The 57,671-nt window shown below is 42.5% G+C and carries 51 protein-coding genes; 18 read left to right on the top strand and 33 right to left on the bottom strand.

Annotated elements, in window-relative coordinates:
* Positions 1-80: 80 nt before the first annotated feature.
* Both purU and JMX91_RS09445 read right to left on the bottom strand, forming a co-directional pair.
* Positions 81-1,001, bottom strand: a complete 921-nt coding sequence (gene purU, locus JMX91_RS09450) for a formyltetrahydrofolate deformylase (RefSeq protein WP_227679356.1) — start codon at positions 999-1,001, stop codon at positions 81-83.
* Positions 1,002-1,205: 204 nt separating this feature from the next.
* On the bottom strand, positions 1,206-3,272 hold the full coding sequence (locus JMX91_RS09445) for an Ig-like domain-containing protein (protein WP_201548794.1): 2,067 nt from the start codon (positions 3,270-3,272) through the stop codon (positions 1,206-1,208).
* A gap of 483 nt (positions 3,273-3,755) precedes the next feature.
* On the opposite strand from JMX91_RS09445, the gene rpmB reads away from it, so the two are divergent.
* A complete protein-coding gene (rpmB, locus tag JMX91_RS09440) occupies positions 3,756-3,992 on the top strand; it encodes a 50S ribosomal protein L28 (protein WP_057761372.1) in 237 nt (78 codons plus the stop codon).
* Positions 3,993-4,120: 128 nt separating this feature from the next.
* Entirely contained in the window at positions 4,121-4,276 is a 156-nt protein-coding gene (gene rpmG / locus JMX91_RS09435) for a 50S ribosomal protein L33 (protein WP_010201403.1), read from the top strand.
* A gap of 139 nt (positions 4,277-4,415) precedes the next feature.
* On the opposite strand, the gene JMX91_RS09430 is transcribed toward rpmG, so the two are convergent.
* From JMX91_RS09430 to ispH, 11 genes are all read right to left on the bottom strand, one after another.
* Positions 4,416-4,727, bottom strand: coding sequence for a hypothetical protein (locus tag JMX91_RS09430; protein ID WP_201548793.1), 312 nt, complete (start codon positions 4,725-4,727; stop codon positions 4,416-4,418).
* A gap of 221 nt (positions 4,728-4,948) precedes the next feature.
* Positions 4,949-5,260: a hypothetical protein gene (locus JMX91_RS09425; RefSeq protein WP_057761376.1), complete on the bottom strand. Its 312-nt coding sequence runs from the start codon at positions 5,258-5,260 to the stop codon at positions 4,949-4,951.
* 143 nt (positions 5,261-5,403) lie between these two features.
* Positions 5,404-5,802: a hypothetical protein gene (locus JMX91_RS09420; protein ID WP_201548792.1), complete on the bottom strand. Its 399-nt coding sequence runs from the start codon at positions 5,800-5,802 to the stop codon at positions 5,404-5,406.
* Positions 5,803-6,013: 211 nt separating this feature from the next.
* The gene (gene rpe, locus JMX91_RS09415) at positions 6,014-6,703 is read right to left on the bottom strand and encodes a ribulose-phosphate 3-epimerase (RefSeq protein ID WP_201548791.1); all 690 of its coding nucleotides are present in this window, start codon (positions 6,701-6,703) and stop codon (positions 6,014-6,016) included.
* Between the two features lie 114 nt (positions 6,704-6,817).
* Positions 6,818-7,066 carry a TIGR03643 family protein gene (locus tag JMX91_RS13400; RefSeq protein WP_265089189.1) on the bottom strand — a complete coding sequence of 83 codons (249 nt, stop codon included), beginning with the start codon at positions 7,064-7,066 and terminating at the stop codon, positions 6,818-6,820.
* 262 nt (positions 7,067-7,328) lie between these two features.
* Positions 7,329-8,219 carry an S-formylglutathione hydrolase gene (gene fghA, locus JMX91_RS09405; RefSeq protein WP_201548790.1) on the bottom strand — a complete coding sequence of 297 codons (891 nt, stop codon included), beginning with the start codon at positions 8,217-8,219 and terminating at the stop codon, positions 7,329-7,331.
* A 139-nt stretch (positions 8,220-8,358) separates the two neighbouring features.
* On the bottom strand, positions 8,359-9,813 hold the full coding sequence (locus tag JMX91_RS09400) for a C13 family peptidase (protein ID WP_201548788.1): 1,455 nt from the start codon (positions 9,811-9,813) through the stop codon (positions 8,359-8,361).
* Positions 9,814-10,133: 320 nt separating this feature from the next.
* Positions 10,134-12,095 carry a molecular chaperone HtpG gene (gene htpG, locus JMX91_RS09395; protein ID WP_201548786.1) on the bottom strand — a complete coding sequence of 654 codons (1,962 nt, stop codon included), beginning with the start codon at positions 12,093-12,095 and terminating at the stop codon, positions 10,134-10,136.
* Positions 12,096-12,630: 535 nt separating this feature from the next.
* Positions 12,631-13,446, bottom strand: a complete 816-nt coding sequence (locus tag JMX91_RS09390; RefSeq protein ID WP_201548784.1) for a thioesterase family protein — start codon at positions 13,444-13,446, stop codon at positions 12,631-12,633.
* Positions 13,447-13,500: 54 nt separating this feature from the next.
* A complete protein-coding gene (locus JMX91_RS09385; protein WP_102092783.1) occupies positions 13,501-13,749 on the bottom strand; it encodes a hypothetical protein in 249 nt (82 codons plus the stop codon).
* A gap of 53 nt (positions 13,750-13,802) precedes the next feature.
* A complete protein-coding gene (ispH, locus tag JMX91_RS09380) occupies positions 13,803-14,759 on the bottom strand; it encodes a 4-hydroxy-3-methylbut-2-enyl diphosphate reductase (RefSeq protein ID WP_201548782.1) in 957 nt (318 codons plus the stop codon).
* A gap of 372 nt (positions 14,760-15,131) precedes the next feature.
* Here ispH and gmk point away from each other — a divergent pair, with 372 nt between their 5' ends.
* The 8 genes from gmk to JMX91_RS09340 all read left to right on the top strand — a co-directional run bounded on the left by gmk (position 15,132) and on the right by JMX91_RS09340 (position 26,023).
* Positions 15,132-15,758, top strand: a complete 627-nt coding sequence (gene gmk, locus JMX91_RS09375; RefSeq protein ID WP_201548780.1) for a guanylate kinase — start codon at positions 15,132-15,134, stop codon at positions 15,756-15,758.
* A 164-nt stretch (positions 15,759-15,922) separates the two neighbouring features.
* Positions 15,923-16,183 carry a DNA-directed RNA polymerase subunit omega gene (gene rpoZ / locus JMX91_RS09370; RefSeq protein WP_057761396.1) on the top strand — a complete coding sequence of 87 codons (261 nt, stop codon included), beginning with the start codon at positions 15,923-15,925 and terminating at the stop codon, positions 16,181-16,183.
* Positions 16,184-16,486: 303 nt separating this feature from the next.
* On the top strand, positions 16,487-18,685 hold the full coding sequence (locus JMX91_RS09365; RefSeq protein ID WP_201548778.1) for a RelA/SpoT family protein: 2,199 nt from the start codon (positions 16,487-16,489) through the stop codon (positions 18,683-18,685).
* 105 nt (positions 18,686-18,790) lie between these two features.
* Positions 18,791-19,171, top strand: a complete 381-nt coding sequence (locus tag JMX91_RS09360) for a RidA family protein (RefSeq protein WP_057761400.1) — start codon at positions 18,791-18,793, stop codon at positions 19,169-19,171.
* A gap of 175 nt (positions 19,172-19,346) precedes the next feature.
* Positions 19,347-21,635 (top strand): primosomal protein N', encoded by a 2,289-nt coding sequence (locus JMX91_RS09355; protein ID WP_201548776.1) that lies wholly within the window; start codon positions 19,347-19,349, stop codon positions 21,633-21,635.
* A gap of 223 nt (positions 21,636-21,858) precedes the next feature.
* Positions 21,859-23,040, top strand: coding sequence for a cation diffusion facilitator family transporter (locus JMX91_RS09350; protein WP_201548774.1), 1,182 nt, complete (start codon positions 21,859-21,861; stop codon positions 23,038-23,040).
* Positions 23,041-23,340: 300 nt separating this feature from the next.
* The gene (locus tag JMX91_RS09345) at positions 23,341-24,045 is read left to right on the top strand and encodes a hypothetical protein (RefSeq protein WP_102092779.1); all 705 of its coding nucleotides are present in this window, start codon (positions 23,341-23,343) and stop codon (positions 24,043-24,045) included.
* A 91-nt stretch (positions 24,046-24,136) separates the two neighbouring features.
* The gene (locus JMX91_RS09340; RefSeq protein ID WP_057761405.1) at positions 24,137-26,023 is read left to right on the top strand and encodes a monovalent cation:proton antiporter-2 (CPA2) family protein; all 1,887 of its coding nucleotides are present in this window, start codon (positions 24,137-24,139) and stop codon (positions 26,021-26,023) included.
* A gap of 58 nt (positions 26,024-26,081) precedes the next feature.
* On the opposite strand, the gene JMX91_RS09335 is transcribed toward JMX91_RS09340, so the two are convergent.
* On the bottom strand, positions 26,082-27,011 hold the full coding sequence (locus JMX91_RS09335; protein WP_201548772.1) for a DUF2628 domain-containing protein: 930 nt from the start codon (positions 27,009-27,011) through the stop codon (positions 26,082-26,084).
* A 201-nt stretch (positions 27,012-27,212) separates the two neighbouring features.
* On the opposite strand from JMX91_RS09335, the gene trmB reads away from it, so the two are divergent.
* The 3 genes from trmB (at position 27,213) to JMX91_RS09320 (ending at position 31,295) form a co-directional block, all read left to right on the top strand.
* Positions 27,213-28,058 (top strand): tRNA (guanosine(46)-N7)-methyltransferase TrmB, encoded by an 846-nt coding sequence (gene trmB, locus JMX91_RS09330; RefSeq protein WP_201548770.1) that lies wholly within the window; start codon positions 27,213-27,215, stop codon positions 28,056-28,058.
* A gap of 1,058 nt (positions 28,059-29,116) precedes the next feature.
* Complete coding sequence (recA, locus tag JMX91_RS09325; RefSeq protein WP_057761411.1) at positions 29,117-30,169, top strand: recombinase RecA; 1,053 nt, start codon at positions 29,117-29,119, stop codon at positions 30,167-30,169.
* 40 nt (positions 30,170-30,209) lie between these two features.
* The gene (locus JMX91_RS09320; protein ID WP_201548769.1) at positions 30,210-31,295 is read left to right on the top strand and encodes a regulatory protein RecX; all 1,086 of its coding nucleotides are present in this window, start codon (positions 30,210-30,212) and stop codon (positions 31,293-31,295) included.
* A gap of 173 nt (positions 31,296-31,468) precedes the next feature.
* On the opposite strand, the gene JMX91_RS09315 is transcribed toward JMX91_RS09320, so the two are convergent.
* The 6 genes from JMX91_RS09315 to JMX91_RS09290 all read right to left on the bottom strand — a co-directional run bounded on the left by JMX91_RS09315 (position 31,469) and on the right by JMX91_RS09290 (position 37,335).
* Positions 31,469-32,182: a YidB family protein gene (locus JMX91_RS09315; RefSeq protein ID WP_201548768.1), complete on the bottom strand. Its 714-nt coding sequence runs from the start codon at positions 32,180-32,182 to the stop codon at positions 31,469-31,471.
* A gap of 241 nt (positions 32,183-32,423) precedes the next feature.
* Positions 32,424-32,882 (bottom strand): hypothetical protein, encoded by a 459-nt coding sequence (locus JMX91_RS09310; RefSeq protein ID WP_201548767.1) that lies wholly within the window; start codon positions 32,880-32,882, stop codon positions 32,424-32,426.
* A gap of 56 nt (positions 32,883-32,938) precedes the next feature.
* Complete coding sequence (locus JMX91_RS09305) at positions 32,939-33,220, bottom strand: succinate dehydrogenase assembly factor 2 (protein ID WP_057761419.1); 282 nt, start codon at positions 33,218-33,220, stop codon at positions 32,939-32,941.
* 126 nt (positions 33,221-33,346) lie between these two features.
* A complete protein-coding gene (gene folP, locus JMX91_RS09300; protein WP_201548766.1) occupies positions 33,347-34,240 on the bottom strand; it encodes a dihydropteroate synthase in 894 nt (297 codons plus the stop codon).
* 165 nt (positions 34,241-34,405) lie between these two features.
* Positions 34,406-36,301 (bottom strand): ATP-dependent zinc metalloprotease FtsH, encoded by a 1,896-nt coding sequence (gene ftsH / locus JMX91_RS09295; RefSeq protein ID WP_320157588.1) that lies wholly within the window; start codon positions 36,299-36,301, stop codon positions 34,406-34,408.
* A gap of 401 nt (positions 36,302-36,702) precedes the next feature.
* On the bottom strand, positions 36,703-37,335 hold the full coding sequence (locus JMX91_RS09290; RefSeq protein ID WP_201548764.1) for an RlmE family RNA methyltransferase: 633 nt from the start codon (positions 37,333-37,335) through the stop codon (positions 36,703-36,705).
* A 334-nt stretch (positions 37,336-37,669) separates the two neighbouring features.
* On the opposite strand from JMX91_RS09290, the gene JMX91_RS09285 reads away from it, so the two are divergent.
* Positions 37,670-37,981, top strand: coding sequence for a YhbY family RNA-binding protein (locus JMX91_RS09285; RefSeq protein WP_057761426.1), 312 nt, complete (start codon positions 37,670-37,672; stop codon positions 37,979-37,981).
* Positions 37,982-38,216: 235 nt separating this feature from the next.
* Entirely contained in the window at positions 38,217-38,990 is a 774-nt protein-coding gene (locus tag JMX91_RS09280) for a hypothetical protein (protein ID WP_201548763.1), read from the top strand.
* A gap of 155 nt (positions 38,991-39,145) precedes the next feature.
* Here JMX91_RS09280 and JMX91_RS09275 read toward each other — a convergent pair whose 3' ends face one another.
* Positions 39,146-39,874, bottom strand: a complete 729-nt coding sequence (locus JMX91_RS09275) for a CHAP domain-containing protein (protein WP_201548761.1) — start codon at positions 39,872-39,874, stop codon at positions 39,146-39,148.
* Between the two features lie 249 nt (positions 39,875-40,123).
* On the opposite strand from JMX91_RS09275, the gene JMX91_RS09270 reads away from it, so the two are divergent.
* Positions 40,124-40,639, top strand: a complete 516-nt coding sequence (locus tag JMX91_RS09270) for a hypothetical protein (protein ID WP_201548759.1) — start codon at positions 40,124-40,126, stop codon at positions 40,637-40,639.
* Between the two features lie 298 nt (positions 40,640-40,937).
* Here the strand turns inward: JMX91_RS09270 and lpxC are convergent, their stop codons facing one another.
* From lpxC to JMX91_RS09210, 12 genes are all read right to left on the bottom strand, one after another.
* Positions 40,938-41,855 carry a UDP-3-O-acyl-N-acetylglucosamine deacetylase gene (gene lpxC, locus JMX91_RS09265; RefSeq protein WP_201548757.1) on the bottom strand — a complete coding sequence of 306 codons (918 nt, stop codon included), beginning with the start codon at positions 41,853-41,855 and terminating at the stop codon, positions 40,938-40,940.
* Positions 41,856-42,179: 324 nt separating this feature from the next.
* Positions 42,180-43,385 (bottom strand): cell division protein FtsZ, encoded by a 1,206-nt coding sequence (gene ftsZ, locus JMX91_RS09260; RefSeq protein WP_201548755.1) that lies wholly within the window; start codon positions 43,383-43,385, stop codon positions 42,180-42,182.
* A gap of 267 nt (positions 43,386-43,652) precedes the next feature.
* Positions 43,653-44,945 carry a cell division protein FtsA gene (ftsA, locus tag JMX91_RS09255; protein WP_057761435.1) on the bottom strand — a complete coding sequence of 431 codons (1,293 nt, stop codon included), beginning with the start codon at positions 44,943-44,945 and terminating at the stop codon, positions 43,653-43,655.
* A gap of 164 nt (positions 44,946-45,109) precedes the next feature.
* The gene (locus JMX91_RS09250) at positions 45,110-45,898 is read right to left on the bottom strand and encodes a cell division protein FtsQ/DivIB (protein ID WP_201548753.1); all 789 of its coding nucleotides are present in this window, start codon (positions 45,896-45,898) and stop codon (positions 45,110-45,112) included.
* Positions 45,899-46,275: 377 nt separating this feature from the next.
* Entirely contained in the window at positions 46,276-47,268 is a 993-nt protein-coding gene (locus tag JMX91_RS09245) for a D-alanine--D-alanine ligase (RefSeq protein ID WP_201548751.1), read from the bottom strand.
* A gap of 23 nt (positions 47,269-47,291) precedes the next feature.
* Positions 47,292-48,731 carry a UDP-N-acetylmuramate--L-alanine ligase gene (murC, locus tag JMX91_RS09240; protein WP_101205772.1) on the bottom strand — a complete coding sequence of 480 codons (1,440 nt, stop codon included), beginning with the start codon at positions 48,729-48,731 and terminating at the stop codon, positions 47,292-47,294.
* A gap of 66 nt (positions 48,732-48,797) precedes the next feature.
* Entirely contained in the window at positions 48,798-49,883 is a 1,086-nt protein-coding gene (gene murG, locus JMX91_RS09235; protein WP_201548749.1) for an undecaprenyldiphospho-muramoylpentapeptide beta-N-acetylglucosaminyltransferase, read from the bottom strand.
* 296 nt (positions 49,884-50,179) lie between these two features.
* Entirely contained in the window at positions 50,180-51,151 is a 972-nt protein-coding gene (gene gshB, locus JMX91_RS09230; RefSeq protein ID WP_201548748.1) for a glutathione synthase, read from the bottom strand.
* Between the two features lie 65 nt (positions 51,152-51,216).
* Positions 51,217-51,918 carry an orotate phosphoribosyltransferase gene (gene pyrE, locus JMX91_RS09225; protein ID WP_201548746.1) on the bottom strand — a complete coding sequence of 234 codons (702 nt, stop codon included), beginning with the start codon at positions 51,916-51,918 and terminating at the stop codon, positions 51,217-51,219.
* Positions 51,919-51,980: 62 nt separating this feature from the next.
* Positions 51,981-53,003, bottom strand: coding sequence for a hypothetical protein (locus JMX91_RS09220; RefSeq protein WP_201548744.1), 1,023 nt, complete (start codon positions 53,001-53,003; stop codon positions 51,981-51,983).
* A gap of 87 nt (positions 53,004-53,090) precedes the next feature.
* Positions 53,091-53,930: an SDR family oxidoreductase gene (locus tag JMX91_RS09215; protein ID WP_201548742.1), complete on the bottom strand. Its 840-nt coding sequence runs from the start codon at positions 53,928-53,930 to the stop codon at positions 53,091-53,093.
* Between the two features lie 101 nt (positions 53,931-54,031).
* The gene (locus tag JMX91_RS09210) at positions 54,032-56,188 is read right to left on the bottom strand and encodes a DUF4105 domain-containing protein (RefSeq protein ID WP_201548740.1); all 2,157 of its coding nucleotides are present in this window, start codon (positions 56,186-56,188) and stop codon (positions 54,032-54,034) included.
* Positions 56,189-56,345: 157 nt separating this feature from the next.
* Between JMX91_RS09210 and ampD the strand changes: the two genes are divergently transcribed.
* Complete coding sequence (ampD, locus tag JMX91_RS09205; protein ID WP_227679354.1) at positions 56,346-56,945, top strand: 1,6-anhydro-N-acetylmuramyl-L-alanine amidase AmpD; 600 nt, start codon at positions 56,346-56,348, stop codon at positions 56,943-56,945.
* A 36-nt stretch (positions 56,946-56,981) separates the two neighbouring features.
* Complete coding sequence (locus tag JMX91_RS09200; protein WP_201548738.1) at positions 56,982-57,500, top strand: hypothetical protein; 519 nt, start codon at positions 56,982-56,984, stop codon at positions 57,498-57,500.
* Positions 57,501-57,671 lie beyond the last annotated feature (171 nt).

Here is a 57,671-nt window from a genome sequence, read left to right as displayed (position 1 = left end):
ATTTTCAAAAAAAGGCGGTCGGCAACAATAGTTACTGACCGCCTTTTTTATATTTTTAGCCAACTCACTATTAAGTTTTCTTAGTTGAATACGACTGTCTTATTACCTGCCACAATCACACGATTTTGCACATGCCAGTTTACGGCACGTGCTAATACGTTGCGTTCGATATCACGGCCGATAGCACGTAGCTCTGTCACCCCTTGGCGATGCGTCACACGGTGTACATCCTGCTCGATGATAGGCCCTTGATCAAGCTCAGCTGTGACATAGTGCGCAGTTGCGCCGATAAGCTTAACGCCTTTATCGTAAGCTTGACGATAAGGATCTGCACCCACAAACGCCGGCAAGAAAGAATGATGAATATTGATAATCTGCATCGGCCAACGTTTGACGAAATCTGATGACAATATCTGCATATAGCGCGCCAATACTAACAAGTCGTTACCTGCCATTAACTTATGGATCTGCTCTTCTGCATCGAACTTATTGTCTTTGGTCACTGGCACATGATTAAAGGTAATACCAAAATTTTGTACTGCTTGCTTTAAATCAGGATGATTGCTGACCACACAAGTAATCTCGCAATCGAGCAGTCCACGCTGATGTCGCCATAATAAATCTAACAACGCATGATCAAATTTAGATACCAAAATACCGACTTTGGTCTTCGTTGCATTATTATGTAGACGCCAATCCATATCGTGGCGCTTAGCAACCGTATGCGCAAAGCTGGCCTCAAAATTCTCGATAATATCGCTCAATCCTGCCAAGGCAAACTCTAAACGCATAAAATATTGCCCGCCTTCATGCGCCGTTGAATACTGATCGAGCGTAATGATATTAGCACCATAACGATGAATAAATTCAGAGACTGCCTGTACGATACCTGCCTGATCTTTGCATTTGATGAGCAGCGTGGCTGTATCAATAGCGCTAGGAATCTGTTTGCTCTGAGAAGCTATGGTCGATAATGAAACCGTTTTGGTGTTGTCTGACATAATTCGCCCAATATAAAAAATGATGACTTATCGCTGAAAAATTGCTGACAGCATAGTAAACCGGTTATTTTAATCTTTTTTGTGATGTTTTGCTGAGCGAGTTGGTTGTTTTTGGTTATTTATGCCGATTTAACTTTTTAAGAAGACAACGCAAAAACCCCAACATCGGGTTGGGGGTTTTTTAGTTGTCAAATAAAAAAATATTTAGAAAATTTGAACTATCGTAGTTTTTGAAGTTGGTGCTGGAGTGGTAACTGATAGCTTAATGCTGTCACCATTAGCGCAGCCTTTAGTCGATACAACATAACTGACATCTTCAGTACTTTCAAAAAAGTTTTGATTCGTCGTACCATTTACCTGATTTAGATCAACAAGTGCGGGTACGGTTATATTTCCACCTACAATTTCTGGTTCACATGTCAGATCGTTGTCAGTATCATCTTTTACTACAAGGCTTAGTGCGGTTCCAGATGGCATAGAAACTGTTCTCACGCTATTACCATACATCTCGAAAGAGACAAACCCAGACACCTGACTATAATTATAGAAAGTTGGTGTATCGTTCGCGAAACCCATAATGACTTGCTTGCGTAGTACTGTCGGCAATAAATTATCACATTGGGTAGCATCAGTATCATTGTCTACTATTAAGTTCGGTAGATTAGGCTGTGACAACGTCGCTGCTGCACAAGTCGCTTGGTCACCACCTTCCTGTTCACCTCTTTTATAGACAAACTCACCTGGCGTATACTTCAAATCCTCATTATCGTCTCGGAAAAAATTACCAATATTATCTAATAGCTCGTCAATACCAACAGTATAGACGTTATCGCCATTTAAGTCTGAATACGCTTTGTCGCCTTCTACATAAGCAATGACACTAACACGACCATTGGCAGGTCTAGGGTTTTGCGACGTAAATGTTACTGAGCAATTACCGCTAACTGTGGCACAATTTGGCGTTACAGTCCCGCCTTCCGCTACAAAACTTACTACAGTGCCATCAGGAACGAAGTTACCTTGACGGTCAGTCAAATAAGCCGATATATTTGTAGAGTCAATAGCATTGTTAGCCAAAACATTTTTGCCTATTGCTAATGTTACGCCATTCTGAGTAGGACGGCCTGTTGCAACAGATATATTCTTCGCTAAAGCAAAAGTATCAGCATTTGATTTTAAAGAAGCCTTAATTTCCACAGGGCCTGGAATATTTCCAGGATATAAATTTACTGTGACTTTCCCTAAAGAATCACTTTTTAGAGTTTTCGAGGCTCGATTGCCTTGCGAGACGAAATTAAAGTCACTTGGTGATTTAATTAAATCTAGAGTAACTTCTTGGTTCGCTGCAGGCACACCGTTAGCGTAAATAGTAAAATCTATCTGGCTAGATGAAGATGAGCCGCTATTTTTTGCACCCAATACAACAGAGTTGGTCGTCGTATAGACAATAGAACTCGCTTCGATGGCTTTAATATTTACATCAATACTTTGTGAAGACGATGTGTCGTTTGCCGTGACTGCAGTGATGGTTTGGATACCTTCACACAAATTACCATTACTATCAATAGCGCTATAAGTCGAACTCACATTGCCTTGATTTGAAGAGCTGATGCTAGCGTTCTCAAATGAACCACAAGTCGATGATAAATTAACACTCACGTCATTCTGAAATTGATCAGTTACTGTGTCTTTGGTTTGCAGTGTAACGATTGTAGAGCCACCAGATTCTAAAGTGTCTTCACCCGTCGAAAAATTCACCAGTGTAATATCAACCGCTTGTAATGAGTAGTTATAACTGGCAGTGGTTGCACTCACATCGTCATATACTGCTGTAGCAGACAAACTGTAACTACCAGTATCAGTAGAAGACAGTGGTACGACCGATGTTGTTGCTACGCCTTCCGCATTAGTTAGTACTGCTCCATTGGATGTGCCAAACTGTACACCATTGCCGCTAAATGTCACCAAAGCACCACTTACCCCATTACCCTCAGAGTCAGTAACAACTACTCTAGCCGTAACACCTGACATAGAAATTACTCTAGTCAGATTAGCGTTTGCGTCTAATAGAGATACCGTACTAACATTTAAAACGTCTCCAATATCACCACTACCCACACCTCCATCATCAGTACCTATCGTAACACCCAAATCAGGCGCCGGTGCAATCGTATCAGTGCCATCACCGCCGCCACAACCTGCTAGGGCTAATGATAATGTGAGCGCTGTCAGTTGAAATAGCTTAGAAGTAGGTAGCGAGTGGTATGACATGGTTTTAACTCCGCATAAGCAGTGATTTATCAAACAAATAGGCAATAATCATTACACAGAATCAAGAGAAACTGATGATGATACATGGTTTTACAGTAATGCCAGTGTATTAACAGATTGTATTAAATATATAACAGCAACTTTACTGACTTTTGTTATAACTTACAACTAAAAATTAATCTTTGCTATTAGATAATCAACAACATAGCGCATTCATTTCAGGGTATAATAGCCATCCTTTAATCCAACAGTTATTATAAAAATATTTGAGTATTCATCTGTTTTATGGTATAAATGTCGGCTTTAAAATTTTCTGAATTGGTCAGCCTGTTATTTGCCTTTAGATAACAGCAAAACCAGCTCAATCTTCATATAGTTTTGTTTGGTGCAAAGCTGCCGCTTGCTGTGTCCATGCCGCAAAAACGTGCAACTTGCCCAGACTGGTATGAGAAAAACTCATACCTCATAGATTAGGAGTTCGCCATGTCTCGAGTTTGCCAAGTGACTGGAAAGCGCCCTATGGTGGGTAATAATGTTTCGCATGCAAACAACAAAACCCGTCGTCGCTTTCTACCAAACCTTCACAACCATCGTTTTTGGGTAGAGTCTGAAAACCGCTTTGTACGTCTACGTGTGTCTACCAAAGGTATGCGCATCATTGACAAACTTGGTATCGATAAAGTGTTAGCGGATCTACGCGCACAAGGTCAAAAAGTTTAAGTTAAAAATAGCAGTCAAGTGATGACTCTCATCATTTAGGCTGCTGTTTTGCTACATTAATTGTGGCAACTCACTCTTTGAGACACGTACCTATCGTTTGAAGACCCCTCATTTACAGGAAAGCTATCATGAGAGATAAAATTAAATTAGTATCAACAGCTGGTACTGGCTATTACTACACCACTACCAAAAACAAGCGCACTATGCCTGGTAAAATGGAAATCAAAAAGTTTGATCCAAAAGTACGCCAGCATGTGATCTTTAAAGAAGCTAAAATCAAATAATCTCCATTTTATAAATGGTACTATTTGAACAAAAAAGGGTTTATCAATTGATAAACCCTTTTTTTATGCCTGCAGTCTCATGTCGCTAAGCTACGTCTTCAATTATTCGCTTTAATTAGTGCTCAGAAACAACTAAAAATTAGCTGTAGTGTGTTGGTTCTTTATCATATACATGCGCATGCCATTTACTCATTTGCTTTTGCATAATGACTTGAATCGCTGCATGAATCATATGTTGGCCAATCGCCTGAGTATCGCTACCAAGTAGTTCTTTTAGCTTGTCAGAAAAATCGATAGTCATCAGCGGCGCTTCATCTTGTTCAGCATCACGCAACAACAATCTACCATCATCTGCTTCCACCAACTCTAACGTGGTTTCTTTGGCAAATCCTGCAAACTGATCGCTATTCTCGTTATCTACTTCTATATCATTATCGATATCGTATGGCATTAATGTGTTCCTTATTATCCCGTTTAGTACTGGTAGAGAAACTGGTCATTGCAAAGCAGTTATTTATTGAAAACAAACTCATTCGGCAAATCTATCGTCTTACAGTAACGCGGGTAAATCTGTCTTACTCATACAATGGACGCTTTAACACTGGAATTCAAGGGCTGTCACATAAGTCTTCGCTATAAAAGCAAACTTGAATGCCATGTCGTTTGTATATATTAGTGCCAATAACGTAACTTTCCTAATGTAAATAAGAATGCCACAAACATTCCAAGGTAATAAACCAGCTTTAGCTCAAGGCTAGGATCACGATACTTAAATGGCAGTGCAACGGTGGCCGTCGCAGTGGGCAATATCAGCAGCATGAGTAGCCAGTTCTCAATGACATTTAGCCAACCTTGTAAGTCGGTTCCGTGACGTAGTGACGCCAACCCCATTAACAAACAAGCGATAATTAAGCTGGTAAATAAGCCATTTGGTAAGTCTTTAGGATAGATAATTTTAGCAATACTGGCTGGTACGATTCTCATATAAAATTCCAGTCATGCTTGTAGAACATGGCTTAATGATTAAAAATGTAAAATATTACGATACTGTATAGGCGTGAATAAACAATATAGATGCGAATAAACAATACAGGCGCGAAAAAGCATTATATCTGCAGCTAAACAACTTAACTATAAGTACCCATCAGCCATAACATCGATATACAAGAGGTCAAATAACCCAAACTAATCGCGTTCCAACTCTCGATATGCAGGCCTTTAACTTTATTAAGTATGCGAGAGCCTACCCAAAAAAATAGCGGAATGCCTAGCATAAATGCAGGCACAATGACTGCAGCGTGACGCAGCACGGTTTCAACATCATCACCCACCATCAGGCGAAAGCCATAACCTGCCAAACTAAGTACAAGTGCAAACATCGCTAAGCCAATGGTAATGCCTCTAGGTACCAAACTGCGCTGCGGTGTTTCACTATCAAGTGCTTGCCTAGCCTGCTGATTCAACGTCTCATGAGAACTTGCTTGCACAGAAGGTTCTGTTGAACTGCTAGAATTGTTTGTGTCCATATTTCACCTTTACGTGACTGACCGTTATATATAGTTGATTCAATTTAAAAGAGATACAAGGCAACTGAGTGCAGATGTATACGTGATACTTCAGGCGCGGTTAACGCTGTCGCTCTTTTATAGAGGATTAACTATATAGTCATAAGTTATACAGCACATTCTAATATTATTATGGCATGGCTAATAGCGTTTATTAACCATATAACGCTCGCTAGCTGTTGTTGGCTAATAGCAACTCTGCGCGCATCTCATCAATAGCGGCTTTATAGTCTTCTTGGTTAAATATCGCAGAACCCGCGACAAACATATCCGCCCCTGCTTCAGCAATCGCACGTATATTACTGGCTTTGATACCACCATCAACTTCCAATCGAATATCTCGACCACTGGTGATGATACGCTGACGTACCTGACGTATTTTGTCTAATGTGTTATCGATAAACGACTGACCACCATAGCCAGGATTCACACTCATTAATAAAATCTGATCTACTTTATCCATGACATAATCGAGATAATGTAATGGTGTCGCTGGATTCAATACCAAGCCACACTCTGCACCGCCATCTTTGATAAGTTGAAGTGAGCGATCGATGTGAGCGCTGGCTTCTGGATGGAAGGTGATGATACTAGCACCCGCTTCCAAGAACTGCTCAATCATACTATCGACAGGTGAAACCATCAGATGCACATCAATTGGCGCTTCAACACCATAGTCGCGCAACGCCTTACAAATCATGCTACCAAACGTCAAATTGGGTACGTAATGGTTGTCCATTACATCAAAATGAATCACATCGGCACCCGACTCTAGTACCTTCTCCACTTCTTCGCCCAACCGCGCGAAATCAGCTGAGAGTATCGACGGTGCAATAAGATAAGGTTTAGCAGGACTGTTCATAATTGAGCTACCTAATTCATGTTTATATAAGATATTGATAAATTAAAAAGGAAATTTCAAGCGGCTCACCTATACTGCAAGCCCTTTATGTACTGATGTTAAATACTTAATTATTTAACGCTGCTTATATTGAGTCTTGCAATAAGCACGGCCAACTTCGAAAGAGCGCTTTGCCTCATGTTTGGTGGCGCGATTGCTCACTCTCTGACGCCATAAGCGAAAAGATGACGGCTTTAACTCTTGGCGCATGAGTTTGATAACCCCAGTCTCATCGAGACCGTAGCTATGCTCTATGGCGCCAAATGGCGTTCTATCTTCCCATGCCATCTCTATCACACGAGATATTTGTACATCATCAAGTATTCTATCGCCAGCGTCGTTGACGGTTTTTGCAATCAGCTCGTCTGACTTAACTTGAGACACTTCATCACTATAATCATTGCTACGTTGTTTCTTTTGTAGAGCAGCATCCATATCAGCCTGCATAGTCGCTTTTGTAGAGCTCGTATCTGCTGACTTATTCTTTGAATTAGAAGCTGTCAAATCTTGATAACTTGCCATAAAAATTACCTTTTGAGCATGAATGGGATAGCGAAAAATGTATCACGATCATCTGAATGACAACTTAGCTCATTTGAGCCATGTGCCAATGATGTTCGATATGATCATTAATCACCGTTTGGATAAAATAATAGCTGTGATCATGCCCCGCTTGGTAGCGTAATGTTAAGGGCTGTTTGGCTTTTGCACAAGCGTCTTGTAGTTTAGAAGTCTGCAGCTGACCTTCTGCTAAGAAGTTATCAGCCGCGCCTTGATCAACCAAAATGCTCGAATACTGCTGACCGACCTTTTCAATCATCTGTGAAGCGTCCGCTTGTGCCCATAGAGACTTGTCATCACCGAAATACTCTGTATAGGCAGCTTGCCCCCATGCAGACTCACTTGCCGCACATACTGGCGATAAAGCTGATACGCTGACAAACTTACTTGGGAACTTAAACCCTAGCAATAACGCGCCATGACCTCCCATTGAGTGTCCTGTAACACCAATACTGTGGATGGGAAACTCTGAACGTAGTAAGTCATATAACTCATCGACGATGTAGCTTTGCATATTAAAATTGTCTGACCAAGGCGCTTGGGTCGCGTCAACATAATAGCTTGCGCCCTGCCCGACAAAATAGCGCTCGTCGTTTGGCACATCAACATCATCACTACTGCGAGGTGAGGTGTCTGGTGCAATCAGTATCATACCAAGCTCACTACACTTTTGCTGAAAGTGCGCTTTGTGAGTGACGTTATCAGCATTGCACGTCAGCCCTGATAAGTACAGTATGGCAGGGCAACGTCGCCCAGCCAATGCTTCATCAGGTAGATAAATACTGAACGTCATCTCCGTTTTGGTCGATGTCGACTCGTGACTATAATAATGCTGCTCACCGTTAAAGCAACGATTCACACTTTTTTGGGTCATCTGCTTGTTGTTGGACAAACTACGACTATAAGAATTATGCATGAGTGATATCCTTTTTATTCAAAATAAAACCAACAGTGATAGATAGCGATGATAAATAATAAACGCTCGTGATTTGATACTATATCCACAAGATCTTGAGTCACACTGTATATGTGTCCAATTGCTCCATTAACTTTATTTACGGATTGGTTGGCACACTAACAGGCCCAGTATTAATAGTAGCAGAAGCCGCGTTACTTGTAATACTGGCAACTGATGGACGTGCTTTATCAAACAATACTTGCTCAAACGCCGGTAGTGCCGTCTCCATCAAACTACCAATCACTATTTGTGGTTCTGATGGCTCAAATCCCATATAAAGCTCACGCTCTTGCACACGGTATGCTGCATCCTTAAAAGCAGATTCAAAACTGCTGTTTTCACGTAGACTCTCAGCAAAAAAAGCTTGACCAAAATAAGTCATCTCAGCCGTATTGGTACAGCCAAAAGACGCCTTATCAGTGGCTGAAGCCGTAATCACCACGGTAGTCGGCGATGCCAACTCGTCGATGAACGACCCTGAATAGCAGGCAGATACCACAATCACACGCCAGCGAATACCTGATGCATCCAGTGTGTCACGTAACCATGTGGCATCTAGATTGTCCATCGCAAGTGGCGGATTTTCTAATTGAACAATATCTTCGTTGCCATGTGACGACAGCGTCAAAAACAATACATCTTCATCAGCGTTCATTTGCTGACCAATCTTCTTCAGTCCGCGTGCAATACTGGTTTTGGTAGCGATTGGCTCGTCCAGCCAACTGTACGTATTGTTGATCAAAGACAGTGAGTGTCCACTGGTACCAAAACGCACATCGAACAGCTCACGCACTTTATTAATTTCAGAACGAAAGACGTTCTGACCAGAGAACCCAGCCACACCCATAAAGTACCAGTCCGTTTTGCCATCAATACTTGGATCAATACTGTTTAGTGCTTGCTGCAATAGACGCGGCTGCTCATATAATGCCGCCTCTTCTAATACAGGATCTACTGGAATCTGCTTAAAAATAGGCTGATCAGCGACATTACGCTGCCAGATAGTCAGCAACGCTACCGCGCCGACCAATACAATGATTCGCTCCCACCATGGTATACGCAGACGTCGGGAAAAAATCCAAAGTAACGCTAGCGTCTGCCATAAGAACAATACTAAAAACAGTACTGGTAAGAACGAATAACTCCAATCTGGCAACCAACCATAGCTACCAAAAAACTGCACCAAGCTCTGCAATAGGGCTGATAATGTATCAGCGACCAACCACAATACTACTGGTACAAATACCAATGCTTGGTTGCTCGCTCGCCGAGCCAAAATAATACCACCAAGCAAAATAATCATCGGCCAGATCAAATAACTGACCAATCCTTGCTCATTAAATATGCTGCCACTTTCAGCAGCTAACCATGAAAATAAGACATTACTACCAAGCGCCAATAGTGCAAATACGGCAAACTGTACAAAAGTAGGTTTAACCCAAGAAAAAGCCCGTGTTGAGCCCACTAGCATCCACAAGGTTGCAATAATATTGGCAGCGAAATTGAGCGAAAAACGCTGAAGCGAGACGGTTTTTAACGACGTAAGTGACAAAGACTTAGACCTCTAGCCAGTCGAGAAAAATAAAATGACTCAATGATAATTATCTTAATGTAACAGCCGCGCGGTGCAATCAGTTGACGATTTTTTGTACAGCATGCAGACATCGATTTATATTGAATTCACGATGGAGTGATTATAGAAGATGACTAGCACTGCTTAATATTTTAGCTCGCTAATCTATCGCGATTGTAACGGATTGTCGGTTAAGAGGATAAGGCTGATTTGTAAAATTCACTCAAATTTGGCTAAAAATTCAAATAAAAAAGGAGGCCTCTTATATAAAGCCTCCTTTTTTTACTCATTACTAAACATTATCTCATCAATAGCTCATTGACGCGTTTTAGATAAGCGGCTGGATCGTCTAGCTGACCGCCATCTGCCAATAACGCTTGATCAAAGATCACTTGGGCCAGATCATCGAATTGCTCACTGCTCTCAAGCTTCTTGATGAGTGGATGATCAGGGTTTACTTCTAGCGTTGGCTTACTTGCTGGTACGTCCTGACCCATTTGCTGTAGCATCTGAATCATTTGTGGTGATAGCTCACCTTCACCAACAACCAAGCAAGCTGGACTATCGACTAAACGAGTAGACACTTTGACGTCTTTAGCACGCTCGCCCAATGCAGCCTTTAGTTTATCAACTACTGGCTTTAGCGTTTCTTGGGCTTTCTCCGCTTCCGCTTTTTCTTCATCATCTTGCAAGTCGCCTAAATCTACGGCGCCTTTCGCGATGTTTTGCAGCGGTGTCTCATCGAATGAGGTCAAGAAGTTCATTGCCCATTCATCAACACGGCTGGTCATCAAGATAACTTCGATGCCTTTTTTCTTGAATAACTCAAGTTGCGGGCTGTTTTTCGCAGCGGCTAGGTTATCAGCGGTGAGGTAGTAGATGGCTTTTTGGCCATCTTTCATACGACCTTTATAATCTTCGAAGCTTGTCACCAAACCGTCTTGCGTGCTGGTAGCATAACGCAATAGCTTAGCAATACGTTCTTGATTGCCTGCATCTTCGCCTAAACCTTCTTTGATGACATCACCAAACTCCGCATAGAACTGGGCAAATTTCTCTTGCTTGTCACTGTCTTCGCTATTAGCAAGGCTTGCGAGTAAGGTCAAAATACGGCGAGCGTTACCATCACGAATAGATTTTACATCACGTGACTCTTGTAGTAGCTCACGGCTCACGTTCAATGGCAAGTCTGCTGAATCGATCACACCTTTCACGAAACGCAAATACATCGGTAGCAATTGCTCAGCTTCGTCCATGATAAAGACGCGCTTCACATAAAGCTTTAGACCATGCTGCTGCTCACGAGTGTATAGATCAACTGGCGCTTTTTTAGGAATATATAGTAGCTGCGTATACTGTACGCGACCCTCTACACGGTTATGCGTCCAAGTAAGCGGCGCATCCATGTCATAAGAAATATTCTTATAAAAATCAACATACTCATCATCTTCAATTTCAGAGCTTGAGCGCGTCCATAGTGCACTGGCTTTATTGATTGTTTCCCACTCATCAGTGAGTACCATCTCGCCACCAGCAGGCGTGTCGTCGTTTTCATCTTCTTTTACGTCTTCTTGCCAGATCTCTTTACGCATCTGAATCGGCAGGCTGATATGGTCAGAGTATTTATTAACCAAGCGCTTGATTTTGCTGCGATCTAAATAGTTATCTTCGCCCTCGCTATATTCTTCTTTTAGATGCAGAGTAATCGCTGTACCGCGCGTGTCTTTGGTAATAGGCTCGACAGTAAAGCTACCAGTACCATCTGATACCCAGCGCATGCCTTTATCAGCAGGCTCGCCCGCTTTACGTGATTCAACACTGATGGTATCAGCCACGATAAAACCTGAGTAAAAACCAACACCGAACTGACCAATCAATTGTCCATCTTGCTTTTGTGATTCAGACAATTTATCTAAAAATGCCTTGGTGCCTGATTTAGCAATCGTACCTAAGTTTTCGATTGCATCGGCTTCGTTCATACCAATACCATTGTCGGTAAAGGTAATAGTTTTGGCTGCTTCATCGACGGCGATGCGGATTTTTAATTCGCCATCATCTTCATAAAGGCTATCATCATTTGTGCCTTCAAAGCGCAACTTATCACAAGCATCCGACGCATTAGATACCAACTCGCGGACAAAAATATCAGCGTTAGAATATAGTGAATGCGTTACCAAATGCAGTAACTGCGCCACTTCCGCTTCAAACGTATGTTTTTTTAATTCTGGATTCAGACCTTCAGCTTGAGTTGCTTCACTCATAAAAACTCCTTTAAATTCTATGAAAGACCTATTATCAGATAACGATATACTCACTAAAGCCGTTCTCATAATGTTAGAGAACTTGCCGTATGTAATACCGTTAAACTGTCTATACTAATAGGGGCATTGAGAAAAAATTCAAGCTCAAAAGCTTTATTCCATAAAAAACACCGCGCTGGTTTATCAAGGCGGTGTTCTGGTATCAGTTATTTACTTACTCGGTTATTTACTTGCTTCGTCATTTGATTGCTCAGTTGTTTTCTGATATAACAATCAACGCGCAAACAACAGCAACTATTCTGAATATGCTTCTATCAATATATCCCAGAGAGTCGTCAGCTTTTTTGAAAATTGAGTATGGGTTTTCATAGTAACCTCTATGTCGATTAACATCGGCTTGTTAGTAATATTATCTTTTTAGTAATATTGTCTTGTTAGCTACTATTAAAACCATTTCTCTATTATTTGTATAATTAATTGATTACAACGTATTATTTTATTTTACAAAACTATAAGCTGACTGACTCTTAGCCTTTTAACGTGGCATCGGACGAATAGTAAGGATTTGCTCACTACGACCAAAAGGCCCATGTACATCGTGCAGTACCGCACTGGTCAATCCGATACCATCATCGCCATATTGTTGTACAGCCTCGATACCGAGCCAACGACCTTCTGGCGAGCGATGCATATGGATTTGCAAATCAGTATTGGGAAACATCCATTCTAACTTAGATAAACCAAGACCCAATCTTGGTACAACACCATTAGCAGTATCGACCATACCTAACAGATGCACCAAGTCATCAGTCGGCTCGCCTTCTACCATGTCGAGATCATTGGTAATCCATACCATACCGCGACCAGAGCGACGGCCTTCTGTCGCTACTAGACGTACGCTTTCAATAAAACCGCCCGGCCAGCCTTTCATACCTTCCCAAACTGGCAACTCTTCAGGTTTGTATTCTGCTGGTTGATCTTCAAGTCCGGCAATCTCGCTGGTATCTTGAGTAATCAGTCGCCACGCTCTTGCAATGATAGCATCGCGGCCACGGCTACTCATGACCGCTTCGACCAGCTCAATAGTCTTACCCGGTCGGATACAGCGAGTAGTGATAGTAAAATCGTCAAGCGGTATTAGCCCCAAGATATCGAGGCTCACACGTGCGATACGAGTATTGGGTTGTGGCGCAAAGCTGTTAATCTCGGCTGTTAATAGGCCTGTTGCTGGCGCCATGTGCTGCTCATGCTCATTCCAAGCACCTTGTGCATGCTTGGTTGGCTGATAATGCGCCACACTGACACCGTCTTCTTGTAATTCTCGTTTGATAAATTTGTAATAAGCAGTCATAGCTATCCTATATTTGGCACTTTCACTTGTATTTTTTATTTATGCTTGTACTTTCTATTTATGGATAAGCTCTTGTTTTCTTAGCGTGAGAATACGGCGAGCTTTTTGTAAGAAGAATAATAAACAGATCATAACTACTGCGAGCATCGCGTAGAAAAAGCTTTTTTCTGCCATAAACTTCATGATATTCATAAACAATACGAAAACCACTGCTGCCATCACTAGCATATTTAGTTTTAGTTGCTTGTTGACTTCAGCGAGCGTGGCCTCTGCCAATACAAATCTGGCTTTTGGTTCTTTCATGCGACCTTATCCATATCAATGATGGTTCATACAAATATAAATACAAACACTAATTACTTACCAACCTGAGTAACAGGTATCCGCAACGCTTTTGGCAGACTAAACGTCACATTTTCTTCAATGCCAGATAGTTCACTAGGTAGATCGCCACCCCAGTCTTGCAGCTGTTGCAATACTTCTTGGATCAACACTTCAGGCGCGGATGCACCAGCGGTCACGCCTATACTCTGCACACCATCTAACCAACGCTTATCCATCTCACTGGCATTATCAATTAAGTACGCACGGCAATTCATACGCTCAGCCAGCTCACGTAAACGATTAGAGTTTGATGAGTTTGGCGAACCGACCACTAGTACGACTTCACAGCGACTGGCCAAATCTTTTACCGCATCTTGGCGGTTTTGAGTGGCATAGCAAATGTCGTCTTTGCGAGGGCCTTGGATACTAGGAAATTTTTCACGCAGCGCATCGATAACGCGCGCAGTATCATCCATCGACAAGGTTGTCTGAGTCACAAATGCCAAGCGTTCGGCATCTTGGACAGTCAACGCGGCCACATCACCTTCATCTTCGACCAGATGAATCTGCCCACCATGGCGACGGTTGAAACGCCCCATAGTGCCTTCGACTTCCGGATGTCCTGCATGTCCTATTAACACTGCATCCATCCCATCTTGCGCGAACTTTGCCACTTCGATATGCACTTTAGTTACCAGCGGGCATGTCGCATCAAACACCATCAAATCTCGGCGCTCAGCCTCATCTTCAACTGCTTTGGAGACCCCATGAGCGGAGAAAATAACGATAGAGCCGTCTGGTACTTCATGAAGCTCTTCAACGAATACCGCACCACGATTGGCCAAGTCTGATACCACAAACTTATTATGCACAACTTCATGACGGACATAAATGGGCGGCTCGAAACGTGTCAATGCTTCATTAACAATCGCAATTGCACGGTCCACACCAGCACAAAATCCACGGGGATTGGCAAGATAAATTTGCATAAAAAGGCCTATCATTGGATAATTTATAGTTAAAACGTATTTTTGAATTTTTTATTCAAAAATTGGGGCGAAATCAATGCTCTACTTTAGCATAATTTGCTTTTATCTCTCTCTAAAATAGCTGTCTACTCATAGCAATATTTTATAGGCAAATCTCAGCCTACTCACAACATATTGCAAAACCAGCTTTAACTTGTATAAAAGCAGTTTATAATAATGCATCTATTATAATTTCTATCGCCATACATGATGGCGTTTTTTATTTTTTCCAGTCTTTGTTTTTGACTGAAGCACTGCTTAACTTTTATCAACACGCATTTATTACGATACATTTTACAAGTTACCAAGACACCTTCTATTAGGATAAATTGTATGACAGGTTCATTATTCATCGTTACTGCCGCTTCAGGTACTGGCAAGACCTCATTGGTCAAGCAATTGCTTGCTACCACCAATGACTTGACTGTCAGCGTCTCTCACACCACTCGTGCACCGCGTCCAGGCGAGATTGACGGTCAACACTATCATTTCACAGATACCGATAGTTTTACCAATGGTATCAATGCGGGTCTATTTCTAGAACATGCTGAAGTATTTGGTAACTATTACGGCACGTCAGAGGAAAGTGTCCGTACTCAGCTAGCAGCGGGTATTGACGTTATTTTAGAGATTGACTGGCAAGGGGCAACGCAAATCAGAAATATCTTTCCCGATGCCATTATGATTTTTATTCTACCACCTAGCATTGCGACATTACGTCAACGTCTCTCAACCCGTGCGCAGGATTCTGTAGAAGTTATAGAGCGCCGTCTAGCTGGCGCGGTCACCGAAATGGCACAATATGTGAATGCTGACTATGTAGTGATCAATGATAATTTTGATGTAGCCTTAGCTGAGCTAAAAGCCATTATCGTGGCCGACAGGCAGACACTTAGTCGTCAGCAGCAGCGCTATCATCGCACGATTAGCAACTTGCTAAACACTCAGGTAGAAGAGTAAACTACGCATAAGCAGCTAATCTCGTAAGTAGATATAAAAAGCAACTACGCGACTTGGCAAAAAATGCTATAATATTTAGCTATCCCCCTTTATATTTTTGATATTATTTTTATTGAGTGGCGGGCAAGGTCCGTTACTAATAAAAACAACCGAGGTAGCTATTTATGGCACGAGTGACGATTGAAGATTGTTTGGATAATGTTGATAATCGCTTTGAGCTAATTTTGGTCGCAAGCAAACGCGCCCGTCAATTGGCCAAAGGTATTGCCGAGCCGTTGGTTGACGTTGATAACGACAAGCCTACAGTATTGGCACTACGTGAAATTGCCGCTGGCAAAATCACACGCGACATCCTAAATCAGCCAGAGCATAATTTTGCTACTAGTTCATTAGATTTAGCATTGTCAGGCGACCACAGCTTCTAATAGCGTTTTTATAAAATAAGCACACATCTTGATCAACTATAGAGACCACAGCATAGGCTGTGGTTTTTTGGTTGTAATAATAATGTATTGGCTATTTTGGTCACCATTTATCCCTAAAATAGACCACTGAGTGAAATTTTTTCATCGCCCACACGCTTATCAGTTGACATTGAAAGCGATTTGCGATTAATTAGAGAATGGCGTACTCATCCTTAAGTTTTGTATGGTAGGTCATTATTTAGCCTCCATTTGCTTCGGTAAGTGGCCCAACAAGTAGGTCATGGAAAATAGGATCATCATTTTATGAGTCAAACCCTACCCAAACTCAGTCATCACCTCGTCGATGATGCTCAATATAACTTACTACGTTCGGTAGGTTATCTCACTGCTGCTGAGCGCCGTGATATTGTTGATGCTTGTGAGTTCGGAGATATTGCGCACATTAAAGACAAGCGCAAATCAGGGGAACCTTATATCACGCATCCAATCGCTGTCGCTGAGATACTAGCGGGCTTTCGCTTAGATCGAGATACCATCATTGCAGCAATTCTGCATGATACAGTTGAAGACACCGACGTTAGCGATGAGCAAATCAAGCAGCGTTATGGTGAAGTTGTATCAAGACTGGTTGATGGCGTGACCAAACTAAAGTCCTCTTCACATAACAAGCAGCAAAATAAAGCGGCCACCTTTCATAAAATTCTGACCGCCACTCTCGCCGACCCGCGTGTACTCATTATCAAGCTTGCTGATCGTCTACATAATATGTCTACGCTTGACGCGGTACGTCCTGAAAAACAGCGCACCACAGCTCAAGAAACCTTAGATTTTTATGTGCCATTTGCCCGCTTAATGGGTCTGAACGATATCGCTGACTATATCGAAGTATTGTGTTATCGCAATTTGGACTCTGATATGTACAACAAGCTGTCCGATAAACTACTACAGCATGGGCTTGGACGTAACTTTCAAAGAGAATCCATTCATCGTTATTTGAGTATCGTGCTAAACAACTTGGATCTCAATGGTCTGGTCAAAGTCTTAGACAATCGTGTGGTCATATACCGTCAGTTTTTCCGCAATCGCGGTGAGATTAACGCGCTATTACGTCACTATGCGTTTGAAATCGTCCTCGAGAATATCGAAGCGTGCGATAAGCTGGCCTATTACTTAATCAAAAAATATCAGATTGATGATACCCATATTGCGGATAATATTCGTCGTCCGCTACCAGGCGGTAACCAGTCCCTCACCCTCATTTATGAGCGTGACAATGATGTGGTAAAAGTCACTATATTGACCAAGCAAATGCAGAGCGCTGCAAGACTTGGGGTCATCGGGGCAGAGCACGCATCTGATGTGAGTCAGTCGGTTATCCAAGCATCATTGCGCAATATGAAAGATTTGGTCGATGAAGACAATCTGAATGAAAACAGTCCTGATTTCTCAGCAGCAGTCTCTACTATCAATGAGCTGATGGATTATCTGCACTCTAGTAAAATCATTTGCTACAGTCCTCAAGGGCGTGCTTACGAGCTTCCACAGGGTGCAACGGCGCTAGATTTTGCCTACGCGGTCGGGCCTATGATTGGTAACGTTGCCGTTGGTGCAAATATCGATGGTCAAGCTGCAAAGCTCGGCACTGTAGTAAAAAATGGACAGTCCGTTGAGATAGAAGTGAATAGCCACTCAGAACCAAAAGCTGAGTGGTTAGGATTTGTAGTGACTAACAAAGCCCGTGAAGAGATTTTACGTTGGTTTAAAGATTTATCTGTCGCTGATAAACAACACCATGGCAGACAAGCCTTAGATCGTGCGCTCAGAACGCATCAAAAAAGCTTTGATGATTTGACAGACGCTGATTGGAAAGACCTGACTGAATGGCGCGGTCTGACAGAAAAAGATGCTTTATTTGAACAAATAAGCTCAGGTACGCTACTTCCTCAATTAGTCGTGACACGTTTGTTTAGCGACGAGCTGAGCGATTTGCAGGCGAAAGTACATAGCGATGACATGACCCAACCGCAACAGCTGATTGCGAATGCTGCTGGCGTCGAGCTTGATTTTGCCAATTGTTGTCATCCGATATATGGTGACCCTATCGTAGGGCATTTATCGCGTCATGGTTTGGTCGTTCATCGTCATAAATGCTTCTCACTGGATGATATCCGTAAGGACAATCCTTATCAGGTCATCCAATTACGTTGGCGCAATGACAATGCAGTCAAACAAGGCGACATCGGCGAGCATGACTTAAAAAACAGTGGCAAGATTCGTTTTCCTGCTTATTTAAAGCTCTCTATTGCGCTTAGTGACGAGCAAATCAGTGAAGTTATCTATCACTTACGCCAGCTCAACATGGGTGTGGAAACCGTTGATGTTCGCAATACTGATACCATCATTCATATCGTGGTACGTAGTCGCAACCACTTAGCACAGGGCATTCGTGAACTACGCTCGCTGCTAGGTTTCCCTAACATTATACGGTTATATCAATTATAATAAGCACATTTGCATCACTGCTATAGTCGTGATGCAAATAGCTAAAATAGAACTGCTATTCTAGTAGCAATGAATCACTCACATAAAATATAAAAGGGACACCCCATGACTCGTCAAACCATCCAAACTGATAAAGCACCTGCAGCGGTCGGCACTTATTCACAAGCTGTAAAAGTCGGCAATACTGTCTATATCTCAGGTCAGCTTGGTTTCGATCCTGACACGATGGAGCTAAGAGAAGGTTTTAAAGCACAGGCTGAGCAAGTATTTGAAAACATCAAAGCTATCTGTGAAGCCGCTGGTGGTAGTCTAAATGACGTAGTCAAATTCAATGTATCTTTGACTGACTTGAGTGATTTTGCTGTCTTGAACGAAGTGTTTGTCGCCAATCTAAGCGAGCCATATCCTGCCCGTGCTGCCGTCCAAGTAGCTGCTCTACCTAAAGGTGGTGTGGTAGAAATTGAGTCTATTCTATATATCGAATAAGACAATATTGAATGCTTAATAGTAAATGCTTAGTGTTCAGCACTCATTATTAAGTGCTAGTTTTAGCAACAGCCTATAAGTTATATCACCATAAGCTTAGCATCATGCTAAGCTTATTGGTCTCCGTTCTATTATTCTGATCTCATATTCATCTAATAAGACTGCGAAGCCGTTTATGTTGGTACAAGTTGCTCTGCCCGTTCCCCTTTATCGGGTGTTTGACTATAGCTTACCAGCTGATATGCTTGCGTTGCCAGACAGTGCAATACCGCAAATCGGCAGCCGTGTCGAGGTTTCATTCGGTCGTCAGACTCTGATTGGTATTGTGATTGCTCATATTTCACAAGACGATAGCAGCGTACCTGTTAATAAGATCAAACCCATTAATAAATGTCTAGACGCTGAGCCTATTTTGGACGCGGACATGCTCAAGCTTGCCTACTGGCTGGCGCGCTATTACCACTATCCGCTTGGTGATGTGCTAGCAGTTATCCTACCTAGCCTTGTCCGTCAAGGCAAACCATTAGACTTGCTGATTACCCATTGGCGGATTTTGCCTCATATCACTGATGATTATTTTCGAGCCAATGCTAAAAAACAAAAGCAGCAGTTCGATATGCTAAAGCTACATGGTCAGCACGGCGCAAGTGAAGATGTATTGCTACTAGAAGGTATGCAACGAGCATTTTTAAAGACGCTAGAAGATAAAGGGTTAGTCGAGCGCTATATTCAGCCAAAACAAGCACCTACTCCAGTCAAACTGGCAAAAATGCCACTTGATCTCAATGATGAGCAGAAACTTGCTGTCGACGCTATTATTGCTGCACACGAATCTGATACTTATACTGGTTTTCTGCTCAACGGTATTACTGGTAGTGGTAAAACCGAAGTCTATCTGCAAGCGATGCAAGCTGTACTAGAAGCTGGTAAACAGGTTCTTATTTTAGTACCAGAGATTGGTCTCACACCGCAAACGCGGGCAAGATTTGCCAGTCGGTTCGCCGCCCACATTGTGCTATTGCACTCTGGTATGACCAACACTCATCGCTTGCAAGGTTGGCAAGACTGCCGCACGGGGCATGCACAAATCGTGATCGGTACACGTTCGGCTGTGCTATATCCTTTCGCAGACTTAGGCTTGATTGTCGTTGATGAGGCGCATGATGGCTCGTACAAGCAACAAGACACGTTACGTTATCATGCCGCTGATGTCGCTCTCTATCGAGGTTTGCAGTACAAAATCCCAGTCATACTCGGTACTGCCACACCTTCTCTTGAGCATTTAAAACTGGTCGATGATGGCAAACTATCAGAATACCAACTACTTACTCGTCCAGGTAATGCCAAGCCTGCGACCATGCAACTGATCGATGCTCGCTTGCAAAGCACCCATCAACAAGCACAAGATGACGGTGCGCGCTATGATACAGGGCTGACGGATGCCATGATCGGGGCGATACGGCAAACGCTAGAAGCTGGTGATCAAGTACTAATATTTTTGAACCGTCGTGGCTATGCGCCTGTTCTATTGTGCGAAGCTTGTGGCTGGCAAGCTGATTGTCCGCGCTGTGACGCGCACCTGACCGTTCACTATAATAGCCAAGCTCAGCGAAACAGTTATTCAAGCCACTCTTACTTAAAATGCCATCATTGCGATTGGCAAGCCTATATCCCTACCGTATGCCCTGATTGTGGCAGTCAAAACCTAGACGCCAAAGGTATGGGAACGACAAGGCTCAGCGAAAATCTACACGCAATCTTTGCCAACCCCCAAACCAGCAAAGAGCTCTATCCAATTATTCAAATAGACCGTGATACCACAAGACGCAAAGACAGCTGGGAAAATATTTATGAGCAAATTAATAAAGGCAACCCTGCCATATTGGTCGGTACACAGATGGTCGCCAAAGGGCATCACTTCCCCAATGTCACGTTGGTTTGCTTACCTAATGCCGATCGCGGATTTTTATCAGCAGACTTTCGCTCACCAGAGCATACCGCACAGCTCATGATTCAGGTGGCTGGCCGTGCTGGTCGAGGTGACAAAGCTGGCCGCGTATTGATTCAAACGTTGCAACCTGATAATGAATTACTATTAAAACTCGTCAAAGACGGCTACTTGTCATTTGCACGCGAGCTACTGCAAGAGCGTCAAATGATGGGCTTACCTCCTCATCGACATGCTGCCTTAATACGCTGTGAAGGCAAAACATTGGCAGCTACTACTCAAGCGCTCAAGGATGCTATTGCGCATTTGCCGAATGCTCATAACCTCGCTGTTCTCGGTCCTATTGATGCGCCCATGAGTAAAAAGAACAGCCGCTACCATGCACAGCTTTTGCTATTGGCTAAAGACCGTCGTCAATTGCACCATGTGTTGGGACAGTGGTGGCAGCCAGTGCTCGCCCTACCAAGTGCTAAATACCTTAAGCTTACTTTGGATATTGATCCTGTCGGTTGGTAGTTCTCAACAAATAGGTGCGTATTTTCCTGCTCCTCTTCTCATCATGTTTACTTCGTCGTTACAGCTTCTCAGGCTTGGCTATGTTAAATTTATAACTATCAAATGGCATGTGGCAAAGGCTCTATGCCTACTCTACCCATAGCAAGCATCACTTATTAGTAAACGTCACTTGTCAGTAAGCATCATCTATCGAACGCAACTATCAGCGAATCTGAGTATTATTATGAATCCAAATAATCCAAACTCTGACGAGCACAATCATAGCCAACAGTATGATAATAAGGATGTGCCTAAGTACGTTCGCAAAGATGAAGAAAATAACTACACTCAGGAAAACCAAGGCCATCACGATCATGATAAGCATCTAGAACAGATAACTACAGCACGAGATACCAAGGGATATCAGCGTACCTTGCTGTTCAGCTTTATTATCATTACTGGTTATATGTTTATCGAAGCCATTGGTGGCTGGCTCACTGGTAGTTTGGCCTTGTTATCTGATGCAGGGCATATGCTAAGCGATGCGATAGCGCTCGGTGCCACTTTGGTCGCGTTTAAAATCGGCGAAAAAGCAGCTACTCACCAGAAAACCTTTGGTTACAAGCGCTTTGAGATATTAGTCGCTACAGTAAATGGCGCGACACTTGTGATAATCGCCTTAATGATTTTTTATGAAGCGATTAAACGCTTTAACTCACCGCCAGAAATTGCGACCCAAGGCATGCTTATCGTGGCGACTATCGGTATGCTGATCAATATTCTGGTCGCTTGGCTAATGCACCGAGGTAGTCAAGGTGGCGAGTCACACGGTCATAATCATGGTACGGATGATGCCAAGGTCGCAGAGCAGAAACCTATTAATACAGAACCCGTTAACCTCAATATGCAAAGCGCCTATTTGCACGTACTAAGCGATTTATTAGGGTCAGTGGCTGCGATTATCGCTGCACTACTCATGATGGGTTTTGGTTGGGTATGGGCAGATGCAGTGGCATCAGTAATCGTTGCCGTGCTTATTTTAATCAGTGGCTACCGCGTCGTACGTGATTCTGTGCATATATTGATGGAAGGAACGCCTGCCAATATATCGCTAGTCGATGTGGAGCAAAAATTACTCGAAGACGCTCAAGTACAAAAAGTACATGACCTACATGTTTGGAGTATTACTAGCGGTCTCAATGCACTCTCTTGTCACGTGGTGGTCGATGGTGAGATGAGTATCCATGAGTCAAATATTCTGATTGCCAGTCTCGAGCAAAGACTGCTAGAGCTTGGTATTCACCATGCTACTATTCAGGTCGAAAGCTCGTCTCATCCGCAGAATATCTCACATAGCGATGCATTGGTCTGTGATATTTCGGGACAGCTACCTGATGGTGATAGTCATATTGGTCATAACCATTGACGATACATTTTCAGCTCAATGATTGAATAAAGAGGTCAGCAAGTCGAATTATAACTTAGCAAATACAAGTATAGGCATTTGATACTGGCTCATACTAAAAGTTACATAGAATTAGAATTAGATCACATCAAAGCAGTCGTGATTTGCGACAAACTTTTGCTTTATTCAATTCAAAAAACTTAAGTTCAAATCGGCTTATGTGGTTATAATAACTATTATAAAGTTTTGTTTAGCACCCCAGTTAATTTTTATAATCATACTTTTTGGTATTTTCACTCTATCTATTGATGATACAACACTATGTCTAGACGCTCAGCACCCTTTGTCGCCCCAGACTATATCGATGATCCTGCATCAAAAGATGGCAAAAAACACGCCAAAGTTTTGTTATCAACGCTGCAAGAAGACATTGCAAACTTTCGTAATGAACAGTTTCCACCTGATATTTTGCGACAAATCCGTGATATGCCTATTTATGAAGGCAATTTAGCGGAAGTCCAAACCTATCAGCAACGTTGGCAAAATCTGCTTGAGCGTGCAAAGGATTTTTATCCAGCGGCCAATATGCCACCTGACTATCTACCGCTCCCTGCCAGCCTTGAGATACCGCAATTCATCTATCACGTTCAGCGTCTACATTTAACTAAGACACGCGCCAAAGAATCTAAAAGCTTTGGATCAGTAGGCGCCCTGACTGATAAATGTGGTCAATATACGGATGATGAAATTGAGCGCATGACAGCGGTGCTAGATAACGACGAGGAAGCGCGACTGGTAGCGCATCGTGAATTTATCGATCTGCGTGCCTATGTTTTTTGTCGCGATAATAAGGGCGAAATGCTAGAGCCTGAGCGAGTACGCTTTTATCGTACGGGTCTTATTGTACATGCCCTGCCTGACTTTAAGATTGTAGATAGTCGCCAGACACCGCGTAAACGCCGCAACGATGCTTATAATAATCCGCTTGCAGACAATGGTGTGTGGAAAATTTATCGCAAAAAATAATAGATACTAGCGCGTTATCGTTTTAGCCATACTGATTTTAGTCACGTTCATTTTATATCGTATATTTTATTCAAATTTTTAAGGAGCCCAGATGTTTGCTGCCGCCGCCGGCTCACCAAATCTCATGTTGCAAGCCACTATTTTTTTGGGAGCAGCATTGCTCTTTGTCCCTCTCGGTAAACGCTTCGGCATTGCAACGGTTTTAGGCTACCTCATCACTGGACTCATATTGGGCCCAAGTGGCTTGGATGTGGCAGGCGATGCTGAAAGTCTATTGCACTTTTCAGAGTTTGGCGTGGTCATGCTGCTGTTTATTATCGGGCTTGAGCTCCAGCCTTCGCGGCTCTGGGCATTGCGCCGCTCTATATTTGTATTGGGCGGTTTGCAGGTCGGTTTGACTGGTACGCTACTGATGTGGCTATTACATCAGTTTTTCTCCTTACAACTAGATACTGCCTTTATTGTTGGTTTTGGTTTAGCCCTATCTTCTACCGCGTTTGTACTACAGATACTGACTGAAAAACAGCAGCTTTCGAGCACGCATGGTCGAGAAGCCTTCACTATCTTATTGTTCCAAGATATTGCGGTCATTCCATTGTTAGCAGTCATTCCATTTTTATCAGGGGTACGTGAGCAAAGCTACGATTTGATTTATTTTGGTAAGGTATTTGCTGTCTTTGCCGGTCTGATTTTTGCCAGCCGTTATGTGGTTCGACCCTTCTTTAAATTTGTGGCTTCCAGTGGTGCGTCAGAACTACTGACAGCGGTTGCGCTATTTATCGTGATGGGCGTGTCTATTTTGATGGGCCAAATTGGTCTATCAATGGCATTAGGTGCATTTTTGACAGGTGTGTTGCTCGCTGATTCTGAGTATCGCCATGAGTTAGAAGCCAGTATCGAACCTTTTAAAGGGTTGCTATTAGGTCTGTTCTTTATGTCAGTCGGTATGCTTACCGACGTCAAACTCATTTTGGCAGAACCCATCTTCATTATTGGCTGCGCCCTCGCCTTGATGTTTATCAAGTTTGCAGTGATTGCAGGTATTGCAAAAGTATCGGGCAATCGCTGGCCGACCAGTATCCGATTGGGTGTGACCCTAGCCCAAGGTGGTGAGTTTGCCTTTGTCCTATTTAGTGTCGCTACTGCCCAAAATGTCTTGCGTCCCGAACTTGCCAATACTCTTAACCTAGTCGTTACCATCTCGATGGCGCTAACACCTCTGGCATTCTTGTTATTAGAAAAAGTGGGTGAGCCGCTATTTGCCAAGAGCAAGCCGAGCCGCGAATACGATACCATTCCCGATCATGAACATCAGGTCATTATTGCAGGCTTCGGCCGTGTCGGTCAGATTATTGGCCGTGTACTGCGCATGCATAATATCGAATTTACCGCCATTGAACGCTCTGCAAACCGAGTAGATTTTGTAAGAAAATTCGGTAACCAAGTTTATTATGGCGATCCGAAAAATCCTGAGATTTTACGAGCGGCAGGCATTCAGAAAGCGCGGGTATTTATTCTTGCCATCGATGACTTAGAACGCTCTATCACTACCGCTCAATACTTGCGCAAAAACTATCCTGAACTGATTGTATTGGCAAGAGCACGTGATCGTCAGCATTATTATCGCTTGCGTGAAGTTGGCGTGCGGCACATTTGGCGTGAGACTTATTTGTCGTCTTTGGACATGTCACGCGAATCACTACAGTTATTAGGTATCTCACCAGAAAAAGCGCGAGAAACAGTAAAAACGTTCCGTGATTATGATGATGACTTGATCGAACGCCAACAAGCTATCTACGATGATGAAGCTAGCATGATTGAATCCGCGCAATCATCAATGGCTGAGCTTGAAAGCTTGTTTGACGAAGATATTGGTAAAGCACGTAAAATGGATTTGACCGACTTTTATGAGGCGTTAAAAAGCCAAGCAACACCAGTTGAGGAAAAGGATGATACTGCGACGGACTCTAAGCATTAGCTCTAAGAATCAGCTCTCAGCACTAGCAACATCTACAAACACTCGTGAAACACAGCCCCTAATCAGCTATGCAGCTTTTAGGGGCTTGTTTTTTATTCAGTGAGCTGGTGCAATCCCAATTATCACTGTCTGGTATATGATAAAAGACCAGCATCTGCTCGTTTAAATAGCGTAACGGAAACGTCACGTTCTGAATCGTTGCCACTACCGCACAGTCAGTTTCTAGCACGCCAGCGGCCTGAGTATCGACATGCATGCGTATCTGCTGCTGCTCGGTACTCAGGGGCAGATTTACTGGGCACTGCCCTGTCTGCTGATAAATCAACGCCACTCGGTTTTGAGCATTCTTTGCAATATCATAAGCGTCAAACAATACTTCATTTGCTTTTGGCTTGGCAATAATCGGTAAAAACTGCACCTTAATCACCAATAGCGAAAACGCAAAAAAACCAAACCCTAATGCTAATCCAAATAAGCTAACACGGCCCTCTCTTTGCAGATGCGCTTTCTGTGCTGCCTCATCTTGCGGATAGTCATTTATCGCATCAGCGATCTCACGCCTTGCCATTCGGTAGTAATACGCATCCGTCCAACGTGCCACCATAAACGACCAAAACAGCCAAATAACAGCAGCAATACCGATACGTATTGCCATCTGATAAGCATCTGGTACATAGGACATCGCTATAAATTCAAAGGCGACTAGCACCAACGCGACATTAAGCTGAATAAAAGACCACCCTGCGACACTATAGACAATCGCATCCATATAGCGCTTGCGATATAGCAACCAAGGAAAAGTGATAAAAAACGCAGCCCAATGCCATTTTGGCGACAGATAACCTTGCTGATCAAACTGCTCAAAACGTTTAAGGTAATAACGCTGGCTACGGTTACCGATGAACCACTTGTCTAACTGCTTACGTTTAGCAGGTGTTAACGACTCTTGATAAAATGGTGGCGGTGAATCGGTCTCGATAAATAACATGGCAACAAGCTCTACTTACTGATTCTTAGAAAAAGTATTTGAAAGATACCATTATATGATAACGCCAAAACCCGTGTGTAACATAGAGAAACCATAGCACCGATCAGCAAATACGCGAAAATAGGATTGTCCGTTCACAGTTGTATCGATTTCACTTATAATAAGCAAACATCACCCACCTAATTAAGCCTTACGAATCCTATGAGTCAACATTCTGATATCAATGACAACGTCAATAGTACCGATACTACTGATGAGCAAACCCTTAATAGCACCAGCGAGCCTATCAATAACGATATCAATAACAGCACTAGCCAAGAGATAGAACCGACCTCTGACAAGCACATACGCATCGTCAATACGTTTATGAAGCGCCGTACGCACATGAATAAAAACGCTGAGCTTGCACTAACTGCTCCAGAGTTTTCTGAGTACTTGGTCAATAACAGTTTTGGTGATGGCGATCTTACCGGTATTGACAACCTACGTACGTTATTCGCTGATAGCCCTAATGGCGCAGATGCACCGCTTACGGTAGAGATTGGTTTTGGCTTGGGTGATTCGTTTATTGAAATGGCGGCCGCTGACCCTACTCGTAACTTTGTCGGTGTAGAAGTGCATGAGCCTGGTATTGGTAAATGTGCTTATATGGCTGGCACCCAAGATTTGAGCAACGTAAAAATCATCAATGGTGATGCCATTCAATTGCTCAAGCAGCTACCAGAAAATCATATCGACCGTATTCAGCTATACTTCCCTGACCCATGGCAAAAGAAGCGCCACTATAAGCGTCGTTTTGTCAGTCCTGAACGTATGACCATCGTTACGCGCAGCTTAAAACAAGGCGGTTGGTTCCATACAGCAACTGACTGGGAGCACTATGCATTTTGGATGGTTGAAGTATTGGATGGTTTCGCTGGACTGACTAACAAAGCAGGTACAGGTAACTTCACTGAACGTCCTGACTTTCGTCCAATGACTAAGTTTGAGCGTCGTGGCCTCGATCGTGGGCATGGTGTTTGGGATTTGATCTATATCAAGGACTGATTAATACAGCTTTACTGTTAAGTGTTTTGACAAAGCGGCTATCTGATGTAGCCGCTTTTTTGTGGCCTTCTATAGGCTATATAAAATATCTCTAAAAATACTAGACATCCTATGCATAACTATGTCTGCTGACATTTTAGGTGTATATCCTGAGTCATACTCCTGACTTTTAATACCTATAGTATGATTATGCATAAAAAAAGATAAATTTATAATTTGTGAAACATAGCGCTCATAGCATTGTTTGTAGACAAAATTGCTTCTCTAAAGTGATCAGAAACGAAATATAGCATCCGTTCCTGATCCTAATAATCTACGTAAACTTATGTATTATAAGGCTTTACAGAGTTCTCCCCATAAGCTGTGGATAACCCTGTGCATAAGTCACCACTTGACAACTTTATAGCTAAGCAACTTAAAGGATAAGGTAAAATCGTTCATTTTTTGTACAATTTATAAAACATTTAAAATCAATAACTTACATTGAATTTATACGCATAAAAAATTATTTTAAATAATTTCTAAAATAATTTAATTATTCATAATGTTTCACAATCAGCAAAAATAAGCTTTTTATTTGTTGTGGACAACTCCTAAACCTATTGACAAGTATAGTCATTATCAGGTTCAAAACAACAACGACCTATCGCATCATTTCCGTAGATTTTCAGCCTCATACCATACGACAGATAGTGTCGTTTAGCATCCCTCAACGCTCATTATCGTGCTTTGCTTTTGTTATAATTACCTTATCAAATCAACAGTGTTAAGAAGTTGAGTCGAGTAATCAGCATGCCAAGTCAGACTTAAAAACAACGATAACAACAGTGTGTTACGGACTTATTTTTACTCCTCTCACTATTTAATTTTACTGTATAGTAGAACGATACATTCGATACTACTACCTATACCAGTCACGTGACAACCTATTTTTCGATAAAGCATTCAAACAATAATTGCCGACTTCATAACAGTCAGTATGCGTTTACCAAAGGTTTTAAACGTACCAATATTTTATTTATAGCATCAACTTAACTACCGAAAACAAGGAATCCAATATGGACGACAATAAAGCCAAAGCCCTCAAAGCGGCATTAGGTCAAATCGAAAAGCAATTTGGTAAAAACACCATCATGCATCTAGGCGATGACTCGGCCATTCTTGATGCCGACGTGGTCTCTACAGGCTCTCTAGGATTAGACATTGCGCTTGGCATTGGTGGTCTACCAAAAGGCCGTATCGTTGAAATTTACGGTCCAGAAAGCTCAGGTAAGACGACGATGACCCTGCAAGCTATTGCAGAATGTCAAAAGCAAGGCGGTACCTGTGCCTTTATCGATGCTGAGCATGCGCTTGACCCTGTTTATGCACGCAAGCTTGGGGTAAACACTGATGATTTATTGCTTTCTCAGCCTGACAATGGCGAGCAAGCACTTGAAATTACCGATATGTTGGTACGCTCAGGCGCAATCGACATGATCGTGATTGACTCAGTAGCCGCCTTGACGCCACGTGCCGAAATTGAAGGCGAAATGGGTGACTCACACATGGGTCTTCAAGCACGTCTTATGAGCCAAGCACTACGTAAAATCACTGGTAACGCCAAACGCTCTAACTGTATGGTGGTGTTTATTAACCAGATTCGTATGAAAATCGGTGTTATGTTTGGTAGCCCTGAGACTACGACTGGTGGTAACGCGCTGAAATTCTACGCCTCTGTACGTATGGATATCCGCCGTATTGGTGCGGTCAAAAACGGTGATGAAATCATCGGTAACCAGACCCGTGTCAAAGTTATCAAAAACAAAATGGCACCACCTTTCCGCCAAGCTGAATTCGAAATTACTTATGGTGAAGGTACTAACCACTTAGCCGAAGTTATTGATTTGGGTGTTGAGATTGGAGCCGTTGGCAAAGCAGGCTCTTGGTATAGCTATGGCGACGAAAAAATCGGTCAAGGTAAAGCCAACTCTGTGCTTTTCTTAAAAGAAAACCCTGCCATTGCTCAAGAAATCGAAGACAAGATTCGTGACGAAAAGCTTGGTACGAAGAAAAATAGCAAAGCCGACGAAACTGAAGAAGCAGAACAGGCTTCTGAACCTGTACAATAATGGTTTAACGATTAACCGTTGTCAGTAACTATGATTCATTATGAAAATTAAAACCTTAGCTGAAATCCTAGCTGAGTCGGGTGCCGACTCAGCTAGTTCTGTTGATAGCAAACCAAAAAAACTGTCCAAGAACTCTCATACGAAAGAGTCTAAAAAAAGAGAGAAGTCTAGTAAACGGACTATCCGTTCAAGTAAAGATGATTCAGTCACGAATGATGCTACTATTGATACAGCGTTTTTCGAAGACTCTTCTCCTAAGTCAAAAAAGAAATCTAAAAAACGTAAAAAGCGTTTTCATCCAGCGGCTAATTTTATCGCTGAGCCTAGTGATACCCCTATATATCAACCACCTGAAGCGCAAACCATCAAAGAGATGCTGGCAGAAGTCAAACTCGACATTCATAAAGACGAAGTTAGTGATGGTTTGACAACTGGTACTAGTGATAGCATTGAGCCGTCGCAGAAAAACTCAGAAAATGAATCTGAGCTTTTTGCCATCAATGATAGTGAAACAGACAGCCAAAACGATAACATACCAGCCGCGCTCAAAGCCTACTTACGAACCCCTGAACAAAAACAAGCAGAAATCGATGCGATCAAAGCAGAAAGTCGATTGCGTTGGCTCGCATTTTATTATTTATCACGCCGTGAATACGGTAAGGCTGAGCTAAAGCAAAAGCTGATCGACAAAGAACAAGACCCAGAGAAAATTGATGCACTGCTCGATGAGTTTGAAGAAAAAGGTTATCAAAGTGACTACCGCACTACCCTAATGCTGATACGTGAGAATATCCGTAAAGGTCGCGGACGTGGTCGGATCAAACAAGAATTCTATCGCAAGAAGATTGCTATGCCAGGTAACATCGATGAGCTAATCGATATGGCAAATACTGAGTCTGATGAATTTAGTGAGTTTGTAGATGATGATGCAGACAACTTAGTAGACGGTGTAGATTGGCTAAAACTGGCGGTGATAGCTCGTACGAAAAAATACGGTAATGACATACCAGTTGAGCAAAAGGAAAAAGCTAAGCAGCTACGATTTTTGCAGTATAGAGGGTTCAACACAGATATCTGCTTTGCAGCACTTAACCATACTACAGAGTCGCTAGACGAACGATTTTAAGGGCTTACTATCGCTGTCCCTGCCAAACGGTATTTATCGACAGTCATACTCTTGTGATAGACATAAAAAAGAGCACGTTATATAACGTGCCCTTTGATCAATACTATCAATTATTTTAATCTACATGACTTTTAAGAATTCAGTTAGAAATTTTCAAACTCAAAGCTGTCAAATTATTTAAAATTACCAAGACGGCTAGATAGTTGGCTAATAATTTGATCTATCTCTTCATTGGCCTCAGACTCATTATCCAGATTGCCATTAGGCGTTAGCTGATTCATTACTTCAGGCAACAGCTCGGCGAGTCCTTGTCTTACCTCAGTTTCATTAGCACCAGTATGAGCGGCCACTTGCTGAATTTCGTTTTCGTCAAATAAGCGGTTGATTTCGTTTGGATCTAAATTATCGTTTGCTTCGTTATTACTCATCCAAGAGCGTGCTTGACCTTCATAGCCCATACCAGTGATCTTAGACAATGCTCCACTCAAACCACCATTACGTTTGATCCAGCTAAGTACCATAGGCATTAATGCGGCAACGAGCATACCTTTACCACCAAACCCACTATTAGTTCGCTGACCACCTAGTACACTACCTAAAATATCACCTAGTCCGCCAGCACCTGAACTCATACCGCCGCGCTGACTGGCTCCTGCTAGGCCACCAATGATGTCATCTAAGCCAAAACCATTATCTGCTTGACGGCTATTTTGTTGAGGGCTATAACCACCTACCTGACTGCCACCGCCTAATACACTACCTAAAATATCACCTAGTCCGCCAGTCTGCCGCGTTTCAGTACGTTGGTTAACTGGATTGCGCTGAGCGTCTTCTGGATTCATTGCACTGCGCGCAATTTGGCTCACTAAATTCCCTAATAAGCTCATTATCTATTCCTCTTTTTATCGTATTGTTTAGTACAAAAATACTGCTCAAACTTATGAAACCTCATATCTGCATATATGTTCTTTAATAACGGGACAGCAGAATTACGAGTTTTATTTTCTATTTTTAATATAACAGATTTTAATATAACAAACCTCTTTGTCCTTTAAGATAGCTATTTTGTTATGACGTGTAGAGATTTTTCATCGCAAAAGGCAAAGTCTAAGACCAGTAGATAACCAGTTATCTAGCATTACCCTTAATGGTATTGGCTAAAATATTTAACCGTCGCCATTGCTCGTGATTTACTTGATCGCGAAATATAGTAGTCGAAAACGTTCTTTGATAAGGTTCAACAATATTGAATTCGACACTCATTGCCCACTGATAGCGATTGATATCGATCAATTCTGCTTGCCATAACTCATCGCCGCGGCCCGTTCGCATCAGTAATTGCCATTCTTTATCAATACGCTGACTGAGCGATGGCTGACTAATATGTAATAGAATTGGTCTCGATATCATCAGATAGCTTGCGACTGCTGCCGAGACTATTAAGATTAGTAAATACTGCCACAAAGTCAAAGATGCAAACCATGCCAATATCGTCATAACGCCAGTCAAGCCTACATATAGCAGCGCGCGTAAATAACTGGCAGGCTTGACAGCTGTATCAATACGTAGCGAGGTTACTGGCGTCATATAAGCGTACCATGCATGGGAAACGTTAGATATTGTACTGACCCGTTCCTTAAGACCTAAACCAAGTCTTTGGTGTGGCGCCATGTTTTTATCTTATTGACCAACGCCCAGATATCGTCCTCTTCTGGACGATTTTGATTGGTAAAGTAATCAAGCAAGTCTGGGTCTTCATGAGTGAGCATTTCTGCAAATGTTGCTTGTTCAGTAGCATCGGCTGTCAGATATAGCTCTTTAACATAAGGATCAATATAAAAATCCAATTCTTTTAATCCGCGGCGAGCTTGATAAATGATACGGCGCTGTTCGTTGGTTGGTTCTGGCTGAGTGGTACTTGTCATAGGTTTACTCTTATTAATTGAGATAGCTTTGTGGGTTTAGATAGTTTAAAAATAGATGTTAAGCATAGCGTATAGAATATTTATAGTCTTGAAATCTCACTATGCATTCGGACATGTAGAATGAGTTTAACAACGATATGCTGACAGTTGACTCCATAAGGCCACTGCTTGCTGCATCATCGCTACATTATGTGTACGAATGATACTTGCGCCTTGCTGTAAGGCCAATAGCCCCGCTGCGGTTCCTGCCGAATCACGCTCTACCGCTTGCGTCGTACTTACGAATTGCACCCCACTTTTGGTCAATATTTCTGCTAAAAAACGCTTGCGAGAAATGCCAAACATTATCGGCAGCCCTAATGTTTTCAAGCTACTCAGCTGGCTTAATAATGCGCAGTGATGCTCATAGTTCTTAGCAAAACCAAAACCTGGGTCGATAATAATATTGCTTCGTTTGACGCCGATGCTAACTACTTCGTTAATACGGTCAATCAGCTCTGTACGCACTTCATCGATCACATCGTCATATTGCGCCAAATTATTCATTGTCGTTGGCTCACCGCGCATATGCATTAGCATAACAGGTATATTAAGCTTAGCCGCCAGCTCTGCCGCACCCGTACGTTTCAGTGCTCGTACATCGTTCCAAATGTCAGCACCTTCATTAAATGCTGCCTGCATGACTTCAGGACTGCTAGTATCAATCGATAACCAAATAGCATCACCACAATGCTGACGAATGGCTCGAACCACCGGCACAACTCTTTGCATCTCCTCATCAGTTGTCACAGCTTGCGCATTTGGACGAGTAGATTCACCACCGATATCAATAATAGTAGCGCCTTCATTTATCATCTGCTGACAATGAGCGACAGCTTTATCTACTGCGTTAAACTGTCCACCGTCTGAAAATGAATCTGGCGTTACGTTCAAGATACCCATGATATGCGGCTGCGACAAATCTAAGGTTTTATCACGGCTAGATACTTGGTAGTTGGATAAAGGTTGGAATAATGACATGAATAATCCATCACAAGTAAAGTTTATAATGCAGCTTTAGTTATTGTTATCTACGCTTATGATACCAGTAAATCTTATAGGGTTCTAAACCCTTCATAAATTGATGACAATAAAAAAAGCCCTCTATCATAAAGGGCTTTTTATCAAATATGGATACACTAGCACTTACATCGCTGGTAATGGCGGCGGAGTAGCACCAGTTGTTTTAACATCATTTTTCGACAATTTTAATTCGTTATGCTGGTAAACTCTTGGTGGACGTGGTTCTTCACCTGCTAGGATATCTTGCAGTTGGTCACGATCAATAGTTTCCCAGTTCATGAGTGCATCAACCATCGCATGCATTTTTTCTTGGTTGGCTTCAATCAATTCACGAGCGATATCATACTGCTCTTCTAGCATACGACGCACTTCTTCATCGACCTTCTGCTGCGTGGCTTCTGAAATCGTACGTCCACCACCGCCGAAATATCCTTGTGAATTGTCGTCATCTTCGTACACCATGATACCAAGTGCATCAGACATACCGTACTTCGTGACCATCGCACGTGCCATTTTAGTAGCACGTTCAAAGTCGTTCGAAGCACCCGTCGACATTTGATTAATAAACACTTCTTCAGCAATACGACCACCGAACAAAATAGCAATGTCGCTCAGCATTTTCGACTTATACATACTGGTCTGATCATGCTCAGGTAACTGCCAAGTCACACCAAGGGCAAAGCCACGCGGCATAATAGTGACCTTATGCACCGGATCTGTACCTGGCAATAGCTCAGCTACCAACGCATGACCCGCTTCATGATACGCAGTTGCACGGCGCTCTTCTTCGCGGATTACCATGGATTTGCGTTCAGGACCCATATATAGCTTGTCTTTCGCATCTTCAAAGTCATTCATATCGACGCTGGTCTTGTTACGACGCGCGGCAAACAATGCAGCTTCGTTTACAAGGTTGGCAAGCTGTGCACCACTGAACCCAGGAGTACCACGAGCAAGAGAACTGGCATCTACACTTATCGTGTTTGGCAGCTTTTTCAAATGGACTTTTAGGATTTGTTCACGGCCTTTGATATCCGGCAAGCCTACTTGCACCTGACGGTCAAAACGACCTGGACGCAATAATGCTTTATCAAGCACATCAGCACGGTTAGTTGCGGCAATAACGATAACGCCTTCATTGCCTTCAAAACCATCCATCTCAACCAATAATTGGTTCAATGTCTGCTCGCGCTCATCGTTACCGCCGCCCATACCAGAGCCACGATGACGACCGACTGCATCAATCTCATCAATAAAGATGATACAAGGAGCGCTTTTCTTCGCCTGTTCAAACATATCACGGACACGTGATGCACCAACACCGACGAACATCTCAACAAAATCAGAACCTGAAATTGAGAAGAACGGCACTTTAGCTTCACCAGCAATAGCTCTTGCTAACAACGTTTTACCTGTACCTGGAGGACCTACCATCAAGATACCACGAGGAATCGTTGCACCCAACTTGGTAAATTTGTCTGGATCACGTAAGAACTCAACCACTTCAACGACTTCTTCTTTGGCTTCTTCACAACCAGCCACATCTTCGAAGTTAACGTTGATTTGATCTTCGGTCAGCATCTTCGCTTTCGATTTACCAAAGCTCATTGGGCCGCCGCCTTTACCGCCAGCGCCGCCCTGCATATTACGCATAAAGAATAAGAACAGACCAATAATCAATAGAATTGGGAAGCTGGCTATCAGTAGTTGCATTAGTACGCTTTGGCGCTTTGGTGCCGTTCCTTGAACTTCGACTTGGTTCTCACGTAGCATTGGCATGAGCTGGTCATCTGACACAGCTGGTCTAATGGTCTCAAAAGATGAACCATTTTTCTTTTCGCCGGTGATCTGTTCGCCGTCGATCTCGACACTGGCTACTTGGTTTTCTGACACTGCGGTCACAAACTCAGAGTAGTTAAGGTTATCCGGCTCAGAAGATTGATCAAAGCCGCTAAACACCAGCACCAAAACGCCGATTACCACCAGCCACAATAAGGTATTTTTTACCATGTCGCTCACTAGTTATTCCCATCCCTTACTTATTGGTGTGTTTATTAAACACGTGACATCTATAAACGTATTGCTCATTTTTAACGAATATCCCGATAATAAAAAGCTGCTAAATTAAACTTATATGATTTATAGGTAGCATAAAAATTGTTTTTATAAATAATCAGTATGAGATAAACATAGATATACGATCATTGAGCTTGTAAAACGCTTATTATCAGACGACTTTGCCTAAAACATATGCTAAAAACAAAGGTAATATACCATGATATGTGGTGCTAACCCGTATAATTCAAGCAGGTTGCACGATTATTCAGTTAACGATTGTAGCGATTTTCACACTATGATAATAATAGTTTATGGTGATTCATTATCTCGCTTACAATAGCAGCAACTCATTGATGTTAAAACTATTTAATCGCTATCCAAAACATCTCTTTTGAGCGTGGTCGTGACGCACCTGGCTTTATACTACGAATCTTACTAAAATCCTGCTGCATCTGCTTGCGTAATTCTTGTGTGCCTTCACCTTGAAACACTTTCATAATAAGTGCGCCACCTTCTGGTAAGGTTGCAAGCGCGAAGTCCACTGCCAGCTCGCATAAGTACATCATACGCGGCTGATCGATAGCGCTATTTCCCGCCGTATTGGGTGCCATATCAGACAATACCACGTCGACTTGTCTGTCGCCTACTTCTGCCATAATGGCGTCGAACACTTCAGCTTCACGAAAATCACCCTGAATAAAGGTAACATCAGGCAAAGCATCCATCGCCAGAATATCAGAGGCAATCAAGATACCATTATCACCGACCAATTGTCCCGCTACTTGAGACCAACTGCCAGGGGCACTACCCAAGTCTACAACCGTCATGCCTTTTTTAATCAGGTTGGTTTTTTCGTTAATCTCTAATAATTTATAAGCGGCACGGGCACGGTAGCCATCTTTCTGAGCTTTTTGCACATAATGATCGTCAATATGTTCTTTCATCCAAGCACTGCTGCTCTTTGATAGTTTTTTGTTTTCGATACGCGTGGCCAAAATACCTGCTCCTATTGCTTTACTAAATCTAGCTGCTTTAATTGCTCTATCACTTACAAACTGATATTAATCCGTTGCGGATTATTCTAAATACGGTGTTAATCAAATTTTTTATTCATGGTTGGTTGCAAACTGACCAAATTCTATTGGTTAAATAACTGTTTTATAAGGCAGTAGCGTTTATAATGTACCAAATACTCAGTTTAACATTTTCGTCACGTAAAATCGTGCAAAATCCTGCTGATCTTATGCAAGATGGTCACAGATTATCTATAATGATCAATAACTGTTTTTGACAATACCATTTTTATTTTTACCAACACTTAGGAATTCTATGCAACTCGATAACGCTACCATCAAACGTCTAAAGGGCATCGGTCACGAGCTAAAGCCTATCGTTATGATCGGCAACAAGGGTATTACTCCAACCATTACTGAAGAAATCGATCGCGCGCTAACAGATCATGAGCTTATCAAAGTGAAATTGCCTGCTGGCACGAAAGAAGAGCGTGACATCGTTGGCGCTGAACTTGCTAAAGCGGCTAATGCGTCTTTGGTTCACTCTATTGGTCGTATGGCATTATTACTACGCAAAAACCCAAATGCTAACCCAAAACTGTCTAACCTAGCACGTCACGCACAGTAATATGTCATGATAGACTGGTATTAAGCGACTGGGTTTTATGTTCACTTATATCATAGCTAAACGATAATCAAATACAAAGGCCGCGACGCTTCTTGCTCGCGGCTTTTATGTTTTCTGATAGTCTCGGTTATACTTACCGTATAGTCTTAGTGTCCTTTAGTATTAGTGCTCTTAGCCAGTATGATTTCTCTTGTCACTATCACCTCTTTATTATTACCATCGAGATGTACTTATAATGAACCAATCTTTTAACCTCTCTATAGCCACCGAGACGATAGCGAAAGACGCTCAGCAATTAGGCGTGTCTATAGAAGATCTTGAGAATATCTCTATCGAAGTAAGTACAGAGATCATCCAACAGCCAGCTTTGCAATTAATGCTGACCTATCAAGTGACTCTGCCTAGCCAAATTCTAGCAAACCAACTCAATTGGCGAACATGGCAACAAACTCAAGTAAATTTCACTGATTACCTATGGGAAGAGACGTGCCTTGAATGTTTTATTGCTGGCAGCAAGATTGCAGGCTGTAAGAATGATGACGAAGATATCGTAGCAATTCACCATCCAGAACCTCACAAGATACCACTTCAGCAAACAACTGCTTATATAGAGATTAATGCGAGTCCTGATGGTCGTTATGCACTTTATCAATTTGAGAGCTATCGTAACCCTGCGGCACTACCGCCAGTACCGTTGTATGAAACTGATGGAACCACACGCGCATCTGTTGGTTGGAACAACCATAAGGATTTGACAGCCTTATCAGTAGCAAGCCTACTATCTAGCACTTCAACGGTAGTGCAGACACCTGCTCATTATGAGCGCAGCTTTAGCCTACCTATAACGCAGCTACCGAATCAACAATACGCTATTGCAAACATGAAGATTGAACAAATACATCCTTGTGTCATCTTATGGTTTGGCAAAACTGACTTATATTTTGCCTCGGGCCATGCATCCCCGCCTGATTTTCACAATCGCGACTATTGGCCAAAGTTTGAGCTTTGATTTGGTTGTATGAGCTGTACTCATTTAAATACAGCTATTCTTAGATATAATTATTTAAAGCACAAAAAAAACCCAGTAATGTCATAAAGAGCATTACTGAGTTTGGAGAAAACTTTAGTCTTATTTAACTGATGCTTACTTCATTTAACCGATGTTTATTTGTCAGCCATCGCAAGGTAGATACCACGATCTGATGCATCATCAACATACTGCGAATCACGCCATGTCGTATAGCTGTATGTACCGCTATAAGGGCTAATGCTGTTTTGACGGAAGTCAGATACCCAGTCATTGCCATCAAAAATCTGAATATGACCATGTGGACGGCTTGACGTGCGGTTATAGACAACGACATCACCAACTTGTGGTGCCATGTCGTTACTGATCTTGGTAAAGCCGGCTTGGGCTAGCGTGCCACGAGAGGCGTACTGATAAGCTGAAGGGTTAGGCGTAAACTCATAACCTGCTGACTGTAATGCCTTACGCACATAGCGAGCACAGTAGCCAGAGCTTCTAGATAGAGCGACACGAGAGGCATTTGCTGCTGCAATAGCAGGAGCAGAGTTGCGGTCAGGTACACGGCTGGCTTGCTGCTGACGCTGCTCGTAAGACAAACGACTGGTCAGTGAAGCCAGTTGATATTCTTTTTGCTTAGCATGAGCGCTTAGATTGTCAATTGCTTGACTGATCTCATCGTTGCTATATACATGTGCACCACTGTTAGTGCTATAGATGTTGCGACTAGAACCATAGTTCGCAGAAGTAGAAATATTTGTGATGGTATGACTCAAGGTATTATTTGGTTGAAAGGTTATTTCGGCAGCACCACTCGTCTGTGCGATACCCATTCCCAATACTGACAAAATTAATAAAGCTTGTTTCATAAATTTACTACCTATTGTTAATACAAGTCTGCTCGTCATCCGTAACGAAGCATCAATTAATTTAGAGGATATAATCATCAAATAGACGTGATAAAATCCCTATTACAACGGTTCATTCTTTTCAAATAGTGACTAGTGCCAGTAGTACCTCCCACCTAGTCAACTATCTTATAAGCCATCTGCTATATATTGCTTTTAGCATGTCTGTTATGAGTATCGAGTTTGTCACCTATTAGATGAGTACTTACGATGTCAAAAAAACAACCTAATCGGCTTGCCCAGCTTATAGATCATCAAGCATTTGCTGGTAGCGCGCTACCTCAAACCCTTGCTAACAACATGCGACTATATATAGAAGCAACCAACGAGATAAAAGAGCTATTGGTAGACTGTCTACCTGAGGAAATCCTCAATACCTGTTGGGTTGTAGGCTTAACACCTGAGCAGTTGATATTGAGTGTTAGCTCAATGACAGCAGCAAATCATATTCGCTATTTACATAGCTCGTATTTGCAAATACTAACGGAGCAGTCAATTACATTTAAACAACTCAAGCAAATTCGCGTCGTTGTGGCTAAAAGCTCTGCCGATAATTATTCATCTAAACAATCATTAACATCATCACTGCACTTGCCAAATTCTCGTAAAGCCAATGAAAATCAGGCGCTTAGCCAGAACACAAAACGGACTATATCACAGGCCGCAGAGCATGTCACCACTGATGAAAATCTCAAAAAAGCCCTTTTGAGTTTGATTAATCATTAAAAATACCGACTATTAAATGTAAAGTTATGTAAATAAGAGCAGGTGATGGCATCGATAAAGATGGATTTTTGTAATGTATTAGATAAAAAAAATCCTTCGTTAGTTACATCCAGATTATGGATATAGCTAACGAAGGACTTAAAAATCATCTACAGCTTTTGTATTATATGCCTTAACGGAAAATTCGTATATTCATATAGACAATATATTCATAATATAAAATATTATATAAATGTAATTATGAGCCTACTATGTAATATTGCGTAAATGTTTCGATACTTCCTGTATATTCCTGTATTTATCCTTCAATAGCTAAGTCACTAAGCGGTAAATACTCGATAGGACAGGTTACATTGTCATCAAAAGTTACAATTTCAAAGTTATCTTCGTCAGACAGTATTTCACGTACTAATAAATTATTTAGAGCATGACCAGACTTATAGGCATTAAAACGACCTAAAATTGGGTAGCCAATCAGATGCAAATCTCCCAAAGCATCTAAAATTTTATGACGGACAAACTCATCATTAAAACGTAAGCCTTCTGCATTAAGTATGTTGGCATCATCGATAACGATAGCATTTTCCATACTGCCACCTAATGCTAGATTATTTTGACGTAGCGCCTCTATATCACGTAAAAATCCAAAAGTACGTGCAGTGCTTAATTGTTCGATGAAATTCTGTGTAGAGAACTGCAACTGTGCATGCTGAAAGTTCTTATCAAACGCAGGATGATCAAAGTCAATTTCAAAATTTAATTCATACCCTTCATAAGGACGTAGCTCTGCCCATTTATCTTCTAGTTTTACTCGTACAGGACGTATAATTTTAATAAATTTCTTGGCCGCTTCTTGCTCACAAAATCCTGCATCTAGTAAGAGCGCAACAAAAGGCGCAGCGCTACCATCCATAATTGGTATCTCTGAAGCAGAGACCCGAACTAACAGATTGTCTACTCCTAGACCAGCGATGGCACTGAGCAGATGCTCAACCGTGCCCACTCGCGTACCACCAAACACTAAGTTCGATGACATCATCGTGTCTTGTACTAAAAACGCACTCGCTGGGATTGGTTGACTACCTTCTATGTCAGAGCGCTCGAAAACAATACCAGTGTCAATCGGCTGTGGATGAAACTCCAAGTCAACAGGCTGACCACTATGTAGACCAGTACCCGTAACGGCTATTGCTGTTTTTATGGTTCTTTGGTTCATGGTTGTCTTCTCACATATTTTGTTACAATTGACATAGTGTACCATTACCGAGCCCTTATTCGCTATATATAAAAAGCGCTAATTTTCTTATCTCCTTGATTGATAACACTTATCGTTAGTATCCTATTGCTGATTTTTACTTTATATGATCTATCTAATGCTATAAAAAAGTGAGACTCACATAATTTTCGACAGTCATATACATATAGATTACATAGAAAACTGTCATGGTTTTTCTCATAGAAAATGGTTCATCTTTCTTCAAACACAAAAAAGCCAGCATTAAAACGCTGGCTTTTTCTTACTCACAGTAAATTAGAAGTACTATTTATTCTGTTGACGCTTTAAATAGTCTTGGATACTGTTAGTTTTAGTCTTAGGCTGCTCTTGAGGTGCGCTTGCGCTAGGACGTACAACGCTATCTTGATACTGCTGAGCTTGCGAATGCTTCTGACTGTTTAAAGCGCTGGTATGCACGTTAGGATCAACAGGTTGCGTACTATTGACAGAAGGTACTGGCTGCTCGACGACTTCTGGCTCTTGACCTGCGTTTTCATCTAACGTTAAGCCAGTTGCGATAACGGTCACATGTAAGTCATCGCCCATTTTTTCGTCAATCACTGAACCGTAGAAAATATGAGCGTCATCAATATCAGTAATTTCTTCGACTATTGCACTGATTTTGCTCATTTCATCTAGTGACAATGACTCTGAAGAAATAACGTTAACCAGTAGACCTTTTGCATTTTCTAAACGCAAATCATCAAGTAGTGGTGATCTGATGGCTTTTTCAGTCGCTTGACGCGCACGATCATCACCGCTGGCACGGCCAATACCCATCATCGCATGACCTTTCGCAGTCATCGCCGTACGGATATCGTTAAAGTCAATATTGATCATACCTTCGCTAGCGATGGTTTCCGCAATACCTTGCACAGCATGAAGCAATACATCGTCTGCTTTTTTGAAAGCATCTTGCATAGAGATGTTGCCGTATACACTCATTAACTTATCATTCGGAATCGTGATAATTGAGTCGACAAAGTTAGTCAGCTGCTCAATACCTGCTTTAGCAGCTTTGATACGCTTACCACCTTCGAATTTGAATGGCGTGGTCACAACCGCAACTGTTAGTACTTCCATTTCTTTTGCAATACGAGCAACAACTGGTGCTGCGCCTGTACCAGTACCGCCGCCCATACCAGCAGTGATAAATACCATATCTGAGTGCTCAAGCAATGCGCGAATCGCTTCTTCTTCGCTCTCTGCTGCTTCACGACCCACTTCTGGATTTGCGCCTGCCCCTAGACCACGGTTCGTTTTTGCACCCAGTTGTAGTTTATGCGGTGCAGTAAGACGATCTAGCGCTTGTTTATCTGTATTGGCACAAACGAACGTTACACCTCTGATGCCTTGCTGTACCATATGTTCAACTGCATTACCGCCGCCGCCACCAACACCGAATACAGTGAAGCTTGCTTGGCCATTGTTTTGAAGCTGATTATCATCTGGCATGGTGTATTTTGACATAAAAAAGATTCTCCAGTTGCAGATAGCGTGTAAGTCGATACATAGTAACGCACTCATGTGGCGCGCTATCGACATACTATATATAAATGTATTTAAATAAAACAGGGTATGGCTAAAATCGATCAGTATAGACAATAATATGTCATTATCACTTAATACTTTATTTTTAAAACTAATTTATTCGCAATATTGCTCTATTTTTTTTGCTTAACTAACTTAGAGACATTCCATAATGTATGGATGCTCTAGATATGAGGTTAAACGAATCTATAGTATTTTCTTTAAAACATTTGCAAACCGTTGACCCGCACTCCGAAATACGCCTGATACTCGATTGTTTTGAATCGCTTCAGGTTCACTTTTTTCACTACGGCGGAATTGCTCGCTCTGACTATATAACAATGTGCCAAAAGCCGTCTGATAAGCACGGTCATTCACTTGACTATTTAATAGCTTAAACGACTCATCATTATCAAAATGATTATAAGCACTGATAGCAGGATGAGTATTGGTCAGTACGACAGGCATTTTTAGTAGCTTTTTGGCAAAGGGTATCATACCTTTAATCGTACTACCGCCGCCAGTCAACACAATCCCTTTATCGATATAGCCTATCAAACCTGCTTCGTGTAATTGACGCGCTACTTCAGTAAATATCTGAACGTAACGAGCTTCAATAATACGTGCCAAGTTATAGATACCAATATTGATTTCGTCACCCGAGCCTTGAGGCTTGAATAAAAAGAAGGCGCTTGGATCGACACTATTAACATCAGCTGTACCATGAGACTTCTTCAGTTTTTCAGCTTCAATCATGGAAATACCAAAATCAGCTGAAATATCCATTGTCACTTCATGACTGCCTGTTGCTATACAGTGTGTAAAAATCAACTTATTCTCTTTATACACACAAATGCTGGTCGTACTAGCACCGATATCTACTAAGCAAACGCCTTGCTGGCGTTCCTCAGTCATCAAACTATACTCAGCACTGGTCACTGCATCAAAAACAATATGATCAATGCCGACGTCACAACTTTGCAATAGTTTTTGGATATTCTGACGGCTGGCAACAGGCATCATCATCATGTGGTACATCACGGTGATATTGTGTGCCATCATTTCGATGACATCATCCACCATAAAGTCTTGCTCATCGACATAAATACCTTGCTGACAGCAATGCATCAAATAATAGTCAGATGATAAATCACGCGACTTTGCATTGGCCAATGCTTGTACCATGTCTTTGGCGCGTACGACTTCATCTTCTACTTTGACCTCTCCAGCACTGTTTTTGCTAGATAGCTCAGGGGTCGCAAGGGTTAACCAAACACTATGCACACGGCAGTTAGCGGTGTCTTCTGCTTCTTGGATAGCTTGCTTAATAGCACCTTGCAGACGTTCACGATGCTTTATTTGACCTTGATAAAAATCGCTGTTTTTAACTTGTCCTACGCCCAAAATACGAATGTCTTTTGCCGAGACAACATTGCCTATGACGACATATACTGCCGTGGCACTTAGATGGACAACAACCAGATTTTCATTATTTTTCATGGTACCAGACAAATTATCGCTAAATAGTAGAGCAAGTGATGCTCTTCTATTAAATCATTAAAAAAAGCGTTACTAATACGCTATGATGTTGTACATATTTTCTTCAAACTAAATAAACCATATTAGCTCACATCGATTATTCATAGATGTAGTGCTTACTTAGGCTATTCTGTTTCAGCACTCTGTGTTACGTTCCAAGCAATGGTAAAGCCATTTTTGTATCGTAAATCTACAGACTGCATGTCATCTCGACGCATACTTAACTGATTGCCAAGCAACTGGCTTAAATTCAGTAGTTTTTGCGCCGTATTCTCATTGTCTACAATCACACGTAATCCATTGTCAAAGCGGATTAGCCAAGTCATTCTCGGTGACAGAATGATATCTTCGACCTGCATGCCAAGCGGTGCATACCAATCATTAACTTGCTGCATTTGTTGCATAATAACTGGTGCTTGAGACATCTCACCCTGTAAGGTCGCAAAACGCTCTTGTGTTAAATCTCTACTATCAGCAGGAACAAACACAGCCCCTTTTGCATCGACCAAACGTTCTGTACCAAAATTAGCAACTGCTTGCTTGGGTAATGCGTTGACGACGATGCCACGTTGCCAATCACGAGAGATACTCACTTGGTCTACCCAAGCTAAACCCATCGTAATGTCGCGCAATGCCTGCAAATCAGAAGTAAAAAAGCTACTTACTTGTTGTTGTTCCATTACACCTTGTAATGAGCGATACTGAGCAGCAGACAAACCTTGATTACTAACATAAATATTTGCTGGCGGTGCATCACGTAACGCTTTGCCGCCCATCATTAATATTAGCATTAGCAGACCTAAGACCAGTACCATAAATAGGTACTTTACCGTTGCCGGTATTTGGATCTTAGATTTTGGGCGACCGGCTTTATCACTCATCAAGTCAGTTACCTCGTTGACAGTTTGAGCCATAACGACCTTTGTCCCTATATTTGCATAAAACTGATCATGCTATTTATTGATATAAATCTGCGTATTTTTGGCAGAAGCTTATTAAGTCGATATGTTATCAAATTTTATTAAAAATATAGCTTATATACAGTGATTACGTTGATTTAAACGTAACATTTTTCTTAAATTATGAATAAGTTATCAGTTGTATTCAAAAAACAACATAAACATCACCGAAATAGACTTATTCTTACAATATTAACGTATTTTATGGTTAAACAATAGCCAAACACCAACTAGCAGCAGCGAATTTACACAAGTTTACATGAAGCTGTGGTATAGCAGCTCTAGTGACACAAAGAGTCGCCACTATCTGCTCAATTTAGTTGATTTGATAGCTATAGCGTCTGCGCTAAAATATGCCAGCATAGCGCGTCAAAATCTAGTCCGCGAGCTTTAGCCGCCATCGGAACCAAGCTGTGACTGGTCATACCTGGTACAGTATTGATTTCAAGCAACCAAAAATTGCCTGCTTCGTCTTGCATGGCATCGATACGTCCCCAGCCTTTTGCATCTACTGCACGAAATGCCGCAAGGCTTAAATCTTGCAAGTGCTTTTCATCAGTAGCGCTCAACCCACAGGGGATGTAGTAACTGGTATCGTTGCGATTGTACTTGGCTTCAAAATCATAGAAGTTAGTAATGTCGGCAGGCTCAAGACGAATAACTGGATAAGCTTCGTCATCGATAATCACAATCGTAAATTCACGACCTGTAATCCAACGTTCAGCCATCACTGCATCACCACATTCCACCGCAGTTGCATAAGCGGCAGGCAATTCATCAAGATGATTAACCTTGGTCATGCCAATGCTTGAACCTTCATGAACTGGCTTAATGATAAGTGGCAGACCTAGCATGTTAACCACTTGCTGCCAGTCAGTATCAGCCGTCAATAATGAAAATGGTGCAGTTGAAAGGCCGCAACCTTGCCACAATTGCTTGGTACGTACTTTGTCCATACCTAGTGCAGAAGCTAGAATCCCTGAACCAGTTTGCGGTATATCAAACCACTGTAATACGCCTTGCAGCAAACCATCTTCGCCGCCACGACCATGCAACACATTAAATACGCGGTCATATTTGCGTAGCTCAGTGATGTCTTGGTGCTTTGGATCAAAATGAGTGGCATCAACGCCTTGGTTTTGGAGCGCTTGCAATACTGCCGCACCACTGTCCAAAGACACGCTGCGCTCATTGCTACTGCCACCATAAATAACGGCTACTTTGCCAAACTGACTGGCATCTTTTGCATGAGTCGTCGTGTTTACAGATGTATCATTGGTAGCTGCATTTTGAGTGCTATTATTGTCTTTATTATCAGTTGTCATGAGGATCGTCCCTAAATTTTAGCTTACTTAATATAAAGGTTATTGGCAGCCAAATCGATAGCAATCTGCCCGACATTACCAGCGCCTTGGGTAATCAGCATATCGTTGGCTTTTAACAAACGCTGCATAACAGGGGCTAGATTGTCTTTATCAATAATAGTCGGTTCAACTTCACCGCGCAAACGGATACTGCGCGCTAATGACTTGGTATCAGCGCCCGTAATCGGACTCTCCCCTGCTGAATAAACATCTAATAGTAATAGCTCATCAACACTTGATAGCACTTCTACAAAATCATCGTAGCAATCACGGGTACGGCTGTAACGATGCGGCTGAAATAGCATCACTAAACGACGATCAGGGAAGCTTTGACGAGCAGCTTTAATGGTCGCATCGACTTCTTTTGGATGATGACCATAATCATCAATCAGTAAGACATTACCATCATCGATATCGACAGAAGCGTGCTGCTCAAAACGACGACCCACGCCTTCAAATTTTTGCAAGGCGCGCTCAATCGCTGCATCATCTACGCCTTCATCGGTCGCCATCGTAATAGCAGCAAGCGCGTTATAGACATTATGTGTACCAGGAATGTTCAACGTCAAGCGTAATGGTTCACGGTCACGGCGCAATACGGTAAAGTGAGTCTTAGTTCCTTCTGTCACTAAGTCTACAGCTTGTACATCATTGAACGGCTCAAGACCAAACGTCAATACTGGACGACCGATATCATCGATCATTGCATACAACTCAGGGTCATCACCGCAGACCACTGCCAAACCGTAAAACGGCATGTTTTGTAGAAACTGGATATAAGCGGCTTTTAATTTATCAAAGCTGTTTTCGTAGGTTTCCATATGGTCTTGGTCGATGTTGGTCACAATCGCGGCCATCGGATGCAATGACAAGAACGATGCATCAGACTCATCAGCTTCTGCTACCAAGAAACGGCTGCTACCCAATGCTGCATTTTTGCCTGACGCATTTAACTTACCGCCGATAACATAGGTAGGATCTAGCTGTCCTTCTGCCATCATTGTGGTGAGCAAACTGGTCGTTGTCGTTTTGCCATGTGCTCCAGCAACTGCGATACCATGACGATAGCGCATTAACTCACCAAGCATATCAGCACGGCGTACTACTGGCAGACGAGCTTCAAGTGCTGCTTTTACCTCAGGGTTGCTACGATCAATCGCTGACGAGACAACGATAACGTCAGCATTAGCAATGTTTTTAGAGTCATGGCCAATCGATATCTCGATGCCAATCTGTTGTAGACGCTTAGTCACTAGACTTTCTGCGATGTCAGAACCACTGACCTGATAGCCTTGATTATTCATCACTTCAGCGATACCGCACATGCCTGAGCCACCAATACCGATGAAATGCAAATGCTGAATGCGGCGCATTTCTGGTATTTCAATCAAACGCTTAGGTAGAGCTTTCGCAGAGGTAGGCATAAGGATCTCTCTTTATTAAAGGTCAATAAAACTTAGTAAATTCAAATAAGGGGTATAGAGGACAGACTATAGTGCTTGCCAAATGATATCAGCAACTTGCTTACTCGCACTACGGTTGGCCAATGCATGGCCTTTTTTCGCCATCGCTAAGCACTTCTCTCGGTTGAGTGCGCCAAGCTCATCACTTAGACTTTTGGCAGTTAGCTCTGACTGCGGTAATAGAATTGCAGCATCATGCGAGGTCAACGTGCGTGCATTAGCCGTCTGATGGTCATCCACTGCATGCGGTAGCGGTACAAAAATAGCGGCGATGCCGACGTTTTGAATTTCAGTCACGGTCAATGCACCTGCGCGGCAAACGATGATGTCTGCCCAGTTATAAGCTGCAGCCATATCATCAATAAAAGGCTGTACAGTAAACTGATGGTTGTTTAGGTCTTGTGCGCTATAAGCCGCTTGTGTGGCTGCTTCATTATTGCGTCCGCACTGGTGTAAGACTTCAAACGGCTGATCTAGTAATGCTAATGCTTTTGGTACCGTATCATTTAATACCTGAGCACCAAGTGAACCGCCGACTACCAACAGTTTAAGCGGTGAACTGTCATTTACATCGTAGCGTACCTTTGGCTCTGCGACACCAGTGATGGCGTTACGCACAGGATTGCCTACTGTCTCAAGCTTGGCATCTTGCTGACTATTGGCAAAGGTATTCTCGAACGCTTGTAATGTCTTGGTCGACAGTTTAGATAAGTAGCGGTTGCTCATGCCAGCGATGGCATTTTGCTCATGGATAATCAACGGGGTATTAGTCATACGTGCAGCGATACCGCCGGGTGCAGTGACATAACCACCGAATCCAACGACCACATCAATCTGATTACTACGAATCACTTTTATGGCAGCCATCGTCGCGGATAGCAGAGTCATTGGGAGCTTTAATAGTCGACCAACGCCTTTGCCACGAAGCCCTTGCATATTAATAGCATGAAAGGGATAACCTGTTGGCTCAACCAAACCGTTTTCCATACCATTTGGCGTTCCCAACCAATGAATCACCGCACCGCGTTGGGTCAGCTCGTCGCTCACTGCAAGCGCTGGAAAAACATGCCCGCCCGTACCAGCTGCCATCATCAATATATGCGGTGTTTTCATGAACGCCTGCCTATCTTTACTTTATTTATATGAAGGGTTTATCTCACTGCGGCGGTAACAATTATGAAAAATAATGACCTAGCCAAAGCCCGCATAGTATAGAGGAAATTATTGTCTTATATACAGTACTTTATGCAGCAAAAATAACAAAAATCCAAGCCATGATCGGTCATAGCTTGGCGTCGTGTAATACTAATAAACGGTAAGAAAAATAAATGACTAACAATACCTCAAAATATGTGTTTTACGTAGTCAAAATATTCTTAAACTCAAAACGTTCCTGAACATAGCGAAAGCTACGCCGTAAATTTATTCTCAATCGCCATGATAAAGTCGGTTGCGATATCTGTACCACATTGGTCATCAATCTCACGTACGCACGTTGGGCTAGTAACGTTAATCTCAGTGATACGCCCACCAATTAAGTCTAGACCAACGAACATTAGACCTTTTTCTTTAACGATTGGCGCCACAACTTCTGCTACTTGGCGTTCGATATCAGTCAATGGCATGGCAACACCGTTACCACCAGCTGCTAGATTCCCGCGGGTCTCGCCTTTGGTTGGAATACGAGCCAAACTATAATCTACCACGACACCATCGACGATCAACACGCGTTTGTCGCCTTCTTTAATCTCCGGCAAATAACGCTGCGCCATGATGGGCAAAGTCTCAAGCTCAGTCAGTATCTCTAACGTCACTCCGATGTTTGGGCTATCAGCGGTTAAACGGAAGATGCCAGTGCCGCCCATACCATCTAGTGGCTTGACGATGACGTCCTGTTGTTCAGCGATGAACTTACGAATATGTGCTTGTTTGCTGGTCACAATCGTTGGGCTCATATAATCACTGAACCACGTCGCAAACAACTTCTCATTGCAGTCGCGAATCGCTTGTGGATCATTGACCACGAGCAAGCCTGCTGCTTTGGCATGGTCAAGCATATAAGTAGCATAAATAAAGCGCATATCGAACGGTGGATCTTTGCGCATCAAAATTACGTCATAGTCGCCGACTGGCCCTGTGCTTTTATCACCCAACGTATAGAAATCTGCAGGATCACGCTTTACCGTCAATGGCTGCGTATCGACCATCAACTGACCACGGTCCAACCACAAGTCATGAATCTGACAATAACCAAGCTGATGGCCACGGTCTTGAGCGGCCCACATCATAGCGAGACTGGTGTCTTTTTTATAATTGACCCGCTCGATAGGATCCATAATAACGAGTATTTTTAGCGATTTTTCTTGTTTTTTTTGGCTCATGATAAGACTCACTTACGTTATATTGTTGATATGAAACAAACTTATTAAATAACATTCGTGCCCAACTATACGCCGTACTGCTCACGATAGTGTTGCATTTTGGCTAACTGGGTCGCGTCTTTATATTGACTATTTTCATCGGCCAAATAACTGATCAAATCATCGATATCGACCAATGCACGTACAGGTACTTCTAGTGTCGCGGCAAGCTCTTGAATAGCAGAATGCTCGGCTTGACCTTTTTCTTTACGATCGAGTGCAACGATAATACCAGCAACACTTGCGCCTGCTTGCTCTAAAATCTCCACTACTTCGCGCATGGCTGTACCTGCTGTAATGACATCGTCAAGCACCCAAACGGCCTTGCCAGTTACATCAGCACCTACCAAATTGCCGCCTTCGCCGTGAGTTTTAGCCTCTTTACGGTTATAACCCCATTTGGCATTAATACCATGATGTAGCCATAACGCTTGCGCTGTCGCTGCGACAAAAGGAATACCTTTGTAAGCCGCACCAAAAATGACCAGCTCCTGCTCATTCTCGCCATTATTTGCACTCATTTGTTCAGCTAAGGCATCTGCATAACCACGTGCTAGCAGTGACAACATCTCACCAGTTGCAAGCAAGCCTGCATTAAAAAAGTACGGACTGATACGACCAGACTTTAGGACAAACTCACCGAATTTGAGCACTTGGTTGTCTAGAGCCAGTTGAATAAATTGATGAGATGAAAATGTAGGGTCTTGAGGGCGTGTTACATGAGACATTATGACATTCCTATCAGCAAAAAGAGGGGGCAAAAAATTTGCATTATTGTACGCATTATTGATCAGCTTGACCAACCATTGATCTCATAATCCTGCATATTGGCATAGCGAGTCAGCAAACCACTACGCGACGAGATATTAAAATAGCTCTGTCCATCTGCTCGGACCTGTATCTCCCAGCCCAAATGATAAGCGGCAACAATAATATGACCAGCAAATAGTCGAATCTGACGATATGCGTGGCGCTGCGATGGCTCACAAACGATCTGACTGAGCAAATAGCTACGCACATGCTGACATATGTCTGCTGCGCTATAACTATGGTTGATACTTTTACGGCTACTACACTGCTTTAGCGCATGGACAGCTACACTACATGCCATGATATCCGTGGCCAAACTACCCTCGCCTGTCTCAAACTGCTGCGGTTGTAATATCACTTGCCAATCGTCGGCATACAGACTGTTAAGTAGCTCATCAGGATTATAGCGTTTGGTCAATGCGCGCATAGATAATGCAGGCTTCTCAGCCTTGCTGTCATTATCTGAATCGTTGTTTGACTCAACCCCTGTAGCGCTATCAGTAGGCAAAAACCCATAACGGTTCAGTTTTGGATAAGCGCGAATCGCCTGTTGAATATCTGACATATCTAACAACGTCATATCCGATAATGTCGATATTAGTGGCTGCTCACTATGATTTTGATAAAAGCTATCCGGTAATTCAATAAGCTGTGCTGCATTCAGCAATGATAAATGCTCAGCCAGTGCCTCTGAAGCAATCAGCGACCATTTCGATAAGCTGTCTGCATTGGGCTGATAGAACCGCGTAGAGTTACCATAAAGCCTGCGCAGTTGACCATTTAGGCGACGAGCAGGCTCAGGTATATCACTTAATGGTCTGGCAGGGTCAAGAGGAGATTGTTTGGGATCAAAGTTAGGATGTACGATCGCAGGTTGCTGCGAATCAGCTAATATAGACGATTGCTCAGCCTTTTTTCGGACATTACCTTCTGCCAGCTGCCCACCCTCTGTTGCCAGATTAGCATGAGACAAACGGTCATCAGAAGTAGAAGGCTGGGACATGAAATCTCCGTAGATTATAAAATATAAAATAAGTAAGAACGATTACATCAAGGGCTATTTTACTCTTTAGGGCTTAACTCTAAAGGCTTACTCTTGATGGTTTAAAATATCTCGGTAGCCTGTCTGCCAATCAGCATAATCAAGCCAAGCTAACGGAATGTTGCTGTGCAAGCGTTTTCCTGTCACTGAGGTTTTTGTATTATCAATAGTAGGAGGTGTCTCGCCAACCTGCTCACTAAGCCAAACCCCTAGCTCAAATGTAGTAATAGGTCGATAGTCCGTCGCTAGATAGACAGGTTTTGGTGTTTCTATGGTCAACACTTTGGCAATGATATTGACCAAGTCGCGATCCATAATACGGTTGCTCCAATGCTCAGCTGGCACTGGATCTTTATTTGGCTCACGAGCCTTGCGTAGTCGCATTAAGCGCTCACGTCCATAGATACCACTAGGACGGATGACCACTGCTTTATCACCGAAGCCTTGTTGCAGCGCTTGTTCTGCTTGCAATATTACCTTCGAGGCTTCACGCGCAGGCGTAACAGGTGCAGTATGCTCATCAATCCACTCACCATTGTCCTGACCATAGACACCAGTAGAAGAAATGAATACCACACGCTCAAGTTTAATAAGCTGCGGAGCAAGCTTTGCCAAATGCTGACTAATCGCTAGATAACTATTGTGATAACCGCTGGTTGAATACTCGTCAGGGGTGACGATAATCGCAATATGAGTAAATGCTTGTAGCTGCTCAGTCGTCAAAGTCAATGCATCAGCCTGCAAAAAATCTGCACTATCCATCAAATCATAATGGTGGCGCTCACTACGAGCAAGCCCAGTCACACAATAGCCATCTTGGGCAAGTTTGTTGGTCACTGGCAGGCCGATATCACCTTGTCCGATAATTAGTAAATTTTGCGTACTCATAAAGCATCTTTTCCTTTATACAACTTCCTTTATACAACCATTCCAGCGCTTAGAAGCCATTTTGTTCAAATTAATACCTAAACCAATGTCTAAATCAGTGCCTAAAAGTATCGTCTGTACGATAGCTGTATATCATCATTGGCATCGATACGTTCTTGCCATTCGTAATTAGCATTGATACGTAGTGCTTGTTTTTTATCAATGTCGTATTGCAGCCCTAAACTTGAGATTGGTTGCCAATAGTGACCACGGACGTTGGTTTCATCGCTGCTGCCATGATACCAATATGGCAATTGCAATTCAGCTTGTGCGCGTAACTGATTGTTAATCTGATAACGGCAGCCTGCATTGATACCTGCGCCTAGACGAAAGCCTTTATTGACACCGCGTCCTACTTGCCCCGTACCTGCCAAAAAGGTATAGCACAGTTGCGGCGGCATCTCACCAGTACCTGCGGCTGGTGTACCAAATGCCCATGACCAGCCTTTTTCGTAACTCACGCTACCGACCAGATGATCCGTACCTGCCTCTTGCGATCCATCGTTTACTCGCGTCGCCTCGATACTGGCGCCCCACGTTTTGCCTTTTTTGCCGGCATTGATAGGATTAAAAGAGCGTCCACGAATCAAAGTCGCATTTTGCAAGACCACACTGTCTGGCTGGTTGGGCTTATTATCATCTGTGTCATACAATCGTAATGTCGCAGCCAGCCCTTCTAAGTTGAAAAACTGTGGATACCCTGAGGCGTGGTCAAGCGTATCATGAAACCCCGCTCGAAACCCAATATCCATATAGTCATCGTCGCCACGCTGCCCTATACCTATCGTGCCCAATTGTAGCGGATGCCTGTCTATCGGATTATTATCCGATACGTCGATTTGACGCTTGAGTAGTGTTTGCCCATCGGCTGACATGCTCGATACAAGGTTAAGCTGCGCAGACTTGATCTCATTCACGGTTTGTTTGGCACTATTGTGATAGCCCAACTGCGCGCGCTGTTGTTTTTTCTCATTGAGCTGAGATTGACGTAAGGTATTATCAGCAGGCGTATAAATCGTACTTGCCAGCAACTGCTCATCATTTAATAGTTGAATCACATCAGAAGGCACGACTGCGTAAGACAATTGGCTCAGTAGGTTTTGCTGCGGACGGACCACATCAATAAGACGCAGAATCTCAGAAGCACAATTGTCCGTGGTGAAATAATACGGCATTTTCAATGCTTTGGTTTCCCAAACGTGGCGCATAATCTGCTGAACTTCCGCTGGCGTCAGACTCAACTGATATGTCCACGTATCACGTTCATCATCTTGCAGGTATTTCGCTAGCATCTCTGGATATGGGTCAATTTCGATAGCGCTGTTGTAGCTACCAATCATTGACTTGGTAGCATAGACTGGAAAACTGTCGTTTGGATCACCGTCTACCGTATAGTTCAGCGCATAAGCCTTATCAATTTGGTTTGGATCTGCTACGCTCGATTTTGAATCAATGCGCAATAACGTATGACCAAAGGCAGAGAGTGGGTTGTCCAAATATTCCTCAGCAAACACAATAGATAACTGCTCAGGCGCCAATGTCGACATCCAGTCATCCAGCTCTGGACACTCATTTGTCAGACTCGCATCATCGATAGCTAACTTTTCTTTTAGCCATGCTACTCGTGCTGGGAAACGGCACAGAACGGAATTATTATTGGCTTGAGTTTTTATATGAATGTTTGCTTGGTTATTACCAGTTGTCTGCGATGTGAATTCTTTTGCCAGTGCGACTAGTGTCGCGTCTAATTCTGCGGCTGAATCCTGCTGACCGTTATCACTCAAAAAAAAGCGTGGATCATCGACCAGACTCTCCGTTTTCTTTTTAGATAAAATGCTGCTTTGATCATCGTAAAAATACAATAAGCGTCGCCATGTTGTATGCTGTGCTAGATTGTCAGTTTTTGCCTGTCGACGCCATGTTGCCAGTAACTGCTCTGTCGCCATATCTGACCCAGACGCAGTATTATTTTGAGTATTGTTTCCAGTATTACTGAGAGTAGATGTCTCAATGCGAACAGCATCTTCAGCGTCACTAGGTGACGTACTATCTGATAATTCAGATGAGAGCGCTCCTTCGGTGACCAATAAAGGCGTCGGTAAAAATGCCTGCGTGTTTGCAGAAAACAATAGCGCCGCTATCGCCAATGGCAGTCGCGCTCGCTGACCAATGGTTATTAGAGTATAAGTTCCAGACGTAGACATCGGTTTTATAGACATGAGGCAGGCTCTCACACGTTATTATTTATACGCTATTCGCGCTGTGAAGGTTTATTCTGCTAGAGACTCAAATGATATAAGCAAGCTGCGACCATCTAACTACTTTGATAGACTTTCTATCACAACATCACCAATACTGTTATAAAAAGAGAGCTTTATGCCCGATTCATTATTATCTACATTGCCAATGACAATCACAGATGGTTTGCTGTCAGCCGCTACTTGGCTGGCCTCACCAAACTACAATATCAGGCCAAAAGGTCTAAGTATTGATGCCATCATTATTCATAATATTAGCCTACCACCCAATGAGTTTGGTGCGTGCGACTCTAGCGGCACGCATTATGTAAAAGCATTATTCACTAATCAATTAGATTGGGATGCGCACCCTTATTTTCAGGCAATCAAAGGCGCAGAAGTGTCAGCGCATTTGTTTATCGAGCGTGATGGCGCTATCACGCAATTTGTCAATTTTAACGAACGCGCTTGGCACGCTGGACGCTCTAGCTACTTAGGCCGACCTGAATGTAATGATTATAGCATTGGCATTGAGCTTGAAGGGTCAGATTTTGTGTCCTTCACTTCTGCTCAATATGAGAAGCTCGCAGCGGTAATTGCGGCCATTTATAAAGCCTATCCTAAAACGCAGCGACATTTGACAGGGCACAGTGATATTGCGCCAGGGCGTAAGACGGATCCTGGTGATTATTTTGAATGGGCAAGGTTGCGGGAGAGTATCTCGAACCTATCAAAGTAGGAAGTGGTCTAATATGAATTACTGTATGGAGAATTTATGACTTGGATTGAGGTAGCTGACTCAGCAGTGAAGATTGGTTTGGGTGCGCTTATAACAGGTATTATTGCTTTTGTTTTGTCTACAATTCAGCATCGTAATGATCGAAAGAAAGCTAAAGTTGCGCGCGAGTTTGAAATGCTAAAAGAAGTTGCAGGAAAAGTAGAGACTTTCAATAGAGTCTCTTTGAGATACTGGGCAAATATTACCGATTGGAGAGCTAGATCTTTACTAAGCGGAATTTATACTAAACCTGAAAAACTAATAGACTCGCAGAATGCTTTATACGATAGTTTTAGTGAGTTAACCGAAGCAGAGTCACTATTGTTACTGTTTGGCTATGAAGAGGCCTCAATCTCATTGAGGCTATATGGTGAAACAGTTATAGCTTTTAAAAAGAGAGTAGATTCTACAGATTTGCGTTTTGATGCCGATGATGCGGCTAACTACAGAGAATCTATGATTAATAAGCGGGCCGAACTATTTAAGATACTGAATAATATCTATAAAAAGATTTAGTGACTTTTCACCTTGAGCAAAAATAAAGATAATGTATTTCGGCTTTGAGACCATCCCGAATTCTGTGTAACTGCCATTTAGATTAAATGCTTACTGATACGGTCATCAAACATAATCATAAAACGATTCAGAGCAGACGTCCAGTTACGGATTGGCATCGACCACTTTTTG

Source organism: Psychrobacter sp. Pi2-1, from assembly GCF_904846645.1.
Taxonomy (GTDB): Bacteria; Pseudomonadota; Gammaproteobacteria; order Pseudomonadales; family Moraxellaceae; genus Psychrobacter.
This window is presented reverse-complemented; position numbering and strand designations above follow the sequence as displayed.

What these genes read in the sequence shown, in the direction of transcription:
- purU (WP_227679356.1), bottom strand. Translation starts at nt 1,001, where the DNA reads ATGTCAGACAACACCAAAACGGTTTCATTATCGACCATAGCTTCTCAG.
- JMX91_RS09445 (WP_201548794.1), bottom strand. Translation starts at nt 3,272, where the DNA reads ATGTCATACCACTCGCTACCTACTTCTAAGCTATTTCAACTGACAGCG.
- rpmB (WP_057761372.1), top strand. Translation starts at nt 3,756, where the DNA reads ATGTCTCGAGTTTGCCAAGTGACTGGAAAGCGCCCTATGGTGGGTAAT.
- rpmG (WP_010201403.1), top strand. Translation starts at nt 4,121, where the DNA reads ATGAGAGATAAAATTAAATTAGTATCAACAGCTGGTACTGGCTATTAC.
- JMX91_RS09430 (WP_201548793.1), bottom strand. Translation starts at nt 4,727, where the DNA reads ATGCCATACGATATCGATAATGATATAGAAGTAGATAACGAGAATAGC.
- JMX91_RS09425 (WP_057761376.1), bottom strand. Translation starts at nt 5,260, where the DNA reads ATGAGAATCGTACCAGCCAGTATTGCTAAAATTATCTATCCTAAAGAC.
- JMX91_RS09420 (WP_201548792.1), bottom strand. Translation starts at nt 5,802, where the DNA reads ATGGACACAAACAATTCTAGCAGTTCAACAGAACCTTCTGTGCAAGCA.
- rpe (WP_201548791.1), bottom strand. Translation starts at nt 6,703, where the DNA reads ATGAACAGTCCTGCTAAACCTTATCTTATTGCACCGTCGATACTCTCA.
- fghA (WP_201548790.1), bottom strand. Translation starts at nt 8,219, where the DNA reads ATGCATAATTCTTATAGTCGTAGTTTGTCCAACAACAAGCAGATGACC.
- htpG (WP_201548786.1), bottom strand. Translation starts at nt 12,095, where the DNA reads ATGAGTGAAGCAACTCAAGCTGAAGGTCTGAATCCAGAATTAAAAAAA.
- JMX91_RS09390 (WP_201548784.1), bottom strand. Translation starts at nt 13,446, where the DNA reads ATGACTGCTTATTACAAATTTATCAAACGAGAATTACAAGAAGACGGT.
- JMX91_RS09385 (WP_102092783.1), bottom strand. Translation starts at nt 13,749, where the DNA reads ATGAAAGAACCAAAAGCCAGATTTGTATTGGCAGAGGCCACGCTCGCT.
- ispH (WP_201548782.1), bottom strand. Translation starts at nt 14,759, where the DNA reads ATGCAAATTTATCTTGCCAATCCCCGTGGATTTTGTGCTGGTGTGGAC.
- gmk (WP_201548780.1), top strand. Translation starts at nt 15,132, where the DNA reads ATGACAGGTTCATTATTCATCGTTACTGCCGCTTCAGGTACTGGCAAG.
- rpoZ (WP_057761396.1), top strand. Translation starts at nt 15,923, where the DNA reads ATGGCACGAGTGACGATTGAAGATTGTTTGGATAATGTTGATAATCGC.
- JMX91_RS09365 (WP_201548778.1), top strand. Translation starts at nt 16,487, where the DNA reads ATGAGTCAAACCCTACCCAAACTCAGTCATCACCTCGTCGATGATGCT.
- JMX91_RS09360 (WP_057761400.1), top strand. Translation starts at nt 18,791, where the DNA reads ATGACTCGTCAAACCATCCAAACTGATAAAGCACCTGCAGCGGTCGGC.
- JMX91_RS09355 (WP_201548776.1), top strand. Translation starts at nt 19,347, where the DNA reads ATGTTGGTACAAGTTGCTCTGCCCGTTCCCCTTTATCGGGTGTTTGAC.
- JMX91_RS09350 (WP_201548774.1), top strand. Translation starts at nt 21,859, where the DNA reads ATGAATCCAAATAATCCAAACTCTGACGAGCACAATCATAGCCAACAG.
- JMX91_RS09345 (WP_102092779.1), top strand. Translation starts at nt 23,341, where the DNA reads ATGTCTAGACGCTCAGCACCCTTTGTCGCCCCAGACTATATCGATGAT.
- JMX91_RS09340 (WP_057761405.1), top strand. Translation starts at nt 24,137, where the DNA reads ATGTTTGCTGCCGCCGCCGGCTCACCAAATCTCATGTTGCAAGCCACT.
- JMX91_RS09335 (WP_201548772.1), bottom strand. Translation starts at nt 27,011, where the DNA reads ATGTTATTTATCGAGACCGATTCACCGCCACCATTTTATCAAGAGTCG.
- trmB (WP_201548770.1), top strand. Translation starts at nt 27,213, where the DNA reads ATGAGTCAACATTCTGATATCAATGACAACGTCAATAGTACCGATACT.
- recA (WP_057761411.1), top strand. Translation starts at nt 29,117, where the DNA reads ATGGACGACAATAAAGCCAAAGCCCTCAAAGCGGCATTAGGTCAAATC.
- JMX91_RS09320 (WP_201548769.1), top strand. Translation starts at nt 30,210, where the DNA reads ATGAAAATTAAAACCTTAGCTGAAATCCTAGCTGAGTCGGGTGCCGAC.
- JMX91_RS09315 (WP_201548768.1), bottom strand. Translation starts at nt 32,182, where the DNA reads ATGAGCTTATTAGGGAATTTAGTGAGCCAAATTGCGCGCAGTGCAATG.
- JMX91_RS09310 (WP_201548767.1), bottom strand. Translation starts at nt 32,882, where the DNA reads ATGACGCCAGTAACCTCGCTACGTATTGATACAGCTGTCAAGCCTGCC.
- JMX91_RS09305 (WP_057761419.1), bottom strand. Translation starts at nt 33,220, where the DNA reads ATGACAAGTACCACTCAGCCAGAACCAACCAACGAACAGCGCCGTATC.
- folP (WP_201548766.1), bottom strand. Translation starts at nt 34,240, where the DNA reads ATGTCATTATTCCAACCTTTATCCAACTACCAAGTATCTAGCCGTGAT.
- JMX91_RS09285 (WP_057761426.1), top strand. Translation starts at nt 37,670, where the DNA reads ATGCAACTCGATAACGCTACCATCAAACGTCTAAAGGGCATCGGTCAC.
- JMX91_RS09280 (WP_201548763.1), top strand. Translation starts at nt 38,217, where the DNA reads ATGAACCAATCTTTTAACCTCTCTATAGCCACCGAGACGATAGCGAAA.
- JMX91_RS09275 (WP_201548761.1), bottom strand. Translation starts at nt 39,874, where the DNA reads ATGAAACAAGCTTTATTAATTTTGTCAGTATTGGGAATGGGTATCGCA.
- JMX91_RS09270 (WP_201548759.1), top strand. Translation starts at nt 40,124, where the DNA reads ATGTCAAAAAAACAACCTAATCGGCTTGCCCAGCTTATAGATCATCAA.
- lpxC (WP_201548757.1), bottom strand. Translation starts at nt 41,855, where the DNA reads ATGAACCAAAGAACCATAAAAACAGCAATAGCCGTTACGGGTACTGGT.
- ftsZ (WP_201548755.1), bottom strand. Translation starts at nt 43,385, where the DNA reads ATGTCAAAATACACCATGCCAGATGATAATCAGCTTCAAAACAATGGC.
- ftsA (WP_057761435.1), bottom strand. Translation starts at nt 44,945, where the DNA reads ATGAAAAATAATGAAAATCTGGTTGTTGTCCATCTAAGTGCCACGGCA.
- JMX91_RS09250 (WP_201548753.1), bottom strand. Translation starts at nt 45,898, where the DNA reads ATGGCTCAAACTGTCAACGAGGTAACTGACTTGATGAGTGATAAAGCC.
- JMX91_RS09245 (WP_201548751.1), bottom strand. Translation starts at nt 47,268, where the DNA reads ATGACAACTGATAATAAAGACAATAATAGCACTCAAAATGCAGCTACC.
- murC (WP_101205772.1), bottom strand. Translation starts at nt 48,731, where the DNA reads ATGCCTACCTCTGCGAAAGCTCTACCTAAGCGTTTGATTGAAATACCA.
- murG (WP_201548749.1), bottom strand. Translation starts at nt 49,883, where the DNA reads ATGAAAACACCGCATATATTGATGATGGCAGCTGGTACGGGCGGGCAT.
- gshB (WP_201548748.1), bottom strand. Translation starts at nt 51,151, where the DNA reads ATGAGCCAAAAAAAACAAGAAAAATCGCTAAAAATACTCGTTATTATG.
- pyrE (WP_201548746.1), bottom strand. Translation starts at nt 51,918, where the DNA reads ATGTCTCATGTAACACGCCCTCAAGACCCTACATTTTCATCTCATCAA.
- JMX91_RS09220 (WP_201548744.1), bottom strand. Translation starts at nt 53,003, where the DNA reads ATGTCCCAGCCTTCTACTTCTGATGACCGTTTGTCTCATGCTAATCTG.
- JMX91_RS09215 (WP_201548742.1), bottom strand. Translation starts at nt 53,930, where the DNA reads ATGAGTACGCAAAATTTACTAATTATCGGACAAGGTGATATCGGCCTG.
- JMX91_RS09210 (WP_201548740.1), bottom strand. Translation starts at nt 56,188, where the DNA reads ATGTCTATAAAACCGATGTCTACGTCTGGAACTTATACTCTAATAACC.
- ampD (WP_227679354.1), top strand. Translation starts at nt 56,346, where the DNA reads ATGCCCGATTCATTATTATCTACATTGCCAATGACAATCACAGATGGT.
- JMX91_RS09200 (WP_201548738.1), top strand. Translation starts at nt 56,982, where the DNA reads ATGACTTGGATTGAGGTAGCTGACTCAGCAGTGAAGATTGGTTTGGGT.